Origin of the sequence: Allobosea sp. CS1GBMeth4, assembly GCF_900185715.1 — a bacterium.
GTDB lineage: Bacteria > Pseudomonadota > Alphaproteobacteria > Rhizobiales > Beijerinckiaceae > Allobosea.
The window spans coordinates 1-54,992 of the sequence record NZ_FYAS01000022.1 but is presented as its reverse complement, the minus strand read 5'-3'; the positions used below and the strand labels follow the sequence as shown (position 1 = coordinate 54,992).

At 68.4% G+C, this 54,992-nt stretch carries 54 protein-coding genes (1 of these 54 running past the window's edge); 26 read left to right on the top strand and 28 right to left on the bottom strand.

What is annotated here, in order from left to right:
- The 5 genes from CS1GBM4_RS13300 to ugpC all read right to left on the bottom strand — a co-directional run.
- Nucleotides 1-745: the 5' portion of an NAD(P)-dependent oxidoreductase gene (locus CS1GBM4_RS13300; RefSeq protein WP_186419208.1), read on the bottom strand. Its footprint begins 146 nt before the window's first position; only the first 745 of its 891 coding nucleotides appear in the window; it begins with the start codon at nucleotides 743-745; its stop codon lies off the left edge, out of view.
- A gap of 52 nt (nucleotides 746-797) precedes the next feature.
- Nucleotides 798-1,706, bottom strand: a complete 909-nt coding sequence (locus CS1GBM4_RS13295) for a carbohydrate ABC transporter permease (protein ID WP_186419207.1) — start codon at nucleotides 1,704-1,706, stop codon at nucleotides 798-800.
- Nucleotides 1,699-2,652, bottom strand: a complete 954-nt coding sequence (locus CS1GBM4_RS13290; RefSeq protein ID WP_186419206.1) for a sugar ABC transporter permease — start codon at nucleotides 2,650-2,652, stop codon at nucleotides 1,699-1,701. The genes CS1GBM4_RS13295 and CS1GBM4_RS13290 overlap by 8 nt, the downstream gene beginning before the upstream one ends.
- 61 nt (nucleotides 2,653-2,713) lie before the next feature.
- Entirely contained in the window at nucleotides 2,714-4,021 is a 1,308-nt protein-coding gene (locus CS1GBM4_RS13285; protein WP_186419205.1) for an extracellular solute-binding protein, read from the bottom strand.
- A gap of 106 nt (nucleotides 4,022-4,127) precedes the next feature.
- Nucleotides 4,128-5,192, bottom strand: a complete 1,065-nt coding sequence (gene ugpC, locus CS1GBM4_RS13280; protein ID WP_186419204.1) for a sn-glycerol-3-phosphate ABC transporter ATP-binding protein UgpC — start codon at nucleotides 5,190-5,192, stop codon at nucleotides 4,128-4,130.
- Between the two features lie 243 nt (nucleotides 5,193-5,435).
- On the opposite strand from ugpC, the gene CS1GBM4_RS13275 reads away from it, so the two are divergent.
- The 3 genes from CS1GBM4_RS13275 to CS1GBM4_RS13265 all read left to right on the top strand — a co-directional run bounded on the left by CS1GBM4_RS13275 (nucleotide 5,436) and on the right by CS1GBM4_RS13265 (nucleotide 8,159).
- Nucleotides 5,436-6,197, top strand: a complete 762-nt coding sequence (locus tag CS1GBM4_RS13275) for a FadR/GntR family transcriptional regulator (protein WP_186419203.1) — start codon at nucleotides 5,436-5,438, stop codon at nucleotides 6,195-6,197.
- Between the two features lie 178 nt (nucleotides 6,198-6,375).
- Nucleotides 6,376-7,350, top strand: coding sequence for a 2-hydroxyacid dehydrogenase (locus CS1GBM4_RS13270; protein ID WP_244607213.1), 975 nt, complete (start codon nucleotides 6,376-6,378; stop codon nucleotides 7,348-7,350).
- A gap of 5 nt (nucleotides 7,351-7,355) precedes the next feature.
- On the top strand, nucleotides 7,356-8,159 hold the full coding sequence (locus CS1GBM4_RS13265) for an AprI/Inh family metalloprotease inhibitor (RefSeq protein WP_186419202.1): 804 nt from the start codon (nucleotides 7,356-7,358) through the stop codon (nucleotides 8,157-8,159).
- 136 nt (nucleotides 8,160-8,295) lie between these two features.
- Here the strand turns inward: CS1GBM4_RS13265 and denD (CS1GBM4_RS13260) are convergent, their stop codons facing one another.
- The 7 genes from denD (CS1GBM4_RS13260) to CS1GBM4_RS13230 all read right to left on the bottom strand — a co-directional run bounded on the left by denD (CS1GBM4_RS13260) (nucleotide 8,296) and on the right by CS1GBM4_RS13230 (nucleotide 15,392).
- Nucleotides 8,296-9,279 carry a D-erythronate dehydrogenase gene (gene denD, locus CS1GBM4_RS13260; protein WP_186419201.1) on the bottom strand — a complete coding sequence of 328 codons (984 nt, stop codon included), beginning with the start codon at nucleotides 9,277-9,279 and terminating at the stop codon, nucleotides 8,296-8,298.
- A gap of 27 nt (nucleotides 9,280-9,306) precedes the next feature.
- Nucleotides 9,307-10,299, bottom strand: coding sequence for a D-erythronate dehydrogenase (gene denD, locus CS1GBM4_RS13255; RefSeq protein ID WP_186419200.1), 993 nt, complete (start codon nucleotides 10,297-10,299; stop codon nucleotides 9,307-9,309).
- Between the two features lie 19 nt (nucleotides 10,300-10,318).
- The gene (locus CS1GBM4_RS13250; protein ID WP_186419199.1) at nucleotides 10,319-11,065 is read right to left on the bottom strand and encodes an SDR family oxidoreductase; all 747 of its coding nucleotides are present in this window, start codon (nucleotides 11,063-11,065) and stop codon (nucleotides 10,319-10,321) included.
- 13 nt (nucleotides 11,066-11,078) lie between these two features.
- Nucleotides 11,079-12,218 carry a GNAT family N-acetyltransferase gene (locus CS1GBM4_RS13245; RefSeq protein WP_186419198.1) on the bottom strand — a complete coding sequence of 380 codons (1,140 nt, stop codon included), beginning with the start codon at nucleotides 12,216-12,218 and terminating at the stop codon, nucleotides 11,079-11,081.
- On the bottom strand, nucleotides 12,215-12,541 hold the full coding sequence (locus CS1GBM4_RS13240) for a hypothetical protein (protein WP_186419197.1): 327 nt from the start codon (nucleotides 12,539-12,541) through the stop codon (nucleotides 12,215-12,217). Before CS1GBM4_RS13240 ends, CS1GBM4_RS13245 begins: the two co-directional genes overlap by 4 nt.
- Nucleotides 12,538-13,377, bottom strand: coding sequence for an isocitrate lyase/phosphoenolpyruvate mutase family protein (locus CS1GBM4_RS13235; RefSeq protein WP_186419196.1), 840 nt, complete (start codon nucleotides 13,375-13,377; stop codon nucleotides 12,538-12,540). The genes CS1GBM4_RS13240 and CS1GBM4_RS13235 overlap by 4 nt, the downstream gene beginning before the upstream one ends.
- Before the next feature lie 152 nt (nucleotides 13,378-13,529).
- Entirely contained in the window at nucleotides 13,530-15,392 is a 1,863-nt protein-coding gene (locus tag CS1GBM4_RS13230) for an IlvD/Edd family dehydratase (RefSeq protein ID WP_186419195.1), read from the bottom strand.
- A gap of 337 nt (nucleotides 15,393-15,729) precedes the next feature.
- Here CS1GBM4_RS13230 and CS1GBM4_RS13225 point away from each other — a divergent pair, with 337 nt between their 5' ends.
- Nucleotides 15,730-16,914: a pyridoxal phosphate-dependent aminotransferase gene (locus tag CS1GBM4_RS13225; RefSeq protein ID WP_186419194.1), complete on the top strand. Its 1,185-nt coding sequence runs from the start codon at nucleotides 15,730-15,732 to the stop codon at nucleotides 16,912-16,914.
- A gap of 2 nt (nucleotides 16,915-16,916) precedes the next feature.
- Nucleotides 16,917-17,249 carry an NIPSNAP family protein gene (locus CS1GBM4_RS13220; RefSeq protein WP_186419193.1) on the top strand — a complete coding sequence of 111 codons (333 nt, stop codon included), beginning with the start codon at nucleotides 16,917-16,919 and terminating at the stop codon, nucleotides 17,247-17,249.
- 18 nt (nucleotides 17,250-17,267) lie between these two features.
- Here the strand turns inward: CS1GBM4_RS13220 and CS1GBM4_RS13215 are convergent, their stop codons facing one another.
- Nucleotides 17,268-18,158 carry a DUF533 domain-containing protein gene (locus CS1GBM4_RS13215; RefSeq protein WP_186419192.1) on the bottom strand — a complete coding sequence of 297 codons (891 nt, stop codon included), beginning with the start codon at nucleotides 18,156-18,158 and terminating at the stop codon, nucleotides 17,268-17,270.
- Between the two features lie 275 nt (nucleotides 18,159-18,433).
- Between CS1GBM4_RS13215 and ykgO the strand changes: the two genes are divergently transcribed.
- The 7 genes from ykgO (at nucleotide 18,434) to CS1GBM4_RS13180 (ending at nucleotide 22,454) form a co-directional block, all read left to right on the top strand.
- Entirely contained in the window at nucleotides 18,434-18,559 is a 126-nt protein-coding gene (gene ykgO / locus CS1GBM4_RS13210) for a type B 50S ribosomal protein L36 (protein ID WP_038363015.1), read from the top strand.
- A 162-nt stretch (nucleotides 18,560-18,721) separates the two neighbouring features.
- Nucleotides 18,722-19,366 carry a tetratricopeptide repeat protein gene (locus CS1GBM4_RS13205; RefSeq protein WP_186419191.1) on the top strand — a complete coding sequence of 215 codons (645 nt, stop codon included), beginning with the start codon at nucleotides 18,722-18,724 and terminating at the stop codon, nucleotides 19,364-19,366.
- 181 nt (nucleotides 19,367-19,547) lie between these two features.
- On the top strand, nucleotides 19,548-19,958 hold the full coding sequence (locus CS1GBM4_RS13200; RefSeq protein WP_186419190.1) for an MbcA/ParS/Xre antitoxin family protein: 411 nt from the start codon (nucleotides 19,548-19,550) through the stop codon (nucleotides 19,956-19,958).
- A 112-nt stretch (nucleotides 19,959-20,070) separates the two neighbouring features.
- On the top strand, nucleotides 20,071-20,781 hold the full coding sequence (locus tag CS1GBM4_RS13195) for an RES family NAD+ phosphorylase (protein ID WP_186419189.1): 711 nt from the start codon (nucleotides 20,071-20,073) through the stop codon (nucleotides 20,779-20,781).
- A gap of 57 nt (nucleotides 20,782-20,838) precedes the next feature.
- Nucleotides 20,839-21,369, top strand: a complete 531-nt coding sequence (locus CS1GBM4_RS13190) for a dihydrofolate reductase family protein (RefSeq protein WP_186419188.1) — start codon at nucleotides 20,839-20,841, stop codon at nucleotides 21,367-21,369.
- 88 nt (nucleotides 21,370-21,457) lie between these two features.
- Nucleotides 21,458-21,844, top strand: a complete 387-nt coding sequence (locus tag CS1GBM4_RS13185) for a hypothetical protein (RefSeq protein WP_186419187.1) — start codon at nucleotides 21,458-21,460, stop codon at nucleotides 21,842-21,844.
- A 124-nt stretch (nucleotides 21,845-21,968) separates the two neighbouring features.
- Nucleotides 21,969-22,454 carry a hypothetical protein gene (locus CS1GBM4_RS13180; RefSeq protein ID WP_186419186.1) on the top strand — a complete coding sequence of 162 codons (486 nt, stop codon included), beginning with the start codon at nucleotides 21,969-21,971 and terminating at the stop codon, nucleotides 22,452-22,454.
- 52 nt (nucleotides 22,455-22,506) lie between these two features.
- Here CS1GBM4_RS13180 and pncB read toward each other — a convergent pair whose 3' ends face one another.
- The 4 genes from pncB to CS1GBM4_RS13160 form a co-directional block, all read right to left on the bottom strand.
- Nucleotides 22,507-23,811: a nicotinate phosphoribosyltransferase gene (gene pncB / locus CS1GBM4_RS13175; protein ID WP_186419185.1), complete on the bottom strand. Its 1,305-nt coding sequence runs from the start codon at nucleotides 23,809-23,811 to the stop codon at nucleotides 22,507-22,509.
- 191 nt (nucleotides 23,812-24,002) lie between these two features.
- Nucleotides 24,003-25,442, bottom strand: coding sequence for a pyruvate kinase (gene pyk / locus CS1GBM4_RS13170; RefSeq protein ID WP_186419184.1), 1,440 nt, complete (start codon nucleotides 25,440-25,442; stop codon nucleotides 24,003-24,005).
- Nucleotides 25,443-25,523: 81 nt separating this feature from the next.
- On the bottom strand, nucleotides 25,524-25,961 hold the full coding sequence (locus tag CS1GBM4_RS13165; protein ID WP_186419183.1) for a DUF1036 domain-containing protein: 438 nt from the start codon (nucleotides 25,959-25,961) through the stop codon (nucleotides 25,524-25,526).
- Nucleotides 25,958-27,277 (bottom strand): DUF4147 domain-containing protein, encoded by a 1,320-nt coding sequence (locus CS1GBM4_RS13160; protein ID WP_244607212.1) that lies wholly within the window; start codon nucleotides 27,275-27,277, stop codon nucleotides 25,958-25,960. Before CS1GBM4_RS13160 ends, CS1GBM4_RS13165 begins: the two co-directional genes overlap by 4 nt.
- A 124-nt stretch (nucleotides 27,278-27,401) precedes the next feature.
- Between CS1GBM4_RS13160 and CS1GBM4_RS13155 the strand changes: the two genes are divergently transcribed.
- Together CS1GBM4_RS13155 and CS1GBM4_RS13150 are read left to right on the top strand one after the other, a co-directional pair.
- Nucleotides 27,402-28,175, top strand: a complete 774-nt coding sequence (locus CS1GBM4_RS13155; RefSeq protein ID WP_186419181.1) for an N-formylglutamate amidohydrolase — start codon at nucleotides 27,402-27,404, stop codon at nucleotides 28,173-28,175.
- Nucleotides 28,176-28,254: 79 nt separating this feature from the next.
- Entirely contained in the window at nucleotides 28,255-28,497 is a 243-nt protein-coding gene (locus CS1GBM4_RS13150) for a DUF2312 domain-containing protein (protein ID WP_186419180.1), read from the top strand.
- 131 nt (nucleotides 28,498-28,628) lie between these two features.
- On the opposite strand, the gene CS1GBM4_RS13145 is transcribed toward CS1GBM4_RS13150, so the two are convergent.
- Nucleotides 28,629-29,216, bottom strand: coding sequence for a nitroreductase family protein (locus tag CS1GBM4_RS13145; RefSeq protein ID WP_186419179.1), 588 nt, complete (start codon nucleotides 29,214-29,216; stop codon nucleotides 28,629-28,631).
- Nucleotides 29,217-29,400: 184 nt separating this feature from the next.
- Here CS1GBM4_RS13145 and CS1GBM4_RS13140 point away from each other — a divergent pair, with 184 nt between their 5' ends.
- Nucleotides 29,401-30,381 (top strand): LysR family transcriptional regulator, encoded by a 981-nt coding sequence (locus CS1GBM4_RS13140; RefSeq protein WP_186419178.1) that lies wholly within the window; start codon nucleotides 29,401-29,403, stop codon nucleotides 30,379-30,381.
- 80 nt (nucleotides 30,382-30,461) lie between these two features.
- Entirely contained in the window at nucleotides 30,462-31,070 is a 609-nt protein-coding gene (locus CS1GBM4_RS13135) for a glutathione S-transferase family protein (RefSeq protein WP_186419177.1), read from the top strand.
- Between the two features lie 6 nt (nucleotides 31,071-31,076).
- On the opposite strand, the gene CS1GBM4_RS13130 is transcribed toward CS1GBM4_RS13135, so the two are convergent.
- The 5 genes from CS1GBM4_RS13130 to CS1GBM4_RS13110 all read right to left on the bottom strand — a co-directional run bounded on the left by CS1GBM4_RS13130 (nucleotide 31,077) and on the right by CS1GBM4_RS13110 (nucleotide 41,016).
- Nucleotides 31,077-34,226 (bottom strand): multidrug efflux RND transporter permease subunit, encoded by a 3,150-nt coding sequence (locus tag CS1GBM4_RS13130; protein WP_186419176.1) that lies wholly within the window; start codon nucleotides 34,224-34,226, stop codon nucleotides 31,077-31,079.
- Nucleotides 34,227-34,229: 3 nt separating this feature from the next.
- A complete protein-coding gene (locus CS1GBM4_RS13125; protein ID WP_244607211.1) occupies nucleotides 34,230-35,396 on the bottom strand; it encodes an efflux RND transporter periplasmic adaptor subunit in 1,167 nt (388 codons plus the stop codon).
- Nucleotides 35,397-35,508: 112 nt separating this feature from the next.
- Complete coding sequence (locus CS1GBM4_RS24440) at nucleotides 35,509-37,257, bottom strand: DUF882 domain-containing protein (RefSeq protein WP_244607210.1); 1,749 nt, start codon at nucleotides 37,255-37,257, stop codon at nucleotides 35,509-35,511.
- A 237-nt stretch (nucleotides 37,258-37,494) separates the two neighbouring features.
- Entirely contained in the window at nucleotides 37,495-39,384 is a 1,890-nt protein-coding gene (locus CS1GBM4_RS13115) for a L,D-transpeptidase family protein (RefSeq protein ID WP_244607209.1), read from the bottom strand.
- A 147-nt stretch (nucleotides 39,385-39,531) separates the two neighbouring features.
- The gene (locus tag CS1GBM4_RS13110; RefSeq protein ID WP_186419175.1) at nucleotides 39,532-41,016 is read right to left on the bottom strand and encodes a sigma-54 dependent transcriptional regulator; all 1,485 of its coding nucleotides are present in this window, start codon (nucleotides 41,014-41,016) and stop codon (nucleotides 39,532-39,534) included.
- Nucleotides 41,017-41,217: 201 nt separating this feature from the next.
- Between CS1GBM4_RS13110 and CS1GBM4_RS13105 the strand changes: the two genes are divergently transcribed.
- From CS1GBM4_RS13105 to CS1GBM4_RS13095, 3 genes are read left to right on the top strand one after another with little or no spacing between them, the layout of a single operon-like run.
- Nucleotides 41,218-43,059, top strand: coding sequence for a M3 family oligoendopeptidase (locus CS1GBM4_RS13105; protein WP_186419174.1), 1,842 nt, complete (start codon nucleotides 41,218-41,220; stop codon nucleotides 43,057-43,059).
- A 13-nt stretch (nucleotides 43,060-43,072) separates the two neighbouring features.
- On the top strand, nucleotides 43,073-43,957 hold the full coding sequence (locus CS1GBM4_RS13100; protein WP_186419173.1) for a methyltransferase domain-containing protein: 885 nt from the start codon (nucleotides 43,073-43,075) through the stop codon (nucleotides 43,955-43,957).
- Complete coding sequence (locus CS1GBM4_RS13095; protein WP_186419172.1) at nucleotides 43,954-44,394, top strand: thioesterase family protein; 441 nt, start codon at nucleotides 43,954-43,956, stop codon at nucleotides 44,392-44,394. Before CS1GBM4_RS13100 ends, CS1GBM4_RS13095 begins: the two co-directional genes overlap by 4 nt.
- An 18-nt stretch (nucleotides 44,395-44,412) precedes the next feature.
- On the opposite strand, the gene CS1GBM4_RS13090 is transcribed toward CS1GBM4_RS13095, so the two are convergent.
- Both CS1GBM4_RS13090 and CS1GBM4_RS13085 read right to left on the bottom strand, forming a co-directional pair.
- Complete coding sequence (locus CS1GBM4_RS13090; protein ID WP_186419171.1) at nucleotides 44,413-44,802, bottom strand: PIN domain-containing protein; 390 nt, start codon at nucleotides 44,800-44,802, stop codon at nucleotides 44,413-44,415.
- Nucleotides 44,799-45,011: a type II toxin-antitoxin system VapB family antitoxin gene (locus CS1GBM4_RS13085; RefSeq protein ID WP_186419170.1), complete on the bottom strand. Its 213-nt coding sequence runs from the start codon at nucleotides 45,009-45,011 to the stop codon at nucleotides 44,799-44,801. Before CS1GBM4_RS13085 ends, CS1GBM4_RS13090 begins: the two co-directional genes overlap by 4 nt.
- 160 nt (nucleotides 45,012-45,171) lie before the next feature.
- Between CS1GBM4_RS13085 and purL the strand changes: the two genes are divergently transcribed.
- From purL to grxD, 3 genes are all read left to right on the top strand, one after another.
- A complete protein-coding gene (gene purL, locus CS1GBM4_RS13080; RefSeq protein WP_186419169.1) occupies nucleotides 45,172-47,382 on the top strand; it encodes a phosphoribosylformylglycinamidine synthase subunit PurL in 2,211 nt (736 codons plus the stop codon).
- 138 nt (nucleotides 47,383-47,520) lie between these two features.
- Complete coding sequence (locus CS1GBM4_RS13075) at nucleotides 47,521-47,757, top strand: BolA family transcriptional regulator (RefSeq protein ID WP_186419168.1); 237 nt, start codon at nucleotides 47,521-47,523, stop codon at nucleotides 47,755-47,757.
- Nucleotides 47,758-47,802: 45 nt separating this feature from the next.
- A complete protein-coding gene (gene grxD / locus CS1GBM4_RS13070) occupies nucleotides 47,803-48,138 on the top strand; it encodes a Grx4 family monothiol glutaredoxin (protein WP_186419167.1) in 336 nt (111 codons plus the stop codon).
- Between the two features lie 68 nt (nucleotides 48,139-48,206).
- Here grxD and CS1GBM4_RS13065 read toward each other — a convergent pair whose 3' ends face one another.
- The 3 genes from CS1GBM4_RS13065 to CS1GBM4_RS13055 form a co-directional block, all read right to left on the bottom strand.
- Complete coding sequence (locus CS1GBM4_RS13065) at nucleotides 48,207-48,455, bottom strand: DUF1272 domain-containing protein (RefSeq protein ID WP_186419166.1); 249 nt, start codon at nucleotides 48,453-48,455, stop codon at nucleotides 48,207-48,209.
- A gap of 145 nt (nucleotides 48,456-48,600) precedes the next feature.
- Nucleotides 48,601-50,331, bottom strand: coding sequence for a carbamoyltransferase C-terminal domain-containing protein (locus CS1GBM4_RS13060; RefSeq protein ID WP_186419269.1), 1,731 nt, complete (start codon nucleotides 50,329-50,331; stop codon nucleotides 48,601-48,603).
- 58 nt (nucleotides 50,332-50,389) lie between these two features.
- Nucleotides 50,390-51,019, bottom strand: a complete 630-nt coding sequence (locus CS1GBM4_RS13055) for a TlpA disulfide reductase family protein (RefSeq protein WP_244607208.1) — start codon at nucleotides 51,017-51,019, stop codon at nucleotides 50,390-50,392.
- A 31-nt stretch (nucleotides 51,020-51,050) separates the two neighbouring features.
- Between CS1GBM4_RS13055 and argH the strand changes: the two genes are divergently transcribed.
- From argH to CS1GBM4_RS13035, 4 genes are all read left to right on the top strand, one after another.
- Nucleotides 51,051-52,436, top strand: a complete 1,386-nt coding sequence (gene argH, locus CS1GBM4_RS13050; RefSeq protein ID WP_186419164.1) for an argininosuccinate lyase — start codon at nucleotides 51,051-51,053, stop codon at nucleotides 52,434-52,436.
- Nucleotides 52,437-52,588: 152 nt separating this feature from the next.
- Entirely contained in the window at nucleotides 52,589-52,849 is a 261-nt protein-coding gene (locus CS1GBM4_RS13045; protein ID WP_186419163.1) for a lipoprotein, read from the top strand.
- A gap of 6 nt (nucleotides 52,850-52,855) precedes the next feature.
- On the top strand, nucleotides 52,856-54,145 hold the full coding sequence (gene lysA / locus CS1GBM4_RS13040) for a diaminopimelate decarboxylase (protein WP_186419162.1): 1,290 nt from the start codon (nucleotides 52,856-52,858) through the stop codon (nucleotides 54,143-54,145).
- Between the two features lie 249 nt (nucleotides 54,146-54,394).
- On the top strand, nucleotides 54,395-54,992 hold a 598-nt coding region (locus tag CS1GBM4_RS13035), incomplete at its 3' end, for a DUF4175 family protein (RefSeq protein WP_186419161.1).

The window sequence follows — 54,992 nt, the reverse complement described above, 5'->3', positions numbered from 1 at the left end:
GGCCGGCATCGAGGACGATGCCGAGATCCTTGACGAAGATGTCGACGGCGCTGGCGACGGGCGGCTCGTCCTCGAGCATGCGCGGGCCGCGGTCCTTCAGCATCCAGGACGAGGCGGCCGAGCCCCCGAGGATCTCGAAGAGCAGCGCGCCGTCGATGCCCGCCTTCTGCGCCAGCGAGAGCGCCTCCGCCGCCACCGCGATGTGGACGCCGCAGAGCAGCTGGTTGACGGTCTTCACCGTCGCGCCCTGGCCGGGTTTCTCGCCGACATGGAAGACCTTGTCGCCCATGGCGTCGAGCACCGGCCTCGCCCTGGCGAAGCTCTCCGCCGGAGCGCCCACCATGATGGTGAGCGTGCCGCCTTCGGCGCCCTTCACGCCGCCCGAAACCGGCGCGTCGACGAAATGCCGGCCGGTCTGCGTCACCGCATCGGCCATGGCCTCGACCTCGCCCGGCGGGCAGGTCGCCATCAGGATGACCGTGGCGCCGGGCGCCAGCGCCGCCAGCGCGCCGGCGTCGAACAGCACGGACCGGGCCTGGGCGGCGTTGACCACCATCAGAACGAGCGCATCGGCGCCCCGGGCCGCCGCGGCCGCGCTGTCGGCGGCGATCCCGCCGGCGGCGGCGAGCGCGGCCCGGGCGCTCTCGCGCATGTCGAAGCCGGTGACGCGGAACTGTCGCTTGACGAGGTTTTCGGCCATCGGCGCACCCATGGCGCCGAGCCCGACGAAGGCGATGGAAGTCACTGATCTCTGGCCTCGGCTATGAGGGCGGCGGGGCGGCCGCCCATCCTGAGCATCACTCCTTCACCGCGCCGGTCAGCGAGGCGACGTAGTAGTCGACGAAGAAGGAATAGAGCAGGGCGACGGGGATCGAGCCGAGCAGCGCGCCGGCCATCAGAGAGCCCCAATGGTAGACGTCGCCCTCGACGAGCTGGGTCAGCACCGCGACCGGCACCGTCTTCTTCTCGGCCGACTGGATGAAGGCGAGCGCATAGATGAACTCGTTCCAGGACAGGGTGAAGGCGAAGATGCCGGCCGAGATCAGCCCGGGCAGGGCCAGCGGCAAGGTGATCTGCCAGAGCGTCTGCAAGCGGGTCGCGCCGTCGATCATGGCGCATTCCTCGAGCTCGTAGGGGATCGACTTGAAGTAGCCGATCAGCAGCCAGGTGCAGAACGGGATCAGGAAGGTCGGATAAGTCAGGATCAGCGCCATCGGCGAGTCGAACAGGCCGAACTGGAAGATCAGCGTCGCCAGGGGAATGAACAGGATCGAGGGCGGGACGAGATAGGCGAGGTAGATCGCCAGGCCGACATAGCTCGAACCCTTGAACTTCAGGCGCTGGATCGCATAGGCGGCGAGCACGCTGGAGAAGAGCGAGAGCGCGGTCGCGACCGTCGCCACCATCATCGTCGTCCAGAGCCATTGCGGGTAATCGGTCTGGAACAGCAGCCGGTTGATGTTCTCCAGCGTCGGCGACTTCACCCAGAACGGGTTGTAGGTCTTGTAGTCGTAGAGCTCGGCGTTCGGTTTGATCGCCGTGATCGCCATCCAGTAGAACGGGAACAGCAGCACGATCACGAAGATCGCGAGCGGCAGATAGAGCGTGATGAAGCGGCGCGGTCCGGAGGACCAGTCGATGACGCCGGTCCGCTCCTTGTCGACGAGATGCGGGCGCGCGGCCGCGGCGGGAGCCTGATCAGTCATTGTCTTCTCCCTGCTGCCATTTGCGGCGGGCGAGCGCGAAGTAGCTGAACAGCGTGGCCAGCACGAGGAAGGGGATCATCGCCACCGCGATCGCCGCGCCCTCGCCGAGCTGGCCGCCCGGGATGCCGCGCTGGAAGGCGAGCGTCGCCATCAGATGGGTCGAGTTGATCGGGCCGCCGCGGGTGATGGCGTAGACGAGCTGGAAATCGGTGAAGGTGAACAGCACCGAGAAGGTCAGCACCACCGCCAGGATCGGCATCAGCATGGGCAGGGTGACATGGCGGAAGCGCTGCCAGGCATTGGCGCCGTCGAGCATCGCCGCCTCGTAGAGCGCAGGCGAGATGGTCTGCAGGCCGGCGAGCAGCGAAATCGCGACGAAGGGAATGCCGCGCCAGATATTGGCGGCGATCAGCGACCAGCGCGCCGGCCAGGGCGAGCCGAGGAAGTCGATATAGGTGTCGCGCCAGCCGAGCACGTCGACGAGGATGTAGGAGATGATCGAGAACTGCGGATCGTAGATCCACCAGAAGGCGATCGCGGAGAGCACTGTCGGCACGATCCACGGCACCAGGATCAGGGCCCGCAGCAGCGACTTGAACGGCAAGTGGTTGTTGAGCAGCAGCGCGAGCCAGAGCCCGAGCGCGAATTTCCCGACGGTCGCGACGCCCGTGTAGAGCAGCGTGTTCCAGACCGAGGTGATGAAGACCGGATCGTGCCAGAGCGACTCGAAATTCTCGAAGCCGATGAAATAGCCGCCGCGGCCGATGCGCGTATCGGTGAAGGCGAGCCAGATCCCGAGGCCGAGCGGATAGCTCAGGAAGACCAGGAGCAGGCCCATCGCCGGCAGGAGGCAGATGAAGATCAGAAAGGGCTTGTAGTCGAACAGCCTGACCAGCCAGCTCTGCGAGAGCTGGGGGACCGGCCGGGCCTCCGCCGCAATTGTCATGGCGCGTTATCCCGTGATGGAGCCGCGCCGCCGGGCGTCCCGACGGCGCGGTCTCGACGGATCAGGTGCGGTAGTAGCGCTTGGCGCGGCGCTCGGCCTCGGCCGCGGCCTGCTCCGGCGTCGCCTGGCCGGCGCAGACGGAGGCGACCATCTGCACCATGACATATTCGGCGTTGACGGTGCCGGCGGCCTCGGTGATCGCGCCCTTGTAGCCGCTCCACAGAGCGCGCTCCCAGGTGTCGCGATAGACCAGGATCTTGGGATCACTCTCCCAGACCTTGCTCGAGGCATAGCCCTTGAGCGGCTGCGTCCAGTAGCCATAGCAGCCGGTCAGCCACTTGTCGTACTGGTCCTTCTCCATCATGAAGCGGAGATATTCCTTGGCCGCGTTCGGGAACTTGGTGTGCTTGAACACCATGGCGTTGATCACCAGCGCCGTCTCCGTCGCGCGCCCGACCCCGGCGCCGATGGGCATCGGGGCATGGTTGAGATCCTTGCCGATCGCCGCGATCTTCTCATCCTTCGAGTTCTTGATCGAGAAGTAGAGCGAGACGCCGTTCTGGGTCAGGCCGATTTCGCCGGCGGTCAGCGCCTTGTTGTTGGCGATGTCGAGCCAGGACAGGGTGCCAGGGATGAAGGTCTCGTAGAGCGCCTTGGCGTATTTCAGCGCCTCGATCGTCTCCTTGCTGTTGATCGCGACCTTGTTGTTCTCGTCGACCATGTAGCCGCCATGCGACCAGACCAGCCAGTTGCAGAACGAGTTGCCGTCGCCCACCGCGTTGCCGAGGGCGAAGCCGGCCGGATGGCCGTTAGCCTTGAGCTTGCGGCAGAGGTCGAGGAAGCCGGCATGGTCGTTCGGGAACTTGTCGAAGCCAGCTTCCTTGACCCAGGATTCACGATAGACCGCCGGGCCGCCGGAGCCGCCCATGGGGATCGAGATCCAGGTGTTGGTCTTGTCCTTCTTGCCGTATTTCTCGGCGACGGGGTACCAGCCGCCGTATTTCTTGCCGAGGTCCTCGGCGATCGGCGTCAGGTCGAGCAGCTTGTCCGAGAAGATGTGCGGGTCGTCGGCCCAGCCGACGACGACGTCGGGGCCGGCGCCGGTGTTGGCGGTGACGGCGGTCTGCGGGCGCAGATCCTCCCAGCTGGCATAGTCGACACGGACCTGGACGCCGGTCGCCTTGGTGAAGGCGGCGGTGTTCTCGTCGAAGATCGCCTGGTCGGGATCGACGAACTTGGTCGGGCGCAGCACGCGCAGCGTCGCGCCCTTCTCGATGTTGGCGGTCTGGGCGGTCGACGGCACGGGCAGGGTGGCGCCGGCCGCGAGGCCCGCGCCGCCGATCAATACGTCGCGTCTGGAAATGGTCATCGTCTGTCTCCTCCGGGTTGCCGCGAGGCCCTGCATGGGAGCCTCGTCGCGTTTTGCTGGGACGTCGCCGCCGCCGGAGCGTTCCCCGTGCGGCGGCCGATGGAACTCAGATGCGCTTGCCGGTCGCGGCGTCGAAGAGATGGGTGACCGAGGTGTCGGGCCGGATCCTGATCGTCTCGCCGGGCTTGGCGGTGATGCGCTCGCGGAAGATGCAGGTCAGGTCCTGGCCGCCGCAGCGGACGACGACCTGGGTCTCCGAGCCCATCGGCTCGACGACCACGACCTCGGCCGCCAGCCCGTTCGGGTCGAGCATGAGATGCTCGGGGCGGATGCCCATGACCGCGGCCTTGCCGTTCGAATCGGCCGGATGCTTGCCGATCGGCCAGAGCGCCTTGGCGCCGTCGGCGAGAACGGTCTCGAAACCATCGGCGGTGATCGTGCCCTTGAGCAGGTTCATCGCCGGCGAGCCGATGAAGGTCGCGACGAACAGGTTGTTGGGATGGTCGTAGAGCTCGAGCGGGGCCCCCATCTGCTCGACGATGCCGTCATGCATCACGACGATCTTGTCGGCCATGGTCATGGCCTCGATCTGGTCGTGAGTGACGTAGACCGTGGTGGTCTTGAGGCGCTGGTGCAGCTCCTTGATCTCGGTGCGCATCTGCACGCGCAGCTTGGCGTCGAGATTCGAGAGCGGCTCGTCGAAGAGGAAGACCTGCGGGTCGCGCACGATGGCGCGGCCCATGGCGACGCGCTGGCGCTGGCCGCCGGAGAGCTGGCGCGGATAGCGGTCGAGCAGGTTGGTCAGGCCGAGGATGCCGGCGGCCTTGCTGACGCGCTCGTCGATCTCGGCCTTGGGCGCGTTCCGCAGCTTCATCGAGAAGGCCATGTTGTCGGCCACCGTCATATGCGGATAGAGCGCATAATTCTGGAAGACCATGGCGATGTCGCGCTCCTTCGGCGGCACGTCGTTGACGACGCGCGGGCCGATGCGGATCTCGCCGCCCGAGATGTTCTCGAGCCCGGCGATCATGCGCAGCAAGGTCGATTTTCCGCAGCCCGACGGGCCGACCAGGATGACGAATTCGCCATCGTTGATGTCGATGTCGACGCCGTGAATGACCTGGGTCGAGCCATAGGCCTTACGCACGTCGGCGATCTGGACGGATGCCATCTCGGTTTCTCTCCCGCTCTTCGTTGGCCCCGGGGTGCCTGACACGATCCCCGCCGGCGGCGCTGCAGATCATCGGTTTCTAGACGACCGATCGACATGAGGTCGCGCACTCAGGCGAGGGGCCTGTTGCGTCGACCTCGTTCGCGGATAAAGTCATACGATAGGAACAGGCGTGTCAAGCGCCCGGGAGCCGGCAGCGGGCGATGTCCGATGCCACCCGATACGGAGGAAAAGCCCGCTTCGATGCAGCGTCCCGTGCCTGCGCGCCCGACGAGGCTCAACCCCGACCGGCTGTTCGGCCAGGTCGCGCATCGGCTCGCGGTCGCGATCATCACCGGCGCCGCGCCGGCCGGCGGGCTGCTGCCGAACGAGGACGACCTGAAGGACGAGATCTCGGTCTCGCGCACGGCCTATCGCGAGGCCGTCAAGTTCCTGAGCGGTAAGGGGCTGGTCGAGGCGCGGCCCAAGAGCGGCACCCGGGTCGCGCCGCGCGAGGCCTGGAACCTGCTCGATCCCGACGTGCTGGCCTGGCATTTCGAGGCCGATCCGAACGAGAAGTTCATCCGGGACCTGTTCGAACTCAGGCTTTTCGTCGAGCCGAGCGCCGCCCGGCTCGCGGCGCAGCGGCGCAGCGCCGCCGATCTCCAGCGGATCGAGACGGCGTTTCGCGGCATGTGCGAGAACCCGCCCTATGCGGAGCCGACGGTCAGCGCCGACCTCGCCTTCCACGAGGCGATCTTCGCCGCCACCCGCAACCCGCCGCTGCAATGCCTCGCGCCGGCGGTCTGCGCCACCATCCAGTGGTCGCTGTTCCTGAAGGCCCCGGACGACCGCTTCTTCTTCACGGCGTCGCTGATCGATCACGAACGTGTGCGCGACGCGATCGTGCAGTGCGACGGCGAGCTCGCGGCGGCGCGGATGAGCGGCCTGGTGATCGACAGCCTGAACAGCACCCTGCGCCTGCTCGCCGGGCGAGCGCAGCTGGAACCGGCCGAGGGCGCGTGATTAAGTCATACTATATCGAGGTGAATCGACGGCCGGACCGGGACGCGTCGCCGGCTCTGCGAGCAGCCCCTGTCTGCGCGCCAGGGCAATTCCCCTGCGGCGAGCCGGCGGCTATGTTGATCTAATCGTTTTAAGAATTTGAAATCAAGCCACAGATTCGTTCGACGAAAGCAGGGCCATGACCGCGCAGAGCAAGATCGAGATCATCATGACCGGGCCGCTGATGGCCTATGCCGCCGACCAGCTGAAGGCGCGCTTCACCGTGCACGAGCTCTGGAAGGAGCAGGACCGCCCGGCGGCGCTGGCCGCGGTGAGGGATCGCGTGCGCGGCGTCGCCGGCGGCGGCGCGCATGTGCGCATCGACGATGCGCTGTTCGACGCGCTGCCCATGCTGGAGATCGTCTCGAATTTCGGCGTCGGCTACGACAATGTCGACGCCGTGGCCGCCGGCAAGCGCGGCATCATCGTCACCAACACGCCGGATGTGCTGACCGACGAGGTCGCCGACCTCGCCGTCGGCCTGCTGCTGGCGACGGTCCGGCAATTGCCGCAGGTCGACCGCTATCTGCGCGCCGGCAAGTGGCTCTCGGGCGCCTACCCGCTCACCACCTCGCTGCGCAAGCGCAAGATCGGCATCGTCGGGCTCGGCCGGATCGGCAAGGCGGTGGCGCGCCGGCTCGAGGCCTTCGACGTGCCGATCGTCTATCACGGCCGCTCGCGCCAGGCCGATGTCGGCTATCGCTACTATTCCTCGCTGGTCGAGATGGCCCAGGATGTCGATACGCTGGTCTCGGTCGCGCCGGGCGGGAAGTCGACCTACCACATCATCAACGCCGAGGTGCTGAAGGCGCTCGGCCCGAACGGCATCGTCGTCAATGTCGGGCGCGGCACGGTGATCGACGAAGCGGCGCTGATCGAGGCGCTGAAGAGCAAGACCATCCTCTCGGCCGGCCTCGACGTGTTCGAGGACGAGCCGCGCGTGCCGGCCGAGCTGATCGCGATGGACCATGTCGTGCTTCTGCCGCATGTCGGCTCGGCCTCGGTGCATACGCGCGAGCAGATGGGCCAGCTTCTGGTCGACAATCTGGTTTCATGGTTCGATGGCAAGGGCCCGCTGACGCCCGTTGCCGAGACGCCATGGAGGAAGGCCTGATCAGGATGGGTACCCGTCGGGCGGAGCGAGGCGCTGCGGCCGGATTCCTGGCCCTGCTCCTCGTCTCGCCGGCCGGTGCGCAGACGGCGCCGCTGCCGCGCGGCGCCGAGCAGGCGCCCGAGGCGTTGAAGCCGTTCATCGGGGCCTGGGATCTCGAGAAGCTCGGCGCCTCGCGCAAATGCACGGTGACCTTCGGCGCCGAGGCGACGGCGCAGGGGCGGCAGGTGCGCTTCCCGGCGACGTGCCGCCGCGCCCTGCCGATCCTGGACGAGGTCGTCGCCTGGGATGTCGCCGGCGGCGCGCCGCGCCTGCTCGACGGTTCCGGCAAGCCCGTGATCGCCTTCGCGGAGAAGGCCGATCCCGGCCGGCGCGGCAGGGGCAGCGACGGCGCGCAATACGGGCTCGACCCGAAGGGGCATGTCCGCGCCGCGGCGCGTCCTGCGCCGAGCCGGGCCGAGCTCGCGGCGACGGCGGCGGCGCGTCCGACCCCGGTCGACCCGGCGAGCGCGCCGGCCGCCGGCAGCGTTCCAGGCCGCTACGGCGTGATGCGGCAGGCCGGGCGCGAGGTCTGCAATCTCGTGCTCTCGCCGAGCCCCTCCGACACTGCGGGCGCGTTCGTGGCGGAGTTCGAGGGGCTCTGCCCCGATACCGGGCTGACGATCTTCTCGCCCGTCGCCTGGCGCTACGAGGCCGGCCGGCTCGCGCTGATCGCCCGCAAGGGCCACAAGGTCGAGCTGGTCTTCGAGGCGGGGCAGTGGCGCAAGGACCCGGCGGTCGGCGCGCCGCTGCTGCTGAAGAAGCTGCCCTGAGAAGGGCTCGCCTCATTCCGTCATGGTCGGGCCTGTCCCGACCATCCCCGTCCTCCTTTGGCGAAGCCGGCGCCCAGGACGCGGATGCTCGCCACAAGGGCGAGCATGACGGTGGAGTTGTCTTGCGCCTACGCGATCACGCGACGAATTTCCCGCCGAGCTCGTCGTCGATATGGACGCGGATGATCTCCTCGAAGCTCGATTCCGCCGTGAAGCCGAGCGCAGGGGCGCGCCTGGCGTCGAAATTGCGCGGCCAGCCGGCGACGATCCCGTCGATGACCGGATCGGGCACGCGCTTGATGCGCTTCACCACGTTCTCGCCGGCGACCTTGCGCAGCGCCTCGATCTGCTCGGCGACGGTGCAGGAATAGCCCGGCATGGTCAGGGCCCGGCGCGGGCCGATCAGGCTGGTATCCATCGTCGCGGCGTGGATGAGGAAGCCGACGGCCGAGCGCGGCGAGGCATGCCAGTGGCGGACCTGCTCGGAGACCGGCAGCACGGCCTCCTGGCCGTTGAGCGGCTCGCGGATGATGTTGGAGAAGAAGCCGGAGGCGGCCTTGTTTGGCGCACCGGGGCGGACGCAGATCGTCGGCAGGCGGATGCCGACGCCGTCGAAGAAGCCGCGGCGGCTGTAGTCGCAGAGCAGGAGCTCGCCGATCGCCTTCTGCGTGCCGTAGCTGGTCAGCGGCGTGGTGAAGAACTCGTCCTCGATCTTGTCGTGGAAGGGTGCGCCGAAGACAGCGATCGACGAGGTGAAGATCACGCGCGGCTTGTAGCCGTCGCCGGCGAGGCGGATCGCGTCGAAGAGATAGCGCGTGCCGTCGAGGTTGATGCGGTAGCCCTTGTCGAAATCGACCTCGGCCTCGCCGGAGACGATGGCGGCGAGGTGAACGATCAGCTCGGGGCGCGCGGCGATCAGCTTCTCGGCCTCGCCGGGCTGCGACAGGTCCGAGGTCAGCGCTTCGAAGGCGAAGGGCGCGTTCGCCGGCGCGGAGGCCGGGAAGACGTCCTGCGCCGTCACCTTGGCGATCGCCTTGCCGCCGAGGCCGCCGTCGCGCGCCAGGCGCTCGATGAACTTGCGGCCGACCATGCCGGCGCCGCCGAGAACGAGGATGTGCATTGTCTCTTTCCGATCGGGTTGTCGAACTCAGTTGGGAAGGCGGCCGCCGAGATCGTCCTCGATATGGATGCGGATGATCTCGTCGAAATCCTGTTCGGCCTGGAAGCCGAGCGCGAGCGCGCGGCGGGCGTCGAAGCGTGTCGGCCAGCCCTTGACGATGTCGGAGGCGGCCTTGTCGGGCGCGCGCCTGATCAGCTTCACCGCCCTGTCGCCGGCGATCCGGCGCAGTGCCTCGATCTGCTCGCCGACGCTGACGCAGACGCCCGGCATGGTCAGGTTGATGCGGAGGCCGAGCTGCTCGCGCGTCAGCGCGGCGCCATGCAGCAGGAAGCCGACGGCCGCGCGCGGCGAGGCATGGGTGAAGACGACGTCGTCCTCGACCGGCAGCAGCGCCTCACGGCCCTGCAGCGGCTCGCGGATGATGCCGGAGAAGAAGCCTCCCGCCGAGGCGTTCGGCTTGCCCGGCCGGATCACGATCGAGGGGAAACGGACGCCGACGCCGTCGACGAAGCCGCGGCGCGAATAGTCGGCCAGCAGCAGCTCGCCGATGGCCTTCTGCGTGCCGTAGCTGGTCAGCGGCGTGACATGGAACTCGTCGGAGATCGAAGGCGGGAAGGGCGCGCCGAAGATGCCGCTCGAGGAGGAGAAGACGAGCCTCGGGACATAGGAGCCTTTGCGCGCGCTCTCCTGCCGGATCGCCTCCAGCAGATTGCGCATGCCATCGAGATTGATGCGATAGCCCTTGTCGAGATCGCGCTCGGCCTCGCCGGAGATGATCGCGGCGAGATGGAAGATGATGTCGGGCCGCAAGGCCGCGAGTTCGGCCGCGACCGCCGCCGGGCTCGAATCCTCGGTGCGCGTCTCGACCGGCCCGTCGAAGCCGGCCGGTCGGGGCGGCGCCACGACGTCGGTCAAGCTCAGCCGTGTGAGCGGCTTGCCGGCGCAGGCACCCTCGCGGGCGATGCGCGCGGCGAGCCGCTGGCCGATCATCCCGGCGGCGCCGGTGATCAGGACGTGCATGGCGCTGCTCCCGCGCCCGTCAGAGCGCGAAGCCGCCGTCGGCGAGATGGATCTGGCCGGTGGTGTAGCTCGCCTCGTCCGAAGCGAGATAGACCGCGAGCCAGGCGATCTCCTCGGCGGTGCCGAGCCGGCCCATGGGCTGGCGGTCGATGAAGGCCTGGCGGGCGGCCGCCTCGCTGGTCTTGGTCGCCCTGGCGAGATCGACGATGCGCTGATCGAGCGAGGGCGACTGGATGGTGCCCGGGCAGATCGCGTTGGCGCGGATGCCCTTCTTGATGAAGTCGGCGGCGACCGCCTTGGTCAGGCCGATCACCGCGGCCTTGGTGGCACCGTAGACATAGCGGTTCGGGATGCCGCGCACCGAGCCGGCGCCGGAGGCGATGTTGACGATCGAGCCCTTGCCGGCGGCGAGCATGCCGGGGATGAAGGCCTTGATCGTGCGGTGCATCGACTTGACGTTGAGGTCGAAGGAGAACTCCCAGGCCTTGTCGTCGCACTCCAGCACGGTGCCGTGATGGACGTAGCCGGCGGCGTTGACCAGGATGTCGATGGTGCCGACCTTTTCGGCGAAGGCCTCGACCGCCTTGGTCGAGAGCACGTCGAGCTTGCGCTTCTTCGCCTTCGGGATGCCGTCGAGCAGGGCGACGTCCTTGTCGGTCGCCCAGACGGTGGCGCCCTCGGCGACGAAGGCCTCGGCGATCGCGCGGCCGATGCCCTGGCCGGCCGCGGTGACCACCGCGACCTTGCCCTTCAAACGTCCTGCCATGTCGTTTCCGTTCCTATGCTGCGGGTTTGTCGAGTTTCTTGGCGAGATGGGTCAGCCGCCGGTCGGCGAGCTCCTCATGGTGGCTGAACCGGTAGCCGAGCCGCTCGTACCAGCCGATGCGCCGGGTCAGCTTGGCGTTGGTGTAGAGCTGCACGGCGACATAGCCGAGCGTGGCGGCGCGTTCCTCGCAAAAGCGCATCAGCTCGGCGCCGAGGCCGCGCCCGGCCGTGCCCGGCGCGACGGCGATGCTCCAAAGCGTGAACTTGTCCGGATCGATCTGCAGCACGAGCGCGGCGTCGAGGCCGTCGGCACCGTCGACCAGCCAGATCTCGTGGCTGGCGATGATGTCGCGATAATCGGCGATGCGCGGCAGGGACGGCACGCCGATGATCGCCTCGTTCGGCAGATAGGCCGCCTGCTTGAGCGCGGTGATCGCGGGCAGATCGGCGAGGGTGGCGCGGCGAAGTCGCGTCCCGCCGACGATCGCGCTCGCCTGGTTGAAGGCGCCGAGCGCCGCGCGCTGGCGGCCGTGCGCATCGAAATTCTCCGGCGCGAGCCAGCGCCGGAAGCCCTGCGCGATCTGGGGCCATTCGCCGTCGACGATCGAGAACCAGGCGGTATCGCGATTGCGGCCCTTGACCACCATGTGTTGGCGGAACAGCCCCTCATAGCGGAAGCCGAAACGCAGCGCCGCGCGCTTGGAAGGCTCGTTGAGGTTGTTGCACTTCCACTCGTAGCGGCGGTAGCCGAGCGAGAAGCCGTAGGCGCCGCAGAGATGGATGGCCTCGGTCGCGACCCGCGTCCGCTGCAGGGCGGGCGAATAGGTGATGTAGCCGACCTCGAAGACGCCGTGCTCGGGCCTGATCTCCATCAGCCAGAGATGGCCCTTGGCCTTGCCGTCTTCCTTGTCGATCACGGCGAACGGCACGATGCCGGCCTTGGCCGCCATGCCCGCCAGCAAGTCGCCATAGGCGGCCTTGTCTTTGGGCGGGTGGGCCGGCATCCACTCCCAGAGGGAGTCGTGGCCGGCCATGGCGGCCCAGATGTCGTCGAGATGGCGCGCGGGGTCGAGCGGCTCGAGCCGGCAATACCGGCCGTCGAGCGCCTTCGCGGGCGGGAAGGGGGGCGGAGTCCAGTTCAGAATCGGGTTCATCGCGATATCTTCCCACGCCAGCCGTTCAGATCCTGGGTGACGTCCCATTCGGGGCCGAGCTCGGCGGCGATGGCCCGAACGAGGGCGGCGCCTTCCGCCTCCCAGGCGGCCCGCTCGGCCTCGTCGGCGAAATCGGAGGCGGCCTCGTCCGCCTCGTCATAGATCGCGTCGAACATGTCCATCCAGCTTTCGAGCCGGTCGGCGAGATCGTCGGACAGGCCGAGATCGTCGGCATCGACCGGCTTGCGCCTGCCCTTGGCGTCGATCAGCCAGAGCCCGCTCCTGCCGAGCCATTCCGGCGCGACGAGCACCGGCCCGCTCACGAGCGCGCCTTCAGGTCGTCGCGGAAGAAGGCATCGATCTGCCGGCTCGGCGCATTGCCGGAGAAGCCGCGGAAGCTGCCCTCCTCCTTGATGATCCGGGTCGATTCGACGAAGCCGGCCCAGGCGGAGCGCGCCGAGGCCGAGCCGGTCGAGATGCGGCGCACGCCGAGCGCCGCGAAATCGCGGACGGAGAGGCCGAAATCGGCGAAGGCGACGACGTTGACGGGCCGGCCGCGCGCCGCGGTGACGATCGCGCCGATCTCCTCCGGCGTCTTGACGCCCGGCGCATAGAGCACGTCGGCGCCGGCCTCGACGAAGGCCTCGATGCGCCTGACCGCCTCCGCCAATGGCTCGGGGTGGCCGGTGAGGAAGGCTTCAGCCCGCGCCGTCAGCACGATGCCGGAGCCGGTCTCGTCGATGGCGCGTCGTGCCGCCTTCACCCGTTCGACGGCGAGCTCGAAGGGATAGAGCGGATCGTTGTCACGGCCGGTCGCGTCCTCGATCGAGAGGCCGGCGACGCCGGTCGCGATGCAGAGCTTGACGTTGGCGGCGACGCCGTCGGGCGTATCGGCGTAGCCGTTCTCGAAATCGGCGTTGACCGGCAGGTCCGGCACCGCCTTCACCAGCTCGGCGAGGTGGGCCAGCATCATGTCGCGCGGCACATCCTGGTCGGCGCGGCCCTGCGTGAAGGCGAAGCCGGCGCTGGTCGAGGCCAGCGCCTGGAAGCCCTGGCCGCGCAGCCAGCGCGCCGAGCCGAAATCCCAGGGGTTCGGCATGACGAAGCAGCCGGATTCATGGAGCTTGCGAAACGCGTCGACCTGCGGGCTGTAAGCCATTTTAAATCGTTTCAAAGCGGTTCAGGGCCGCCATATTGTCGCCCTGGCGCGGGTTTGTCAGCCCCGCTCGCGCGCATCCGCCGACGAGGCGCGATGCGCCGCGGGAATGGCCGGCGGCAGGGGTCCCGCCGCCGGCCCGGTTCGGTGCAGTCTCAGTGATTGTCGCGCGGAACGCCGAACTTCTTGTGGATCTTCTGGTACTTGACCGCCGGCTTCAGCACCATGCCCTCGGAGAGCTCGTCGACGATCTTGCGCTGGATCTCCTGCCAGGGCGTCTGGCTCTTCGGGTACTTGTAGCCGCCGGCCGCCTTGAGCTCGGCGCGCCGCTGCTCGAGCTCCTCGTCCGAGATCAGCATGTTGGCGGTGCGCTTCTTCAGGTCGATGCGGACCTTGTCGCCGGTCCTGAGCAGCGCGAGGCCGCCGCCGGTCGCCGCTTCCGGCGAGGCGTTGAGGATCGAGGGCGAGCCCGAAGTGCCGGACTGGCGGCCGTCGCCGACGCAGGCGAGGGCGGTCACACCCTTCTTGATCAGGTAATCCGGCGGACGCATGTTCACCACCTCGGCCGCGCCGGGATAGCCGACCGGGCCGACGCCGCGGATGAACAGGATCGAGTGCTCGTCGATGGCGAGGGCCGGGTCGTCGATGCGGTGGTGGTAGTCCTCGGGGCCGTCGAAGACGATCGCCTTGCCCTCGAAGGCCATCGGGTCCTTCGGATTCTCGAGATAGCGCTTGCGGAATTCCGGCGTGATCACGCTGGTCTTCATGATCGCCGAGTCGAACAGATTGCCGGAGAGATTGAGGAACCCCGCCTCCTTCTTCATCGGCTCGTCATAGGCCTTGATGACCTCGCGGTCGCCCGAGAAGGCGCCGGTGCAGTTCTCGATGTGAGTCCGGCCATTGGCGGTGATCGCCGGCTTGATCCGGCCCTTGGCGATCAATTCGGCGATCACGGCGGGCAGCCCGCCGGCGCGATAATAATCCTCGCCGAGATACTCGCCGGCCGGCTGCATGTTGACCAGCAGCGGCGTGTCGTAGCCGATCCTCGTCCAGTCCTCGTTGTCGAGCTTGACGCCGATATGCTTGGCGATGGCGTTGACGTGGACCGGCGCGTTGGTCGAGCCGCCGATGGCGGAGTTGATGACGATGGTGTTCTCGAAGGCCTCGCGCGTCAGGATCTTCGAGGGGATCAGGTTCTCCCAGACCATCTCGACGATGCGCCGGCCGGTGAGATAGGCCATCTCGTAGCGGTCGCGATAGGGCGCGGGAATTGCGGCGGCGCCGGGCAGGGTCATGCCCATCGCCTCGGCGAGCGCGTTCATGGTCGAGGCCGTGCCCATGGTGTTGCAATGACCCGCGGACGGCGCGGACGACGCGACCAGATCGACGAAACCGCGATAGTCGATCTCGCCGGCCGCCATCATCTGGCGCGCCTTCCAGACGATCGTGCCCGAGCCGGTGCGCTCGCCGCGGAAGGAGCCGTTCAGCATCGGGCCGCCCGGCAGCGCGATCGCCGGGATGTCGACGGTCGCGGCTGCCATGATCTGTGCCGGCGTGGTCTTGTCGCAGCCGGTGGTCAGCACGACGCCGTCGAGCGGGTAGCCGTAGAGGATCTCGACGAGGCTGAGATATTGCAGGTTGCGGTCGAGCGCGGCCGTGGGCCGCTTGCAGGTTTCCTGGATCGGGTGGATCGGGAACTCGAAGGGAATGCCGCCCATCTCGCGGATGCCGTCGCGCACCCTGCTGGCGAGCTCGAGGTGATGGCGGTTGCAGGGGGCGATGTCGGAGCCGGTCTGGGCGATGCCGATGATCGGGCGTCCGGATTGCAGCTCCTCGCGCGACAGGCCGAAATTCATGGTGCGCTCGATATAGAGCGCGGTCATGTCGGCATTGGCCGGGTTGTCGAACCAGGCCTTGGAGCGGAGCTGCTCCGGCTTGATCCGCCGCACGGCCTTGGACTTCGTCACCGCAACCGGCCGCTCCTGGCGCGGAACATCACTCTTGGGCGTCTTGGCCATCCCGTCATTCCCTCTCGCGGCCAGGCGGCCTTCGAGCCGCTTCGGCGTCGGTCTTAAATCGATTTGAGCGGCCGGCAAGCCGGCTGCCGACAGGGCGGCAAAACAACTTGCCGCCGCTGTTGTATTCTGCATACAGCAGCTTATGGCGCCCTGCCAATCATCTGGTCGGTGCCGGTGTCAGCAAAGGTCGCTGCGGCGCAGTTTGCAAGTGTCCAAATGCGCCCCCGTCCCGAGCGGGACGCAGACGGAGCGCTTGCGCGAGCCCCGGCTTTGCGGCCAAGACAGGGCGAGCAAGGCGGCGGCGCGCAGACCGGCCGCGAGCGAAGAGGAAACTGCCATGACGCTGCACGTCGTCCCCGCCTTCTCGCGCATCGGCGAAGAGAACGCCTTCGCGGTGCTCGCCCGCGCGACCGAATTGCAGCGCCAGGGCAAGGACATCATCAACCTCGGCATCGGCCAGCCGGACTTTCCGACGCCGGGGCATATCGTCGAGGCGGCGGTAAAGGCGCTGCGCGACGGCCATCACGGCTACACCCCGGCGAACGGCATCCTGCCCCTGCGCGAGGCGGTGGCGGCCGATCTGCACAAGCGCTTCCAGGTCGAGGTCTCGCCGGAGGAGGTGATGATCGTGCCGGGCGGCAAGGTCACCATGTTCATGGCGATCCTGATGTTCGGCGAGCCCGGCGCCGAAATCCTCTATCCCGATCCCGGCTTCCCGATCTACCGCTCGATGATCGAGTTCACCGGCGCGACGCCCGTGCCGGTGCCGATCCGCGAGGAGAACGGCTTCGCCTTCTCGGCGGAGGAGACGCTCGCGCTGATCACGCCGAAGACGAGGCTGCTCATCGTCAACTCGCCGGCGAATCCGACCGGCGGCGTCACGCCGAAAGCCGAGGTCGACAAGCTGGTCGCCGGCCTCGCCCGCTTCCCCGACGTCGCGGTGATGTCGGACGAGATCTACGACCAGATGCTCTATGACGGCGAAAGCCATGTCTGCCTGCTGAGCTATCCCGAGATCCGCGACCGGCTGATCCTGCTCAACGGCTGGTCGAAGACCTATGCGATGACCGGCTGGCGCCTGGGCTTCTCGGTCTGGCCGAAGCCGCTCTACGACAACGCACGCAAGCTCGCGGTCAACTCGCATTCCTGCGTCAACGCGCCGGCGCAATGGGCGGGGCTCGCGGCGCTGACAGGCCCGCAGGACGCGGTCCATGCCATGGTCGCCGAGTTCGACCGGCGCCGGAAGGCCGTGGTCGCGGGCCTGAACGCCCTGCCGAACGTCTCCTGCGCCACGCCGAAGGGGGCGTTCTACGCCTTCCCGAACGTGTCGAAGACCGGCTGGAAAGCGAAGAAGCTGGCTTCGGCCCTGCTGGAGGAGACCGGAGTCGCCACGATCGGCGGCCCGGATTTCGGCGTGCATGGCGAGGGCTATATCCGGCTCTCCTACGCCAATTCGCTGGAGAATATCGAGCGGGCGCTGGGGCGGATGGGCGAGTTCCTCAAGAGCGCGAAGGCAGCCTGAGCATGATCACCTGCCATCTGCGCTACGTCGTCGACCCCTACCAGCTCCCGGCTTTCGAAGCCTATGGCAAGGCCTGGATCCGGCTGGTCGAGCGGTTCGGCGGCAGGCATCACGGCTATTTCATGCCGTCGGAGGGCGCCTCCAACATTGCGCTGGCGATGTTCAGCTTTCCGTCGCTCGCGGACTACGAGGCCTATCGCGAGGCCTCGCTCAAGGACGCCGAATGCCTCGCCGTGGTGGCGGAGAACGAGAAGCACCGCTTCATCGTCAGCTATGAGCGCAGCTTCTTCCGGCCGGTCTTCGAGGACGATCAGGGCGTCGAGCGCGCGCCCTGATCGCCACTCTCGTTCTCGTTACACCTTCGCGGCGCTGGCGGCGGCGTCGATGTTCGCGACCAGCTCGGCATCGAGGCCGAGCGAGCCGGCGAGGCCGGCGAGGAAGTCCTTCTCGGCCGGGGTGTCCGGATTGATGGCGATGCGGGCGGCCGTATAGATCTGCGCGGCGAGCTCCGGGCTCTCGGCGCCTTCGACCAGCGCATCGACGCTGGCCGGGTTCGCCAGCTCGTTGGCGAGCCATTGGCCGGCTTCGGCATCGAGGCCGGCCTCGTTCAGGCCGCCGAGGATGGCGTTGCGCTCGGCATCGTCGATATGGCCGTCGGAGGCCGAAGCCGCGATCATGGCCCGGATGAAGAGCAGTGCGTGCTCGTTCCGCGCCGCCTCCGGCTCGAAGCCGGAGCCGCTCGGGGCAGGCAGCGCGGCCTGGTCGGCGCCGAGCAGCGGCTTGCCGGCCTGATAGTTCTGATAGGCCTTGTAGGCGAGCCCGCCGATCAGGGCGAGGCCGCCGATCCTGGCCGCCGAGCCGGCGAGCGAACGCCCGGCCGAGGTGCCGAAGATCAGCGCGCCGAGGCCGCCGAGCACGGCGCCGGCAGCGAGCTGGTTGTTGCCGAGCATGCCCCTGGCCTGTTCGAGCAGCTGTTCGGGCGTCCTGCCGCCGGAAAGCTGCCCGACGATGTCGGTCGCGCCCTGCTGGACGCCGGTGTTGCGCGCCGCGTCCTGCACACCCTGCGTCGCCTGGCCGAGGATCTGGCCGGCCATGCCCGCGAGCCCGCCGGAGCCGCCCGCCTGCCGGGCCTGCTCGGCGAGATTGCCCAGGATGCCGCCAAGGCCGCCGCTCTGGCCCCCCTGGGCGCCGATCTGGCTGCCCGCATTGACGAGGGCGTCGAGGAGGGACTTGGCGTTGAACATCGAGGGAACTCCTGGCTAGGCCTGCCGCGCCTGCAATCTAGGCATGCGCCGGCTGCGTCGCTAGGGCGGCCATGCGATTGCGACGGGAGCATGACGAGCCGGCCAGGGCGTGGAAATATGCGCCAGGGCCTTGCCATTCGGCGTGAAATCCTTATACAGCCGCCATCGCATCAGGCGCGCATGTCGTTTGTTCGATGAGGGCCGGCCTCCGGTTCGCGTCGCCTTTGGTTTTTTGACCGGTTCCGCCGAGAGACGGGCCGATGGGAGTTCGGACGATGAAGATCCGCAATTCGCTGAAGTCGCTGCGCGCGCGCCATCGCGACAACCAGCTCGTGCGCCGCAAGGGCCGCGTCTACATCATCAACAAGGTCCAGAAGCGCTTCAAGGCGCGCCAGGGCTGAGGCTGCGCGCGGCCGTCGCCGCGCGGCAAGCGTCCCTGTCGAGATCGAAGAGCGGGCTGCACGCTGTGCGGCCCGCTTTTTTGGCATGTCTGCGGCCCTGCCTCGGGCGATCTCGCCAGGCCGTGAATTGACGCGGGCCGGCATCGGCCCCACTTTGAGGGTATGCGGCTCTCACGTCTTGTCCTCTCCGCGCTGATTCCGGGGCTGCTCCTGGCGGCCGTGCCGGAAGCGCGCGCCCAGGAGGCGCCGCTGCGCGACGGCGCGGTGCCGCATGCCGACCATGACGACAAGCCGAACCTGCCCGAGACGCCGGCGCCGCGCGGCCCGGCCGCCACGCTCGATCGCCTGTTCGAGCGGCTCGCGGCGGCGAAGACGCCCGACGAGGCGAAAGGCATCGCCAGCCTGATCCAGCGGCGCTGGGCCCGTTCCGGCTCGGATACGGCAGACCTGCTGATGACCCGCGCGCAGGATGCGCTGAAGGCGCGCGAACTGCCCCTGGCGATCGAATTGCTCGACCGGGTCATCGCGCTGGAGCCGGACTGGGCCGAGGGCTGGAATCAGCGGGCCAATGCCCTCTTCGTCGCGGGCGACCCGATTCGCTCGATGCTCGACATCGCCGAGACGCTGAAGCGCGAGCCGCGCCATTACGGCGCGATGATGGGGCTCGGCACGATCCTGCGCCAGCAAGGCGACGACAAGCGCGCCATGGTCGCCTATCGGCGGGCGCTCGAGGTCTATCCGCAATTGGAGGCGGTCAAGGACGCGGTCGAATCGCTCAAGCTCGAGGTCGACGGCCGCGACGCGTGAGTAGCCTTGCGCGTCATGCTCGGGCTTGAGCCGGGCATCTCTGGCCGGATGAAACTCCGTTCGGCACTTTCTCGTCCTGATTTCCTCGGGTCTGCGCTTCGCTCCGCCCGAGAATGACGGCATGCGCTCTATTGCCATTTGGCAGTATTTTACCTATCTTCTGCCAAATGGAGATTGCCCGATGAGCCAGCTCTCGCCGGTTCCGACTGTCCCGAATGCCTTTGCGCCGGCCGCGATCACCGAGGCCGAGGCCGCGGCGATGTTCCGGGCGGCGGTGAACCTGTTCCGGCTCTGGGGCCTCACCGACGAGGAAGCAGCCGTGCTGCTCGATCAGCCAGTGCGCAGCTATCGGCGCTGGAAGGCGGGCGAGATCGGCCGGATCGACCGCGACGCCAAAGCGCGGCTCTCCAACCTGATGGGCATCCACAAGGCGCTGCGCCTGATCTTCCGCGAGCCGCAGCGCGGCTATGCCTGGATCAAGGCGGGCAACGAGGCCTTCGGCGGCAGATCGGCGCTGGAGGTCATGCTCGGCGGCGAGCTCACCGACCTGATGCGGGTTCGGCGCTATCTCGACGCGGAGCGCGGGCTTTGAGCATGTTCCGCAAAAGTGGACCCCACTTTTGCGATCAGAACATGCTCCAGCACTATAGGCTGGCGCGAATTCTGATCGTTCGACCGATTCCGGTCGAGCGGAAAGCGCGCCGGTGAAGGCCGAAGACTATCCAGTCGCAGCTGTCGCGTGGCCCGGCGCGGTCCGCATCATCCGCAGCGCCTTTCCGCCGATCGACCTGTTCGAGGACATCGCCGGCCCGGCCGACTGGCCGCTGCTGATCCTGGCGGAGATGAAGACCAATCCGCGCGTGATGGAGACGATCGGCAATCTCGACCTGGTGCCGCCGTCCCGCCGTGTCTCCGGCCCGGGCGCGAGCTGGCTGATGGCGCCGTTCACCCATGTCAGCCGCGACCGGCCGAGCCGCTTCAGCGACGGCTCCTATGGCGTGCTCTATGCCGGCGAGAGCTTCGAGACGGCGCTGTTCGAGACCATCCATCACCATGGCCGCTTCATGGCGCGCACCAGGGAGCCGCCGGGCTGGACCTCGCAGTTCCGCGAGCTGGTGCTGTCGATCGACGCCGCCCTGCACGATCTGCGCGGCGAGCGGGCTGGGGAGAGCGCGTTTTTGTCTCCGGACGACTATGCGGCGAGCCAGGCGCTCGGGGCGAGGCTGCGCGCCGCCCAATCGGACGGCGTGGTCTATCCGAGCGTGCGCCGGCCGGGCGGGGAGTGCGCCGGGCTGTTCTGGCCGGACCTCGCCAGCAAGCCGGTCCAGGGCCGGCATCTCGATTATCACTGGAACGGCGAGCGGGTGGATTTCTATCGCGAGGCCGGGACGGGGCGGGTGTTCCGGATCGGGTAGGCGTGCGTTGCCGCGGCTCACGCTATGCTGAAGACTTGGGGGAGGAGGTTTTGCAGCATGGCCAAGCTCGTCTTCGGAATGAACCTGTCCCTGGACGGCTATGTCGACCACGAGGCGTTCGCGCCCGACGCCGTGCTCTTCCGCCACTGGATCGAGCATGTAAGGGGCCTGGCGGGCAGCGTCTACGGCCGCCGCATGTACGAGATCATGCGCTATTGGGACGAGGACCAGCCCGAATGGACGCAGGATCATCGCGACTTCGCGGCGGCGTGGCGGCGCCTGCCGAAATGGGTGGTGTCGCGCTCGCTGGCGTCGGTCGGCCCCAACGCGACGCTCGTCGCGGACGATATGGCGACGGCGATCCGCAGGCTGAAGGATGATTTGCCGGGCGAGATCACGGTGTCCGGGCCGAGACTGGCGCAAAGCGTCAGCGAGCTTGGCCTCATCGACGAGTATCGGCTCTACTTCCACCCGCATGTGCTCGGCCACGGCACGCCGTTCTTCGCAGGACCGAGGCCGCCACTCCGCCTCATCGCCAGCGATCGCATCGGGGAGAGCGTGATCAGGCTGACATATGTGCCTGCCTAGTCGTGCGAGCCCGCTGGTTTGCGCTGAAGCTGGAAGTCCGCTTTGGGTCGAGAGCGAGCATTAACTCGCCCCGCCTACGCTATGGGCGATGACGCCCGACATTCCCTCTTCCGTTCTGGAAAGCTTGACGCTGGTCGGCTCTACCAAGGCTATCGGCTATCTGCCGCTGCAGACGGTTACGCAGGTGCTGCAGTTAAACGTCGAGGACGCCATCGCACACGCAGCGGCTTGCGGGCTCAATGCTCTCTCCATCGGGCCGCAAGAGTGCTGCATCAATAGCGGAGCGCTTTATGTTTTCGACGCTGCCGCTCTTGAGGCAATTTTACGCAACGGGGTTGCAACGCTTGAACAGGTCAACGCCCCCACCGATCCCACGATGTTCGTGCGGTTCATAGCTCGCTATTGGTTCCCAGCGGATCACCCGATCATGCCAATCATCCGCACCGCTTTTGCCGACAATATAAGGTCCGCCTAGAGTCGATATCCCCGGCACCGACAGTGCCAGCTCTGGGTCGGGAGCGGACGTTGCGGTGTCTGCAATCGAGGCTGCTTATTGTGCTTTAATTCCGACCGATCGGCCAGAGGGCCAAGAGGGTAGGATGCCTGACGACGAGAAGGCCGCTGAACCCAGCCTCGTAAAAGCGGTGTTCACAGGGCAGGCTTATCCGTGGCTCCTATTGCTCGCTCTCCTAGCGATCAACGCAATTGTCTATCCGAGCATGTTTGGCCTGATGGGCAGACTGTGGTGGTTCCTCGGCCCGCTGTTGTCCGTTCAAATTTGGGTACTAGGCGCCCTTATTTTCATGCATAAACTCAAGGACAGTGACAAGTACGCTGATGCTCTTGTCTACGGCAGGCGGCTTGGGATTTTAGGGTTATGTTTCCTCTATGCCGTCAACTGTATAGACAGTTTATTTCGAATTCTGATCTTGAAGCAGTGGAAGTATTATAAGCGATGGGAGCCACTGCAGCCAGACCAATCGATTTGGTTTGGCGTCGCCTACAATGTGCTGGGAGCGCTCGTTTGCGGAGCGCTGGTGATTTGGGCGATTCATGCGTTCTGGCGAAGCCGTCGCACGAAGTGACGCATAACCCTCGTCCGCAACGGGTCGAAAGCAGCCGCGCAAAAAGCCCGCCTTACACCCTCACCGCCTTCGCCTTCCGGTCCGCGCCCCCGAACACCCTGAGATACCTTGCGATCTCGGCTGGATCGCCCGTCGCCTTGTTGGGGTTGTCGGAGAGCTTCACCGCCGGGCGGCCATTGGCGCTGACGACCTTGCAGACCAGCGAGATCGGGTCGAGATCGGGCGTGCCGACCGGCGAGCAGCCGACGAAGTCGTTGGTCAGGTTGGTGCCCCAGCCGAAGCCGGTGCGGACCCTGCCGTGGAAATGGCGGTAGGCCTCCTCGATCGAGTCGATGTCCATGCCGTCGGAGAAGATCAGCAGCTTGCCCTTCGGGTCGCGGCCCTGCGATTGCCACCAGGCGATGATCTGCTCGCCGGCCTCGATCGGCGGGGCGCTGTCGGGGCGAAAGCCGGTCCAGTCGGCGAGCCAGGCCGGCGCGTCGCGCAGGAAGGCGGTGGTGCCGAAGGCGTCGGGCAGCACGATCAGGAGATTGCCGCCATAGACCTGGCGCCATTCGTCGAGCACGCGATAGGGCGCGCGCTTCAGCTCCTCGTCATTGTCGGCGAGGGCGGCGAGCACCATCGGCAGTTCATGGGCGTTGGTGCCGATCGCCTCGAGATCGTTCTCCATGGCGAGCAGGACGTTGGAGGTGCCGGTGAAGGTCGGCCCCAGCCCCTCCTTCAGCGCCTCGACGCACCAGCGCTGCCAGAGATGGCCGTGGCGGCGGCGCGTGCCGAAATCGGAGATGCGCAGGTCGGGCAGCTTCTTCAGCCGCTCGACCTTGTCCCAGAGCTTCGACTTGGCGCGGGCGTAGAGCACGTCGAGCGCGAAGCGGCCCCAGCCCTTCAGGGCCTGGCGCGAGCGCAACTCGTTGACGATGGCGAGCGCCGGGATCTCCCACATCATCGAATGGGTCCAGGGGCCGGCGAAGGTCAGTTCATACTGGCCGTCGACCTTGCGCAGTTCGTATTCGGGCAGGCGGAACTCGGCGAGCCAGGCGATGAAGTCCGGCGTGAACATCTGCGTCTTGCCGTAGAAGCTGTTGCCGGCGAGCCAGATCAGCTCCTTCTTGGTGAAGCGCAGCTCGCGGGCATGGTCGAGCTGGGCGCGCAGCTCCGCCTCCTCGATGATCTCGGCGAGCCGGATCTGCCGCGAGCGGTTGATCAGGCCGAAGGTGACCTCGACCTCCGGATGGAAGCTCCTGATCATCTGCAGCATCAGCAGCTTGTAGAAATCGGTGTCGAGCAGGCTGCGGATGATCGGGTCGAGCCGCCAGCTGTGGTTGTAGGTGCGGGTGGCGATGTCGGTCAGGGCCATGGGCGTCGCTGCGGCAGGAGGCGGACGGCTCAAGCAGTAGAGCAGGGCGAGGCGAAGGGGAATGGCGGGTGGTCCGTCATGCTCGGGCTTGACCCGAGCATCTCATGACGGAAAAGCGCCTCATCCTGCCAGAGATTCCCGGGTCTGCGCTTCGCTTCGCCCGAGAATGACGCCTCCGACGCGGGAAACTCTCACGCCTGCTCGACATGCTCCCTGGCGACGAAGGCGATGCGGACCATGTTGGTCGCGCCCGGCGTGCCGAAGGGGACGCCGGCGACGACGATGAGCCGGTCGCCCTCTGCGGCGAAGCCCTCGCGCACCGCGAACTTGCAGGCGCGGAAGGCCATGTCGTCGACGTCGCTGGCGTCCTTGGTCACCACCGAATGGACGCCCCAGACCAGGGTGAGGCGGCGCGCCGTCGCCGGGTTCGGCGTCAGGGCGATCACGGTCGAGTTCGGCCGCTCGCGGGCGATGCGGAAGGCGGTCGAACCCGAGGAGGTCCAGGCGGAAATCGTCCTGAGATGGAGCGCGTCGGCGATCTCGTGCGCGGCCTTCGCGATGGCGTCGGCGCCGGTCGCCTCCGGCTCGGCGCGCTGCGCTTCGAGAATGGAGCGGTAGATCGACTCGCTCTCCACCTCCTCGGCGATGCGGTTCATCATCGTCACCGCCTCGATCGGGTACTGGCCGGCGGCGCTCTCGGCCGAGAGCATGACGGCGTCGGCGCCCTCGAACACGGCTGTGGCGACGTCGGAGACTTCGGCGCGGGTCGGCACCGGCGCGGTGATCATGCTCTCGAGCATCTGGGTCGCGACGACGACCGGCTTGCCCATGCGCCGCGCCATGCGGGTGATGCGCTTCTGCGTGCCCGGCACCTTCTCGATCGGCATCTCGACGCCGAGATCGCCACGCGCCACCATGATCGCGTCGGAGGCCTCGATGATCTCCTCGAGCCGCGCCACGGCCTGCGGCTTCTCGATCTTGGCGAGCGCCAGCGCTCGGCCCTGGACGATCTTGCGCAGGTCCGCCATGTCCTCCGGCCGCTGCACGAAGGAGAGCGCGATCCAGTCGACGCCGGCCTCGGCGGCGGCCTCGGCGTCCGAACGGTCCTTCTCGGTCATCGCCGAGACGGGGATCGTGGTGTCGGGCAGGCTGACGCCCTTGCGCGAGGAGAGCCGGCCGCCGACGACGACCCTGGTGGCGGCCTGCTTCGGCGAGGCCTTCTCGACGACGAGCCGGATCTTGCCGTCGTCGAGGATCAGGTGATGGCCCGGCTCCAGAGCGGTGAGGATCTCCGGATGCGGCAGGTGCACGCGCTTGGCGGTGCCCGGCGCGGCATCGGAATCGAGGACGAAGCGGGCGCCCTTCTCCAGCATCACGCCGCCATCGCCGCCGAACTGGCCGACGCGCAGCTTCGGGCCCTGCAGGTCGGCGAGGATGCCGACCGGCCGGCGGAACTGCTTCTCCAGCGCCCGCAGCATCGCGATCCTGGCGGGGAGGGTGTCGCGCTGGGTGTGGCTCATATTGATGCGGAAGACGTCGACGCCGGCCTCGAACAGGGCCGCGCACATCTCGGGCGTCGACGAGGCCGGCCCCAGCGTCGCGATGATCTTGATCCGCCGTTCCCGCCTCATCGCCTCATTCCTCCAAAGCCGTCTGCGCCTACGCAGGCCTCGCCGATTCAAACGATTAGAGCAAGCCGCGGCCGCTCGGAATCACGGGCGCGGCGCGGCGCCCGCCGTGTCGGTGAGCTGGATCGTCCAGCCCTTCTGCTCGCCGGTGTCGACCTCGAAGAAGCCGGAGCGCTCGTAGCCGCGGGCCAGGCAGTCCTCGATGCCGCGAATCGTGAACTCCTTGTTGCGCGTGCACATCACCGATTTGCCGGTCCATTCGCCGCCCTTGTCGTAGTCGACGGCATGGACGTAGTAGAAGCGCGCGGCGAGCGTGCCGCGCAGCAGGGTCTCGCAGGCGCGCGGCGCGAGGTTCCACCAGCCTTCGGTGACCCAGCCCTGGGCGTCGCGATAGCCGAGGGCGACGCCGACGCGGCTGCCCGTGGTGTTGCACATGCGCAGATCGGCCAGGGCCGGGCCGACGCCGGCCAGGAACAGCCCGGCGGCAAGCGCTGCTGAGAGGGAAAGTCCGCTTCGGCTCATCTATCGGAACTTGGATCGATCAGGATCACGCGGCAATCGTTGACATTGGTCGGGGTCGGGCCGGTCTGCAACAGGTCGCCGAGGACCGAGAAGAAGCCGGTGGAATCGTTCTGGGCCAGGGATTGGGCGGGATCGAGGCCGCGGCCGCGGGCGCGGGCGAGCGTGGTCTCGTCGATGAGCGCGCCGGCCGGGTCGGTCGCCTCGCCGCCGCCGCCATCGGTGCCGTCGGTGTCGCCCGAGAGCGCGACGATGCCGGGCTCGCCGGCGAGCGCGAGCGCCAGCGCCAGGGCAAATTCCTGGTTCGGCCCGCCCCGGCCGTCTCCGGCGATCGTGACGGTGAGCTCGCCGCCGGAGATCAGCGCAGCCCGTCGGCCCGCGGCCTTGAGTGCGAGCGCCCGCCGCGCCTGGGCGGCTGCGACCTCGCGCGCCTCGCCCTCGAGGTCGGGCCCGAGATCGATCGGCTCGTAGCCCGCCTCCGCGGCGGCCCTCACCGCCGCGGCGATGGCGTCGGCGGGGCGGGCGACGATGCGGTATTCGGTGTCGGCGAAGGCGGGATTTCCGGGCTTCGGCGTCTCGCTGGCGTCGTCGGCGAGCAGGGCCTGCGCCGCGGGCGGCAGCGTCAGCCCGTAGCGGGCGACGATGGCGCGGGCATCGGCCATGGTGCTCGGATCGGGCACGGTCGGCCCCGAGGCGATCGCGGCGGGATCGTCATGCGGCACGTCGGAGACGGCGAGGGTCAGCAGCCGCGCCGGCGCGGCGGCGAGGGCGAGCCGCCCGCCCTTGATGCGCGAGAGCCGCTTGCGGACGATGTTCATCTCGCCGATCGGCGCGCCCGAGCGCAGCAGCGCCTTGTTGACCGATTGCTTCTCGGCGAGGGTCAGGGCCCCTGCCGGCGCGACCCAGTTGGCCGAGCCGCCGCCGGACAGCAGCACCAGGACGAGATCGTCGGCGCCGGCGGAGGCCGCGAGCTCGAGCGCGCGGGCCGCGCTGGTGATGCTGCCTTCGTCGGGCACGGGATGGCCGGCGGCCAGCATCGGGATGTGGCGGGTCTGCGCCTCATAGCCGTGACGCGCCACGGCATGGCCGAGCAGGCGCTCGGGCGGCAGTTTCAGGGCGTCGAGATAATGGGCTTCCGCCAGCAACGTCATGCTGCCGGCGGCCTTGCCGGCTGCGAGCAGGATCAGGCGGCCGTTCGCCGGGGGAGGGGGCAGATGGGCGGCGAGCCAGCTCCGCGGATGGGCACGAGCGACGGCCGCGTCGAAGATCGCGCGCGCGATCCGGCGCCGTTGCGCGATTGCGTCTGCTCGCTGCTCCAAGCGCATTCCCTCTTGCGAATCTGCCGTCGGCGATCGACTTTCGTCCGAGCTCCTTCTATGTCGCTGCGGTGCGGGCGTCACCCGCGATTTACTGATCTATGCCGAGGGCAGAATGCGTCCGGACATGGCTTCGCCGAGCACGAGGGCTGTTCGGCGGGCCGGTGATGTCGAGATCATCCCGGGCGACCCGGCCACCGGCGTCCTGCTGCTCTGCGATCACGCGACGAACGCGATTCCGCCGGAGCTGAATGCGCTCGGCCTGCCGCCGCAGCAGCTCGAGCGCCACATCGCCTACGACATCGGCGCCGCCGAGATGACGCGCGCCATGGCGCAGGCGCTCGGCGCGCCGGCGGTGCTCAGCAATTTCTCGCGCCTGCTGATCGACCCCAATCGCGGCCGCGACGATCCCACCCTGGTGATGCGGATCTCGGACGGCGCGATCGTGCCGGGCAATGCCCGCATCGACGAGGCCGGCATCGCCGAGCGGATCGCGCGCTACTACGCTCCCTACGACACGGCGATCGAGGCTGCGATCGGCACGGCGCTCGCGGCCGGCCATCCGCCGGCGATCGTCTCGCTGCACTCGTTCACGCCGTTCTGGAAGGGGGTGCCGCGGCCCTGGCATGCCGGCGTGCTGTGGGACAAGGAGGGCCGGCTGGCGCAGGCGCTGATTGCGCAGCTGCAGGCCGAGGGCGACCTGATCGTCGGCGACAACGAGCCCTATCATGGCGGCCTGCCGGGCGACACGATCGACCGTCACGCGCGGCGCCGCGGCCTGCTCGACGCCCTGGTCGAGATCCGTCAGGACCTGATCGGCCAGCCGCATGCGGCCCGCGCCTGGGGGATGAGGCTGGCGCGCCTGCTGCCCGGCGCGCTCGCCGCGGCACGAGAGATGTGAACTCGGCGCCCTTCTCGCTTGACCTGCGCGCCCATCCTTGCGAACCCCTGCGGCCGAATTCCGAAAAAGGGTTTTGAGAATGGACGATCCGGTTCAGGGCGATCAGCTCAAGAGCATCGTGCAGCGCATCGAGCGGCTCGAGGAAGAGAAGAAGACCATCTCCGACGACATCAAGGAGGTCTATTCCGAGGCCAAGGCGAATGGCTACGACGTCAAGGTGCTGCGCAAGGTGATCGCGCTGCGCAAGCGCGACCTCAACGAGCGCAAGGAGGAGGAGGCGATCCTCGACCTCTATCTGCAGGCGGTCGGCGAGACGGCCTGAAGGCAGGCTCCGGCCAGGACGAAAACGCCGCCCGGGATCCCTCGGGCGGCGTTTCGCTTTTCGGCGGCGGGACCGCTCGGGCTGCGCATCCGAGCCGGGCCGGCCCTATGCGGCTCCGACGCGCGCTTCGGTCAGCGGTGGGTGCGGAACCGCAGCGCGTCGTCGATGAAGGTCTTCTCCGCGAAGCCCGCCTCGTTGGAGCCGAACGGCATCTGCGCGGTGAGCTTCCAGGACGCGGGAATGTTCCAGGTCTTCGCGACCTCCGCGTCGACGAGCGGATGATAGTGCTGCAGGCTGGCGCCGATGCCGGCGTCGGCGAGCGCCGTCCACACCGCCAGCTGCGCCATGCCGGTCGAATGCTCGGACCAGATCGGGAAATTGTGGGCATAGAGCGGGAAGTTGGCCTGGAGCGCCTTCACCGGCTCCTGATCCTCGTAGAACAGCACGGTCCCGGCGCCGCTTGCAAAGGCCTCGATCTTCTTGGCCGTCGCGGCGAAATCGGCAGCCGGCACGACCGCCTGAAGCGCTTCCTTGGTGATGCTCCAGAACTTGTCGCTCTCCCGGCCGAAGAGAATGACGGCGCGCGAGCTTTGCGAGTTGAAGCTGGAGGGCGACAGGCGGATCGCCTCCCTGATCAGGGCATCCACCTGCGCTTCCGGGAGCGGCAGGGTCTTGCCGAGGGCGTATTGCGTACGGCGCTTCTTGAGCTTGTCGAGCATGGCTTCCTCATCTTGTGAACGCTGTCACGCCGGCAGGCCGATGAAACGGGGCGGTTCTTCTCGGAGCGCGCCCTGAGGCGCCCTTCCTGCGAAGGCGGGTCTGATGGTGCAGAGGTAGCGGTTCACTTGCCGCACCAGAATGCCCATATTGGGCACCACTCTGTTGCTCGTGCAGGAACGCTTAATGTCCGAGATCGACGATATCAGGAGCTTCATCGCGGTCGTCGACGCCGGCGGCTTCGGCCGGGCCGCCCATAGCCTCGGCCTGGCGAAATCGATCGTCAGCCGCCGCATCGCCAGGCTGGAGGCCGATCTCGGCACGCGGCTGCTCAGCCGGACCACGCGCGGCGTCGCGGCGACCGAGGCGGGGCTGGAATTCAAGCTGCGCGGCGAGCGCATCCTGTCGGAGCTCGCCGAAGCGCGCGAGGCCGTGGCGCGGCAATCCGAGGGGATCGCGGGCCGTCTGCGGCTGTCGATGCCGCTTTCGTTCGGCGTCCGCCATCTCGCGCCGGTGCTTGCCGAACTCGCGGAGCGCCATCCCCGCCTGGAGCTCGACGTCGAGGCCAGCGACCGGCAGGTCGACCTGATCGGCGAGCGCTTCGACGCCGCGATCCGGATCGGGGCGCTCAAGGATTCCAGCCTGGTGGCGCGTCGCATCGTGCCGGTGAAGATGGCCGTGCTGGGCAGCCCGGCCTATTTCGACCGGCATGGCCGGCCCGAGAGCCCGCTCGAGCTAACCCGGCACGAATGCCTGATCTATTCCGGCACCAGCGCCGCGGAATGGTGTTTCCGCATGAACCGGCGCTGGGTCGCCGTGCGCCCGTCGGGGCGGCTGCGCTCCGACAATGGCGACACGCTGCTGCGCTGGGCCGAATCCGGGCTGGGGCTCACCGTCCTGCCGACCTTCATCGCCAGCGATGCAATCCGCGCCGGCACGCTCGAGCACATCCTCTGGCGCTATCCGATGCGCGAGAGCGCGCTCCATGTCGTGCGCCCGCCGGGGCCGTATGTGCCCGGCAAGGTGCGGGTCCTGATCGATCTCATGCTCGAACGTTTCGGCAATGCGCCGTCATGGGACCCGTGCCAGGCCGCGATCCAGGCGAAGGTCGCGGCCGGCGAATTGGCCCCGGAGGAGCTTCAGGCCGACGAGCATCAAATGGCGTGAAGTCGCGCTTCACCGGAATTCGCGTGGCAATATGCCCGCGAGCCGCCAGGGTGCCGCCCGCAACGAAACGGGAGATCGTCATGCTGCTGGTTGGAATGCTCGACAGCCCCTATGTGCGGCGCGCGGCCGTCACCGGGACTTTGCTCGGCCTGGATTTCGAGCACCGTTCCGTCTCCGTGTTCCGGCACATGCCGGAATTCCGCAAGATCAATCCGCTGATCAAGGCGCCGACGCTGGTCGCCGACGACGGTACGGTGATCACGGACTCGCTGTTGATCATCCAGCATTTCGAAGACGTCGCCGGCCGCTCGCTGCGTCCGGCCGATCCGGCGGCGCGGGTCAGGGACCTCGGCCTGACCGGCATCGGCATCGTCGCCGCCGACAAGGCGGTCGCGGTCGAGTACGAGCGCAAGCGGCCGGAGGAGAAGCGCTACGAGAACTGGCAGGAGCGCATCCTGTCGCAGCTGCATACGGCGCTCGATCTGCTCGACCAGGCGGCGGGACGCGGCGAGATCGGGGCCGGCCCGGAGCTCCGGCCCGGCGACATCGCCGCCGCGATCGCCTGGGGCTTCTGCCGCTTCGTGATCCCCGACTTCGTCGAGGAGGCGCGCTGGCCGGCGCTGGCGCGCCAGGCCGCGGCGTGCGAGGCCCTGCCGGTGTTCAAGGCCTGGCCGATCGACAAGGAATAGGCGCGGCTACTCCGCGGGCGCCTGCGCCTGTTCGGCCTTCGGCCTCGCGCCCGGCCGCAGGCGCTCGCGCAGGCCCTGGAAGACGACGTAGAGCGCCGGGATCACGAAGATGCCGATCAGCGCGGCGGCGAGCATGCCGCCGAACACCGGCGTTCCGACATCCCGCCGCGCCAGGCGCGAGGGGCCTTCCGCGATGACGAGCGGCAGCAGGCCTAGGATGAAGGCGAGCGAGGTCATCATCACCGGCCGGAAGCGCAGGCGCGCGCCGTGGATCGAGGCTTCGAGCAGCGGGGTGCCTTTCTCGCGCAGCTCCTTGGCGAACTCGACGATCAGGATGCCGTTCTTGGCGGCGAGGCCGATCAGCACGATGATGCCGATCTGGGCATAGAGATCCAGCGTCAGGCCGCCGAGCACGATGCCGAGGAAGGCGCCGAGCACCCCCACCGCGACGGAGAGCAGCACCGGAACGGGGATCGTCCAGCTCTCGTAGAGCGCGACCAGGAAGAGGTAGGCGAACAGCACGGCGAAGGCGAGGATCATGCCCGTCTGGCCTTCGGCGCGCTTCTCCTGGAAGGAGACGTCGGTCCAGGCGCCGCGATAGCCGGCCGGCAGCGTCTTGGCCGCGACCTGCTCCATGGCGGCGAGGGCCTGCCCCGAGGAAACGCCGGGCGCCGGCGTGCCCTGGATGGTGACGGCGAGGCGGTTGTTGTAGCGGATCAGCGCCTGAGGGCCGACGACGATCCGGGCCTCGAGCAGGCTGCGCAGCGGGATCATGCCGCCGTCGCGGCTGCGGACATTGATCCGGTAGATGTCGTCGATCGAGGCGCGGTCGATGCCCTCGGCCTGGACCTTGACCTGCCAGGTGCGGCCGAACAGGTTCATGTCGTTGACATAGAAGCCACCGAGCGAAGCCTGCAGCACCTGGAACAGTGCGCTCAGGTCGACGCCGAGGATCTGGACCTTGTCGCGGTCGATGTCGAGATAGACCGACGGGGTCGTGTCCGAGAAGGTCGAGAAGACGCGGCGCAGCTGCGGGTCCTGGTTGGCGGCGACGGTGAGGCCGCGCAGCGTGCGCGCCAGCGCCTTCGGATCCGAGCTGCCCATGTCCTGCAGGACATAGGTGAAACCGCCGCCGCTGCCGAGGCCGATGATCGGCGGCGGGGCGATCGGCACGACGGAGCCGCCGCGCACGGCGCGCAGCTTCTGGCCGAGACGCGCGATGATCGCCTGCGAACTGTCCTCGGCGCCGGCGCGCTCCTCGAACGGCTTCAGCGAGACGAGGAAGAAGGCGGCGTTGGACTGCGAATAGTTGTCGATGAAGTTGAGGCCGATGATCGACGAGTAATCCGCTACCGCGCTCTCGGTCTTGATGATCTTCTCGACCTCGGCGGCGACGGCCGAGGTGCGGTTGATCGAGGCGCCGTCCGGCAGTTGCGCCACGACGAAGAAGGCGCCCTGGTCGTCCTCGGGCAGGAAGCCGGAGGGGGTGACGCGTCCCATCGCATAGATGCCGGCGGCGAAGGCGGCTGTCAGCGCCAGGCTGACGAGGGCGACCCGCACCAGCCTGGCGACGGCGTCGCCATAGCGGTCGCGGGTCCAGTCGATGCCGCGCATGACATGGCCGATCGGGCCGCGGCGCGGACCGTGATGCGGCCTGAGCAGGATGGCGCAGAGCGCCGGTGACAGGGTGAGCGCGTTGATCGCCGAGAGCAGCATCGCCACGGCGACGGTGATCGCGAACTGGCGGAAGAGCTCGCCGGAAATGCCGGGGATGAAGGCGACCGGCACGAAGACCGAGAGCAGCACCAGGGTGATCGCGATGATCGGCGCGACGATCTCGCCCATGGCCTTCTTGGTCGCCTCGGCCGGAGAGAGCTCGGGGTGCTCCTCCATGACGCGCTCGACGTTCTCGACGACGACGATGGCGTCGTCGACGACGATGCCGATGGCGAGAACGATGGCGAGCAGCGAGACGGTGTTGGCGGAGTAGCCGATGGCGTTGAGGACGATGAAGGTGCCGATCAGGCTGACCGGCACGGCGAAGGTCGGCACCAGCGTGGCGCGGAAGCTGCCGAGGAAGAGATAGACCACCAGGATGACGAGGACGAAGGCCTCGATCAGGGTCTTCTGGACCTCGTGGATGGTCGCGGTGACGAAGGCGGTCGGATCGTAGGTGACCTTCCAGGCCAGATCGTCCGGGAAGCTGCGGGCGAGATCGGCGACCGTTTTCTTGACCGCATCGAGCGCCGTGATGGCGTTGGCGCCGGGCGATTGGTAGATGCCGATCAGCACGGCCGGGCCGCCGTTCAGCCGGGTGTCCCGGTCGAGACTGGCGGCGCCGAGCTCGATGCGGGCGACATCGGACAGGCGCAGCACCGAGCCGTCGGCATTGGTGCGTATGACGATCTGCTCGAATTCCTGCGGCGTGCTCAGCCGGCCCTTGGTCTGGATGTTGAGCTGGAGCTGCTGGTCGTCGGAGATCGGTCGGGCGCCGATGCGGCCGACGGCGGCCTGCGCGTTCTGCGCCTGGATGGCGCCGATGATGTCGCTGGTGGTGAGCCCGAGCCCGGTCAGCGCGTCGGTGCGGACCCAGGCGCGCATGGCGTAGTCCTGGGCGCCGAAGAGCGCGGCATCGCCGACGCCCGGGGTCGAGCGGATCGCGTCCAGCAGGTTGATCGTGGTGTAGTTGGAGACGAAGAGGCTGTCATAGGTCTTTTTCGGCGAATAGACCGCGATGACGCCGAGCAGGGCCGAGGATTGCTTCTTGACGGTCACGCCGGTGCGCCGGACCTCTTCCGGCAGCTTCGACAGCGCGATCTGGACGCGATTGTTGACGTTGACCGTGTTGATGTCCGGATCGGTGCCGAGCTCGAACGAGACCTGGAGCGAGTAGCTGCCGTCGTTGCCGCTGACGCTCTTCATGTAGAGCATCTTGTCGGTGCCGACGATCTGCGCCTCGATCGGCTGCGCGATCGTCTGCTCGACCACCGACGCCGCGGCGCCGGAATATGACGCCGTCACCGAGACCTGCGGCGGGACGATGTTGGGATACTGCGCGACCGGGATGGCGAAGAGCGAGATCAGGCCGGCGATCACGGTGACGATCGCGATGACGATCGCCAGCCGCGGCCGGTCGACGAAGACGGAGGTGAACATGACTCAGCTCCGGCCGGACAGCGGCGGCGTCACCGGCGAGGGCAGGACGGGAGTCCCGGGCCTCAACCCCTGCAAGCCCTCGACGATCACCTGCTCGTTGCCGGCGAGCCCGTCCTCGACGATGACGTAGGCGCCGCTCTCGCCGCCGATCTTCAGCCGCTTGACGACCGCCTTGCCGTCCTCGACGGCGAAGACATAGGCGCCCTGCTGGTCGGCGATCAGCGCCGCCTGCGGCACCAGCACCTTCTCCTCCGGCTCGTTGCCGTGGACGGCGACGCGCACCAGCGTGCCGTCGACCAGCTTGCCGGACGGGTTCGGCAGCACGGCGCGCACGAGGATCGTATCGGTCGCGCGGTCGACCGAGACGTCGACGAAGTCGATCGTGCCCTGCTCGGCATAGCTCGAACCGTCGGAGAAGCGCAGGCTGACCTTCGGCGCGGTGGCGCTGCTGGGAGCCTGGTTGGTATTGATCTCGAGGAATTCGCGCTGGCTGACCGGGAAGGTGACGTACATCCTGTCCTGGCTGACGATCAGCGCCAGCACGCCGCTGTCGGGCGAGACGACATTGCCCTTGGTCAGCTTGGAGCGGCCGATGCGGCCGGCGATCGGCGAGGTGATCTCGGTGTAGCCGAGATTGATCTGCGCCGTCTTCAGGTTCGCGGCGGCCGTCGTCGCGTCGCCCTGCGCCGCCTTCTCCTCGGCGACACGCTGGTCGCGCACCGCGACCGAGCCGGCATTGGTGCGCAGGAGGTCCTCCGCGCGGGCGCGCTGGCTGGTGGCGTTCTGCAAGGTGCCCTCGGCGCGCTCGAGCGCGCCCTGCGCCTGCTCGACGGCGGCCTCGAACGGCGCCTTCTCGATGCGGAAGAGGGGCGTGCCCTCCTTCACCGTCTCACCGTCGCGGAACAGCACCTCGTCGAGGAACCCGGTGATGCGGGCCCGGATTTCGACCCGGTTCACCGCCTCGATGCGCCCGACGAAATCGGCGGTGCGGCCGATCGCCCGCTTCTCGGCGGCGACGGTGCCGACCGGGAGCGCGGCAGGCTGCGCCTGCTGCGCGAGCGCAGGGCCGCAGGACACCGCCAGCGCGAGGGGAAGAAGGAAGCCGAGCCGGAGCGAACGGCGCAGATTTGCGCGTCTTGAAAGCACACCGTCCAGCATGAGCCCCCACATGCCTCCGCTTCGTCACCGCGACTCGCGGCCGGCGGCATTCTGCGCTCTTTCCTCCGGGGGCGCTACGTCAGCGTGATGACGAAACGGCCGCGCCGGCCGGATCGGTTAACGCTCAATGCTGCATGAAGGTGGTCGGCAGGGCCTTGACCGCGGGCCCGCTGAAGCCGCCGGTGCCGACATCGCTGGGCTCGGCGGCGGAGAAGCCGAGCGCCGCGGCCGGGCTCTGGCCCGCGACCCAGCCCCTGGCCTGGGCTTCCGACGGAGCCTTCGCCCTGGCGGCCGCGACGGTGGTGCGGCGTGCCGGCGCGGCGGCGGGCGCCGCGACGGTGGCAAAGAGCGTGTCGAGGCCCGCCCGGTCGGCGTCGTATTCGGCGGCGATGGGGGTCCGTGGCTGCGCGGCGATCTGCGGCGCGCGGGCAGGTTCCGGCGCGGCAGCCGGCGGACGCGGCCTGATCGGCGGCGGCGGATGGCTGACGGTGACGAGCCTGGCGCCAGCCGGAACGGCGTCCTCGTTCGCCTCGCCGAGCCTCAGCCCCTCGGTCGAGAGGCTCGCCAGCGCGACCGGCCGCGAGGGCGGCAGCGGCGCCGAGACGGGCCGGCCGGTGATGATGGTTTCCAGGGAGGGGCCGGGCAGGTCGCTCGGCCGGCGCGGCGGAAGCGAGGCGAGGATCAGCTTCTGCTCGGTCGTGGGCAGCGGCAAGGCCGAGGCCTCGGCCGCCATGGCGGCGAGTTGCGGCGAGCCGGCCGGCGGATTCGGAACGGGCGGGGTCAGACCACTCGGGCGCGCCACGGGGAGGGCGGTCGCGATCGGGCTCGGCTTCGCCGGCTCCGGCGGAGCCGCCTCGGCCGGAGCGAGCGCGGCGACCTGGGTCTCGGCCGGCGGCTGGGCGGTGGTCGTCGCGCGATTCGAGCGGTCGCGCAGCAGGGCGCGGCCGGTGGGCTCGGGCTGCGCCGGCTGCGGGTTGAAGACGGCGAAGCGGCCGCCATCGCCGCTGTTGCCGTCGCCGGCATAGGCGATGACGGTCGGCTGCGGCGTCGGCGCGCGCCGGGCCGCGGCGCGGCCACGGGCCGGACGGGCGTCGGCCTCCTCGTCGTCGCCGCCGAACAGCGCCGCCCAGAAGCTCTTGCCGCCGCCGCTCGAGGCCATGATCGCGCCCTCGTCGTAATCCGCGGCGGCGTAGCCCATCACCGAGCCGCCGCTCGACAGGATCTCGGCCTTCGCGACCTCGTAGCCGCTGAGCGGCTTGCCGTCGGCCGGCAGGTGCACGGTCCTCTCATCCGGGAAGAGGCGCACGAGCTGGTCGCGCGTCATGCGCGGCCAGGAGCGCACCGAGCCGGCATCGAGATGGACGAAGGGGGTGTGAGCGCCCGGATAGAAGCCGACGCCGCCGCGCTGCAACCGCATCGCGGTCTCGCGAATGCGGGCGGTCGGGGTGTCCGGCAGGTAGAAATCCATCGCCTTGCCGAGCATGTGCTGGCTGTGCTTGGCGACCCCGCGCGAACGGCGGCGCAGCATCGAGTTGGTGCCGGGCGAGCGATAGGCGGAGACGACGTGGAAGGGCTGGTCGGAGCCGACCTTGCGGTGGACCTCCCAGGCGACGTCGAAGAGCTTCGGATCCATCCGGATCGGCTCGTCGATGCGCCAGTCGCGCAGGGCCCAGTTGAGCTTCTCGAGCGCGGCGGAATCGTAGCGGCCGTCCCGCTTGAAGGTGACGGTCGCCTCCTCCTTGGTGTGCATGTGCCGGATGGTGATGGTGCGCGTGTCGCCGTTGGCGATGGCGTTCTGGGTCGAGCGCACGCCGAGGACCAGGAAGCTCGCGCTGGCGATCAGCAGGAAGCCGGCACGTGCGCTATGCCGCAAGGGATGCGGGAGCCGTGCTGCGGTCTCGGCTTTCAACCTGCTCACTCTGTCAGACCCGTCTCGAAGCACCGGGGCGAGCCGGAGCGGTAAACGTGAAGGAACAGTTGCCGAGAAGGCTTAACGGGAGGTTACCGGCGAGACAACTCCCCCGCCGGTCTTCGGCAAGCAAGCTTGCTCGCTAGCGGCAGATCGTGGCGAAACCGTGCCGAATGGGACTTTTGCGGTGGGCCGAGCCGGTCAGGACCGCTGCTCGAGCGCGTTCCTGACCAGCCTGTGGAAGCCGTAGATGTCGTCGAAGGTGCTGACGGTTCCGGCCGCGTCGACGACGATGGTCTCGTAGACGAGATGGATCGGCAGGGGCTGCGGCAGCTTGATGGTGCGCTCGCCGGAGCCGATCAGCCGCTTCAGCCGCTCGCTGGTCCATTCCGGCCCGAGCACCTGGTCGGCCAGGGCGAACGGATTCTCGACGCGGACGCAGCCATGGCTGAAGGCGCGCTTGCCGGCCGCGAACAGGCTGCGGTTCGGGGTGTCGTGCAGATAGACGGCGTGGTCGTTCGGGAACATGAACTTGATCCAGCCGAGCGCGTTGCGCTCGCCCGGCGGCTGGCGCACCGAAATGCTGCCGTTCCTGCCGCGGGTCACGACGTAGCCGCGCCGCGCGGCATAGCTCGGATCGGCGGCCAGCCCCGGCAGGAACTCCTTCCTCAGGATCGAGGGCGGCACGAACCAGGATGGGTTGACGATGACGTGCTCCATCCGGTGCGAGAAGATCGGTGTCGCCGATTCCGGTTTGCCGACGATCACGCGCGCCTCGTGCACGAGCTTGTCGCCGTGCATGACGCGCATCTTGTATTCGGGGATGTTCACGACGATGCGGTTGTCGCCGAGATCGCCCGGCAGCCAGCGCCAGCGTTCCATCTGGGCGACGATGTCGCTCTCCAGCCGCGTCGAGCGCGGCATGGCGAGCGCGGCGACGGTCTGGTCGCTGAGCACGCCGTCGGCGCGCAGCCCGGCCTGCTTCTGGAAGTCGGCCAGCGCCAGCGCGATCGAGCGGTCGTAGACCGGTTCCTCGCTGGCGCCGAGGCCGAGCCGGGCGCGGACCAGGGGAACACGGGCATCGCGCATGCCGACCTTGAGGGCGGGGCCGGCCGGGATGCGGGCGACGGGCGTCTCGGGCCGGTCGGCGCGCAGCTCGGCCAGCTTGGCCTTCAGGTGCCGGTAGCCGGGATGCGGGGGATTGTAGGCCGCGAGCACGGCGCCCGGCTCGCTGGCGCCGGCGAGTTCCGAGAGCACCTCGGTCGCCGAGGGCAGCTCGAGCTTCGGCGTGATCAGCTTGGACAGGCGGCGCGGGTCGATGCGCCCGCCGCGGGCGTCGCGGGCATAGAGCACGGCAAGCGCCGACAGCCGGACGTCGGCCGCCGCGAGGCTGTCCTTGTCGCTCGCCTCGAAGACCGGCAGCAGATAATCGCCGGGGCGCAGCCCGTCCTCGCCGGCACGGCCGAGCTGGGCGACGATCTGCTTGCCGGCGGCGCTGAAATCCTTGCCGTCGATCCAGAACGGCCGGTTCTCGTTGGCGGCGTAGGCGGCGACGATGTCGGCGCGCTCGCGGGCGGAGAGGCGCGGCAGGGCCGCCGCGATCTCGGCCTGCGCCGCGATCCGGCCGGAGAGCTCGAGCCCGGCTGGCATGGTGACGGCGACTTCCGGCAGGGGCGGAAGATCGATCGCCGGCGCAGCCGGTTCGGCCAGCTGCGGCCGCGGTTCGGCCGGCCTCGTCAGGGCCGGATCGACCGGCGGCAGCTCCGGCTCGGGCAGATCGAGATCGGGCTCGATCACGGTCTCGCCATGGTCCGGCCTGGTCGAGAGCGCGCCGGTGACCATCTCCCCGGCCTCGGCGGCTTCGGCCGATCGCGGGGCGCTCGACGGCCGCAGGTCGAGCGTGACCTGCGCGGGGGCCGGGATGTCGAGGGTCCGCGGCTCGGCGTCGCGCTGCAGGATCACGAGGGCAGGCTGTTCGGGCAGCGGAAGGCCGAGCGTGCCGGCGGGCTCCTGAGCCGCCGCCGAAGCGAGCAGCAGCGAGAGACCGAGTGCGGTGGCTGAGACGGTTTCCGCCAGGCGGCGACGGCGCATCGATGAACTTCCCCGGTCCCGGCCGATCCACGCCGATAACTGCGTGACTCGGCCTGCTACGACAAGATGCCGGCCTGCAACAGCGGCCGATATTCGGCTCCGCAGCCGGTCCCCGTCGGCTGCAGAGCGCGTTTCGCTACGGGCGAACTAGGCCGCGTCGGCCCCGGAGGCGTCTTCGCCTTCGATCAGCCCGTAATCCTTGAGCTTGCGGTAGAGCGTCGAGCGGCCGATGCCGAGCTTGCGCGAGATCTCGGACATGTGGCCGCGATAATGGGCGAGCGCGAAGCGGATGATCTCGCGCTCGAGCTCGTCCAGGGTGCGCATGTCGGAGCCGGCGACGAGATCGAGCGCGTTCGGGTCGCGCACCGGCACTTGGATGACCCGCGGCGGCGCCTCGCCGCGCGGCTCGGCGGCGACCAGGGCCGGTGCCGGCGGAATGCGCACGTCGAAGCCGTCCATCTGCGCGGCGATCTGCGGGAACTCCGCCACGGTGAGCTCGTCGCCGTCCGAGAGCACGACGGCCCGGAACATCGCGTTCTCGAGCTGGCGGACATTACCGGGCCAGTCGTAGTCGGCCAGGAGGCTCAGGGCCTCGGCGCTGATGCCGCGGAGTTTCCGGCCTTCCTCCGCGGCGAAGCGGGCGAGGAAGCCGCGGGCGAGGTCGGCGATGTCCTCGCGCCGCCGGCGCAAGGGCGGCAGGGTGATCGGGAAGACGTTGAGCCGGTAGTAGAGGTCCTCGCGGAACTCGCCGCGCTTGACCTGCTCCAGCAGGCTCTTGTTGGTGGCCGAGATGATGCGGATGTCGACGCGTACGGACTTCCTGCCGCCGACGGGGTCGACCTCGCTCTCCTGGATGGCGCGCAGCAGCTTGACCTGGGCGTCGAGCGGCAGTTCGCCGACCTCGTCGAGGAAGAGCGTGCCGCCATTGGCCTCGACGAACTTGCCGATATGGCGCTCGGTCGCGCCGGTGAAGGCGCCCTTCTCATGGCCGAACAGGATGGATTCGACGAGGTTGTGCGGGATCGCGCCGCAATTGACCGTGACGAAAGGCTTGCCCTTGCGGTCGCTGGAGCCCTGGATGGCGCGGGCCAGCACCTCCTTGCCGACGCCCGATTCGCCCTCGATCAGGATCGGGATGTTGGAGCGGGCGGCGCGCTCGGCGAGCTGGACGACGCGGCCCATGTCCTGACTCTTGCTGGCGAGATCGCGGAAGCCGAGATGCCCCGAGGCGCGCCGCTTCATGTAGCGGATCTCGTGCTCCAGCGCCCCGAGCTTGAGCGCGTTCTTGAGCGAGACCTGCAGGCGCTCGGCGCCGGCAGGCTTGACCACGAAGTCGACGGCGCCGGCCCGCATCGCCGAGACGACGGTCTCGATCGAACCGTTCGCGGTCTGCACGATGACCGGAACCTCGCTGCCGCGCTCGCGCATCGCCGCCAGGACGCCCATGCCGTCGAGGCCGGGCATGACGAGGTCGAGGATCAGGCAGTCGATGCGGCGCGATTCGTCGGCGAGGAGGGTCAGCGCCTGCTCGCCGCCCTCGGCCAGAGCGACGTCGTGGCCGAAGCGCTTCAGCATCGCGTCGAGCAGCCGGCGCTGCACGGGATCGTCGTCTACGACCAGGATGGTTGACATGAACCCTCGGTAGGCCAGGCTGTTAGCCGGAATCGGCTGTTCCGTTTCGGGTCACTGTCGAGGAGAAGGGTTAAGCCCCGCTTAAGCTGGCTCGGCCGGCCGGAAATCGGGGACCTGCGGCAGCGCCGCCGTTGATCGCGGGCAGCGGGCCGCGCATATGAGAGGGCCGCAACCCTCCCGACAGGCCGAGGCAGAGACGCCATGACCCGCCCCTTCGACCGTCCCGCATTCGCACGCGCCGCCCATGCCGGGGGCGCCGCCGACGCGCTCGGCGCCCTGCCGGAATGGAATCTGACGCATCTCTATCCGGCGATGGATTCGCCCGCCTTCGCGGCCGATGTCGAGCGCGCCGCGGCCGAGGCCCGGCGCTTCGCCGAGCTCTATCGCGGCAAGCTCGCGGCGCTCGCCGCGCGCGAGGATGCGAGCGCCGCGCTGGCCGAGGCGGTCAAGGCCTATGAGGGGCTGGAGGATCTGGTCGGCAAGATCATGTCCTATGCGGGGCTGGTCTATTCCGGCGACACCACCGATCCGCAGCGCGCCAAATTCTATGGCGACACGCAGGACAAGGTCACCGCGATCTCGACCGACCTCCTGTTCTTCGGGCTCGAGCTGAACCGGATCGACGAGGCGCTGCTGGCCAAGGCGGCTGCACAGGCTCCGCTCAGCCACTGGAAGCCCTGGCTCGACGACCTCGCCAAGGACAAGCCGCACCAGCTCGAGGACCGGATCGAGGAGCTCTTCCACGAGAAGTCGGTCACAGGCCACGGCGCCTGGAACCGGCTCTTCGACGAGACCATCGCCTCGCTGCGCTTCAAGGTCGGCGGCGAGGATCTCACCCTCGAGCTGACGCTCAACAAGCTGCAGGACGCCGACGGGGCGGTGCGCAAGGAGGCGGCGGAGGTGCTCGGCACCGTGTTTCGCCAGCATCTGCGCACATTCGGCCTGATCACCAACACGCTGGCGAAGGACAAGGAGATCTCCGATCGCTGGCGCAAGTTCGCCGACGTCGCCGATTCCAGGCATCTCGCCAACCGGGTCGAGCGCGAGGTCGTCGATGCGCTGGTCGCGGCCGTGCGCGACGCCTATCCGCGCCTGTCGCACCGCTATTACAGGCTGAAGGCGCGCTGGTTCGGCCAGGAGGTGCTCGACTATTGGGATCGCAACGCGCCGCTGCCCAAGGTCGAGCAGCGCACCATCCCCTGGACCGAGGCGCGCGACACGGTGCTCTCGGCCTATGGCGACTTCTCGACCGATATGGCGGGGATCGCGCGACGCTTCTTCGACGAGGGCTGGATCGACGCGCCGGCCCGGCCGGGCAAGGCGCCGGGCGCGTTCGCGCATCCGACGGTGCCGTCCGCGCACCCTTACGTCCTGCTCAACTATCAGGGCAAGCCGCGCGACGTGATGACGCTGGCGCATGAGCTCGGCCATGGCGTGCACCAGGTCCTGGCCGGGCCGAACGGGGCGCTGATGGCACCGACGCCGCTGACTCTGGCCGAGACCGCGAGCGTGTTCGGCGAGATGCTGACCTTCCGCAAGCTGCTCGACGGGACGCGCGATCCGAAGCAGCGCAAGGCGATGCTGGCGGCCAAGGTCGAGGACATGATCAACACGGTCGTGCGCCAGATCGCCTTCTATTCCTTCGAGCGCAAGGTCCATGAAGCGCGCCGGCAGGGCGAGCTGACCGCGGAAAACCTGTGCGATCTCTGGCTCAGCGTGCAGTCGGAAAGCCTCGGGCCGGCGATCCGGCTCGGGCCGGGCTACGAGACCTTCTGGGCCTATATCCCGCACTTCATCCACTCGCCCTTCTACGTCTATGCCTACGCCTTCGGCGATTGCCTGGTGAACTCGCTCTACGGCGTCTACCAGAACTCGGCGGCGGGCTTTCAGGAGCGCTATTTCGCCCTGCTCTCGGCGGGCGGAACCAAGCACCATTCCGAGCTGCTGAAGCCGTTCGGGCTCGATGCGCGCGACCCGGCCTTCTGGCAGATAGGGCTCAAGATGATCGAGGGGCTGATCGCCGAGCTGGAGGGGATGGAGTGAAGCGGGGCGCGCGGTGAGCTCCGTCGTCTTCGACCGCGCGCTCTATCGCCGCCGTCTCGCGGCGGCGCTCGCCGCCGGCTACCCGGATTTCCTGCTGGCGCGCTGCGTCGCCGATCTCGACGAGCGGCTCTCCACCGTGCTGCGCCGCTTCGCGCGAGCGGCCGATCTCGGCACGCCACTGCCGCTTGCGGACAAGGTGCTGCGGGAGCGGGCAGGCGAATTGCTGCGCATGGCCGAGGTCGCGGATGCGAGCGGCGCCTTGGCCGGCGACCTCGAGGCCTTGCCCTTCGCACCGGAATCGCTCGACCTCGCGACCTCGCTGCTGGCGTTGCACGCGGTCAACGACCTGCCCGGCGCGCTGGTCCAGATTCGGCGGGCGCTGCGCCCCGACGGGCTCTTCATCGCCTGCCTGCTCGGTGGCCAGAGCCTGACCGAACTGCGTCAGTCTCTGCTCGCGGCCGAGGTCGAGCTGACCGGCGGTGCGAGCCCGCGCGTCGCGCCCTTCGCCGATCTGCGCGATCTCGGCGGCCTGCTCCAGCGGGCCGGCTTTGCGCTGCCGGTGATCGACAGCGAGAGCGTGACCGTACGCTATGGCGACATGTTCGGGCTGCTGCGCGATCTGCGCGCCATGGGCTGGGCCAATGCCCTCGCCGAACGCAGCGGCAAGCCGCTGCGGCGCGGCGTGCTGCTGCGGGCGGCGGAGCTCTATGCCGAGCGTTTCGCCGATCCGGACGGGCGCCTGCGCGCGACCTTCGAGATCGTCTGGCTCTCCGGCTGGGCGCCGCACGAGAGCCAGCAGAAGCCGCTGCGTCCGGGCTCGGCCAAGGCGCGGCTGGCAGACGCGCTCGGCGTCGCCGAGATCGGCGCGGGCGACAAGGCGGGCGGGGAGAAGCCATGAGCGAGAAGCCGGTCAGGCTCGGGCGGGCCGATTTCCGCCTGTTCCGCACGATCCCGACCCGTTGGGCCGACAACGACGTCTTCGGCCACGTCAACAACGTGATCTACTACAACTGGTTCGACACGGTGGTGAACGCCTGGCTGATCGAGCGCGGCTTCCTCGACGTGAAGGAGAGTTCGGTCGTCGGCCTCGTGGTCGGCACGCGCTGCGATTATTTCGAGAGCATCGCCTTCCCCGAGGTGGTCGAGGGCGCGCTCGCCGTCGAGAGGCTCGGGCGCTCCTCGGTGACCTATCGCATCGGCATCTTCCGGCAGGGCGGCGCGCTCGCGGCGGCGCAGGGCCTGTTCACCCATGTCTATGTCGAGCGTGGCCCGCAGACCCCGGTGCCGATCCCGGCCAGCCTGCGGGCGGCCATGGCTGAGATCAGGGTGGGGTAGGAGCTCCGGCGACTGACCTCACGCGATCAGCAGGCCGCAATGCTCTGCAAAGGGCTCGAAATCGCGATCCTGATGCAGCAGGTGATGGCCATGCGCGATGCAGTAGCTGGCGATGATCAGGTCGACCGTCTTGCGGACCGTGATGCCTCGCATGCGGAGCCGTCGGTAATGGCCGGCGGCAAGCGGTGCGAGTTCCAGGCTGGAGATCGCAACCTGTTCGAAGACGCCGAGGTCGCGCTCGATTCGGGCCGCATGCCGATCGTCGCGGCTGCCTTGCAGCAATTCGAGCAACACCAGATCCGTGAGCAGGATCTGCGAGCGATCGCGGATCGAGAGCAATCGTTCGACCTGTTGCGTTGCCCGATCGCGCAGCAGTGCAATCCAGACCGAGGTGTCGACGACGATCATTTCTGCCGGTGATCGGGCTCGCCGAGTCGCATCGCGTCGAGATCGCCCTCCCAGCCGAGTCCGCGCAGGTCTTCCAGCGCTCGTCGCCGCCGATACTCCTGGACGAGCTTTCGCAGGGCTTCCTCGACGGTCGCCCGTTTGGTGGGCAAGCCCGTCGCTTCCATCGCCTCGGCGAGCAATTTGTCATCGAGCTCGATATTGGTGCGCATGGCGGTCTCGATGTGTAAGAGAGATGTAAATCGTACACATCATGCACTTGCCGTTCAATCTGCGCGTTCCCGCCGCGATTGTCTCCGGAGCCGCTTTTGGGCTATTGCCCCCGCTTGAGATCGAGCCTCTGGCTCGCCCCCTCCGTCAGGAACAGGCCGCGTGATTCCCAACGACATCAAGATCACCCCGCAGCTGGTCGCCGAGCACGGCCTCAAGCCGGACGAATACCAGCGCTTCCTGCACCTGATCGGGCGCGAGCCGACCATCACCGAGCTCGGCATCGTCTCGGCGATGTGGAACGAGCACTGCTCCTACAAATCCTCGAAGATCCATCTGAAGACGCTGCCGACCAAGGCGCCCTGGGTGATCCAGGGCCCGGGCGAGAATGCCGGCGTGATCGATATCGGCGACGGGCTCGCCGTGGTCTTCAAGATGGAGAGCCACAACCACCCGTCCTTCATCGAGCCCTATCAGGGCGCGACCACCGGCGTCGGCGGCATCCTGCGCGACGTCTTCACCATGGGCGCGCGCCCGATCGCGGTGCTCGACGCGCTTCGGTTCGGGGACCCGAGCCATCCGAAGACGCGCCATCTCGTCTCCGGCGTCGTCGCCGGCATCGGCGGCTACGGCAATTCCTTCGGCGTGCCGAATGTCGGCGGCGCCACCGGCTTCCATCGCCGCTATGACGGCAACATCCTGGTCAACGCCATGGCGGTCGGCCTCGCGCGGGCCGACGAGATCTTCTACGCCAAGGCGACCGGCGTCGGCAAGGCGATCGTCTATCTCGGCTCCAAGACCGGCCGCGACGGCATCCATGGCGCCACCATGGCCTCCGCCGCCTTCGGCGAGGGCGGCGAGGAGCGGCGCCCGACCGTGCAGGTCGGCGACCCCTTCGCCGAGAAGCTGCTGCTCGAGGCCTGCCTCGAGATCATGGCGGCCGGCCATGTCGACGCGATCCAGGACATGGGCGCGGCGGGGCTGACCTGCTCGGCGGTCGAGATGGGCGCCAAGGGCGATCTCGGCGTCGAGCTCGACCTCGACGCGGTGCCCTGCCGCGAGGAGCGGATGAGCGCCTACGAGATGATGCTCTCGGAGAGCCAGGAGCGCATGCTCATGGTGATCAAGCCCGGCCATGAGGAGCCGGCCGAGGCGATCTTCCGCAAATGGGGCCTCGACTTCGCCGTCGTCGGCCACACCACCGACAGCCTGCGCTTCGTCGTCAAGCACCAGGGCGAGACGATGGCCGACCTGCCGATCAAGGAGCTCGGCGACGAGGCGCCGGAATACGACCGGCCCTGGGTCGAGACGCCGAAGCGGCCGGTGGTCGATGCCGCGAGCGTGACGCCGCCGATGGCGAATGCCGAAGCGCTGCTCAGGCTTGTCGGCTCGCCCGATCTCTGCTCGAAGCGCTGGATCTACGAGCAATACGACACGCTGATCCTGGGCAATTCGGCGGTGACGCCGGGCGGAGACGCCGGCATCGTCCGGATCGAGGAGGGGCCGAAGGGCCTCGCCATGACCGCCGACGTGACGCCGCGCTATTGCGAGGCCGACCCGTTCGAGGGCGGCAAGCAGGCGGTGGCCGAAGCCTGGCGCAACCTGACCGCGGTCGGGGCGACGCCGCTCGCGATCACCGACAACCTGAATTTCGGCAATCCGGAGCGGCCCGAGGTGATGGGCCAGCTCGTCGGCTGCATCCGCGGCATCGGCGAGGCCTGCAAGGCGCTCGATTTCCCGGTCGTCTCCGGCAATGTCTCGCTCTACAACGAGACCAACGGCGTCTCGATCCTGCCGACCCCGACGATCGGCGGCGTCGGCGTGCTGGCGGACGTCACCAAGCATGCGACGGTCGGCTTCAAGGCCGAGGGCGAGGCGATCGTGCTGATCGGCGAGACCAAGGGCTGGCTCGGGCAGTCCTCCTACCTCGCGACGGTCTGCGGACGCGAGGAGGGGGCGCCGCCGCCGGTCGACCTTTCGGTCGAGCGCCGCAACGGCGATTTCGTGCGCGGGCTGATCGCCGCCGGGCGCGTCAGTGCCTGTCACGATCTCTCGGATGGCGGCCTTGCCGTCGCGCTCGCCGAAATGGCGATGGCGAAGGGCATCGGCGCCAAGGTCGAGGCAATCCCGGCCGGGCCGGCGCACGCCGCGCTGTTCGGCGAGGACCAGGGCCGCTATCTGCTGGCGCTCGCTGCTGGCGCCGCCGAGGCGGTGGTCGCCGAGGCGAAGGCTGCCGGCGTACCGGCTCTGATCATCGGCAAGACGGGCGGCGGCGAGCTTGCCCTGCCAGGCGAGGCCGCTGTCCCGGTCGCTGCCCTGCGCAAGGCGCATGAGAGCTGGCTGCCCGACTACATGGCCGGCAAGGCCGCCTGATTGATTACGAGGAACACCACCGTCATTGTGAGCGTGAGCGAAGCAATCCAGGATACGTAGAGCTCTGCCGCTCCTGGATTGCATCGTCGCTCCGCTCCTCGCAATGACGGAAACGGTCCGAATTTGAGGAGACGCCACATGGCGATGGAAGCGAGCGAGATCGAGCGCCTGATCAAGGCGGCGCTGCCGGATGCCGTGATCGAGATCAAGGATCTCGCCGGCGACGGCGACCATTATGCCGCGACCGTGACCTCTGCCGCCTTCAAGGGCAAGTCGCGGGTGCAGCAGCACCAGATGGTCTATGCCGCCCTGCAAGGAAACATGGGCGGCGTGCTGCATGCCCTTGCGCTGACGACTGCGGTTCCCCAGAATTAGAGCGAGTTCATCCAGCGGGCCTTGAACCCGCCCCAGGAGCAAGACATGAGCGACATCAACGCCCGCATCGACGCCGAAGTGAAGGCCAACGACGTGGTGCTCTTCATGAAGGGCACGCCGCAATTCCCGATGTGCGGCTTCTCCGGCCAGGTCGTGCAGATCCTCAACTATGTCGGCGTGCCCTATAAGGGCGTCAACGTGCTCGAGGATCAGGAGATCCGCGAGGGCATCAAGGCCTATTCGAACTGGCCGACGATTCCGCAGCTCTACGTCAAGGGCGAATTCGTCGGCGGCTGCGACATCACCCGCGAGATGTTCCAGGCCGGCGAGTTGCAGGCGCTGTTCGAAGAGAAGGGCATCGCGGTCAAGCAGGCGAGCTGACGCCGCAGTTTGGCGGGGCTGGGCAGCCTTCGTTGCCCGGCCCGCCCGATCTCGAAAGCCCTGGCCGCTCAGGCCGCCCGGCATTCCGGGTGCGGTTTGCTCACGCGCTCCGTCGAGGCCGGGTATTTTTCCAGCATGCGCGCCGGCCTCACCGGCCGGCGCACCAACTCGCCGCCGCAGTTCGGGCAGGCGCCGCCGAAGCGCGTCTGCGCGCAATCGGCGCAGAAGGTGCATTCGAAGGTGCAGATCATCGCGTCCTGCGCCTCGGGCGGCAGGTCGCGGTCGCAGCATTCGCAGTTCGGGCGCAGTTGCAGCATGGCGCTGATCCTCCATCGCGGCGATGATGGGCTTCGCCGCGGTCGAAGCCAGCGATTTCGCGTGATCGGTCCGATCAATCCCTTTGTCGAAGCACCGGATTGTTCCGAGAAGCGGATTCCGCTTTTCGGTCCGATGCTCTGGCGGTCACTTCACCAGCAGCCAGTCGTCGACCACCAGCGCATCGAGCCCGCTCGTATAGAACATCAGGATCGCATCCTCGCTGCTGTGCAGGATCGGCTTGCCCATGATGTTGAACGAGGTGTTGAGGATCACCGGCACGCCGGTCAGCGCGTGGAAGGCCGTGATCAGCGCGTGGTAGCGCGGATTGCGCTCGGCCGTGACGCTCTGCAGGCGCCCGGTCGCATCCTCATGGACGACGGCGGGGACGCGTGCCCGCACCGCCTCCTTCCAGGTCAGGGTGCGTTCCATATAGGGCGCGTCCTGGTAGTTCTCGAACCAGTCCGGGCCGTGCTCGGCCAGGATCGAGGGGGCGAAGGGCCGGAAGGCCTCGCGGTACTTGACCTTGGCGTTGAGGATGTCCTTGGCGTTCGCCGGGCGCGGATCGGCCAGGATCGAGCGGTTGCCGAGGGCGCGCGGCCCGAACTCGGCGCGCCCCTGGGCCCAGCCGACGAGCTTGCCCTCGGCGAGCAGCTCCGCCGTCGCCACCACGATCTCGTCGGGCGAGAGCTTCTGCAGCCTCGGCTCCCAGGCCGTCATGCGCTCGAAGGGTTCGCTCGACAGGGTCGAGCCGAGATAGGGCGTCATCGGCCCCGCAGGCGCCCGCCAATCCGGATTGGCCTCGGCATGGGCGAGCCAGGCAGCGCCGATCGCGTTGCCGTCATCGGCCGGCGCGGAGGGCACATGGACGCGGGTGAAGCCGTGGCGGCCGACGATCCTGCCGTTGAACGAGGAATTGAGCGCGCAGCCGCCGGCGAGCACGAGGTTCTCGGAGGGGCAGAGCGCCGCCGTCTCGGCGAGCAGCGCCTCCATCATCTCGGCGAAGACGTCCTGGCCGCAGCGCGAGAGATCGGCCCAGCCCGTGTCGAGCGCCTCGGCCGGGCGGCGGGCGAGGATCTCGGCGGCGACGTCCCGGATCGTCGCGGCATCGGCGAAGGTGAGCTTGGTGCCCTCGACGCGATAGAGCTTGCGCAGCAGAGCGAGCAGTTCGGGATCGCGCCGGCCATAGGGCGCGAGCCCCATGATCTTCCATTCCTCGCCCTTGGCCTGATCGAAGCCGGCGAGGTCGGTGACGAAGCCGAAATAGAAGCCGATCGATTCGCGGCCGCGATGGCGCTTCAGCTCGGTGAGGCGGCCGTCCTTCAGAGCGAAGATGGCGGAGGCGCCGGTCTCGCCCATGCCGTCGACGACGAGGCAGGCGGCCTCGCGGAAGGGCGAGGACCAGCAGGCATAGGCGGCATGGCTGAGATGGTGCCCGTAGCGCGTCATCCCGGTGATCTTCGCCTCGCCGAAAGCGCGGTCGAGGCCGAGCAGGGTGCCGAGGCCGGCGCGCTGCTGCTGGTGATGCAGCGCCGCGATCAGGGCGCGCTCGCTGCGCTCGGGCACGAGCGAGCGGTTGAAGGCGGGCGAGAGCTTCAGCAGCGCCTCGAGGCCGAAGGCGCCGCCGCGGCTCATCTGGTCGAGGAAGCCGGTGAACTCCTCGCCCCAGCTGGTGGCGAGCGTGATCTCGGCCCCCCGGGGAATATAGCGCCTGAGCAGTCCTTCCATCCGCGCCGCCGTGTCCGGCTCGCAGTTCGGCGCCCGCTTGTATTGCAGGTAGCGCTCGGCCGCCTCGGCGAACAGGACCTCGCCGGCGGGGTCGACGATGGCGATGGCGGGGTCGTGGAAGGTGGTGGCGAGGCCGATGGTGTAGCTCATGGCCGGCAGGGTATGGAACAGCCGGGCGGCCATGGCAAATGGCGCCCGGGCAGGACCGTCAGCGGCGGCCGATCGCGGCGGTGATCAGCGTCCTGGCGTCGGCGCCCGACCATTCCGCCGGGCCCTGCAGCAAGGCGAGCTCGCAGCCGGCGGGGTCGACCAGCAGGCTGATCGGCATGCCCTCGACCTTCTTCACCGCGCGAATGTCCTGGAAGACCTTGGCCTGCGGATCGGCGTAATAGCCGAGGCGGACGATGTTCTTGTCGGCGAGCCATTTCTTCGGCTTGTCGGGGTGGCGCGTGTCGATATTGATGGCGACGACCTCGAAATCGGAGCCGCCGAGGGCGCCCTGGAGCGCATCGAGCGCCGGCATCTCGGTGAGGCAGGGCAGGCACCAGGTCGCCCAGAGATTGACCAGCACGGTCTTGCCGCGGAAGGCGGAGAGCGTCGTCGGCTCGCCGTCGGGGCCGTTGAAGGCGAGATCGGGGATAAGCGCCGGCTGTTTCGCCACCTCGACGGCGGCGACCTCGCCCCTCGCGAGCGGGCGCAGCGCCTCGGCCCTTGCGCCGGCGGCGCTGCAAGTGGAATTGCCGGCCCCGCCCCGCACGGAGTAGAAGGCCGCTGCGCCGCCGATCACCAGCAGCGCCAGAGCCCCGCAGGCCGCCATCATTTTCGACCGAGACGTCATCGCGCGTCCTTGAAGAGCAGGAAAGACCGCCGTGAGCAACCGCATGTGGGGTGGGCGTTTCGCCACAGGTCCCGACGCCATCATGGAGGAGATCAACGCCTCCATCGATTTCGACCAGCGCCTCTGGCGTCAGGACATCCGCGGTTCGCTGGCGCACGCCGCCATGCTCGCCGCCACCGGCATCCTGACACAGGCGGACGTGGATGCCATCAGCGCCGGACTCAAGGGGATCGAGACCGAGATCGAGGCCGGGCGCTTCACGTTCTCGCGCGCGCTCGAGGACATCCACATGAATGTCGAGAGCAATCTCAAGGACCGCATCGGCCCGGCGGCCGGGCGCCTGCACACCGCCCGCTCGCGCAACGACCAGGTCGCGACCGACATGCGCCTGTGGGTGCGCGATGCGCTCGACCAGCTCGACGAGCAGGTCGCGGACCTGCAGCTCGCGCTTGCCGAGAAGGCCGAGAGCTATGCCGGGGCGGTGATGCCGGGCTTCACCCATCTGCAATCGGCGCAGCCGGTCACCTTCGGCCATCACCTGCTCGCCTATGTCGAGATGCTGGCGCGCGACCGCGGCCGGCTGCGCGATGCGCGCGAGCGCATGAACGAATGCCCGCTCGGCGCTGCCGCGCTCGCGGGCACCTCCTTCCCGATCGACCGGCACATGACCGCCAAGGCGCTCGGCTTCGCCCGGCCGACGGCGAACTCGCTCGATTCGGTCTCGGACCGCGACTTCGTGCTGGAGACTTTGTCGGCCGCCTCGATCTGCGCCGTGCACCTGTCGCGTCTCGCCGAGGAGATCGTGCTGTGGGCGACGCCGCAATTCGGCTTCGTCAAGCTCTCCGACAGATTCTCGACGGGCTCCTCGATCATGCCGCAGAAGCGCAATCCCGATGCGGCCGAGCTGGTGCGCGGCAAGGCGGGTCGCGTCTTCGGCGCGCTGCAGGGCCTTCTGACGATGATGAAGGGCTTGCCGCTGACCTATTCGAAGGACATGCAGGAGGACAAGGAAGGCACGTTCGACGCGGTGCAGACCCTGTCGCTCTGCCTCGCCGCGACTGCCGGCATGGTCCGCGACATGCAGCCGGACCTGAAGACGATGAGGAAGGCGGCAGGGCTCGGCTACGCGACCGCGACCGACCTCGCCGACTGGCTGGTGCGCGTTCTCAAGATGCCGTTCCGCGACGCCCATCACGTCACCGGCCGGCTCGTCGGCATCGCTTCGGGCAAGGGCGTCGGGCTGGAGAAGCTCTCGCTCGCCGAGATGCAGGAGGTCGAGCCGCGGATCAGCGACGAGGTCTTTGCCGTGCTCGGGGTCGAGCGTTCGGTCAAGAGCCGCACCAGCTATGGCGGTACCGCTCCTGCCAATGTGAGGCGGCAGGCCAGGCGCTGGCTGAAGCAGCTCGCCAAGGGCTGAGACTCGTCATGCCCGGGCTTGACCCGGGCATCTCCTGCAGGGGATTCTCGGGTCTGCGCTTTGCTCCGCCCGAGAATGACGCGTGTGAGGCTCGCAAGCTTTCACGCCATTCGCTACAGTCCCTTCGACGCCTTGCCCGAGGATACCCGTTCGTGCCGCATTCCCGTCTGACTATCGGCCGCGCCGTGTTGCTGGCCGGCCTCCTCGGTCTCGCGCTCAGTGCCTGCGGCCGCCGTGGCCCGCTCGAGCCGCCGCCGAACGCCAAAAACGCGGTCGACCTGCCGGCCGAGCAGACCGGCGCGGTCGAGAACACCTTCAACGCGACGGATGCCTCGCCGCTCGGCAAGCCGGCGAAACGCAACAAGGCGATCGAGATTCCCGAGAAGCCCTTCGTGCTCGACCCGTTGCTCTGAAACGACATGCACCACTTCGACTATCGCGACGGCGCGCTCTTCGCCGAGGATGTCGACCTGCGCGAGATCGCGGAGAAGGTCGGAACGCCGGTCTACGTCTATTCCTCGGCGACGATCGAGCGGCATTACCGCCTCTATCAGGAGGCGATGAGGTCGACGGCGCCGGATAGGCCGGCGCATGTCTTCTACGCCATGAAGGCGAACAGCAATCTCGGCGTGCTGAAGACGCTGGCGGCGCTCGGCGCCGGCGCCGACACGGTCTCTGAAGGCGAGATCCGCAAGGCGCTCGCGGCCGGATTTCCGGCGAACAGGATCGTCTTCTCCGGCGTCGGCAAGAGCGAGAGCGAGCTGTCCTTCGCCGTCGAGGCCGGCATCTACCAGGTCAATATCGAGACCGAGGGCGAGCTCGACCTGCTGTCGAAGGTGGCGCAGCGGCTGGGCAAGCGCCAGGAGGCGGTGTTCCGGGTCAATCCCGACATCGGCGCCGGCGGCCACGCCAAGATCACCACCGGCTCCTCGGCCAACAAGTTCGGCGTCTCCTTCGAGGAGGTGCATCGGCTCTATGCCCGGGCCGCCAACATGGCGGGCGTCCGCATCATGGGGCTCGCCGTGCATATCGGCAGTCAGATCCACGAGGTCGACGCCTTCGAGGCGGCCTATGCCAAGATGCGCGATCTCGTGCTGGCGCTGCGGGCGGAGGGCCATCGCGTCGACCGGCTCGATCTCGGCGGCGGGCTCGGCATCCCCTATGACATCCCGAAGGAATTCGATCACGGCCCGGGCCTGATCGAGGCCTATGCAGCGATGGTCGCCAGGGTCACGCAAGGACTCGATGTCGAGCTCGGTTTCGAGCCCGGCCGGCTGATCGTCGGCAATGCCGGCATCCTCCTGACGAGGGTGCTGCATCTGAATCCGCGCCCGAACAAGCAGTTCCTGGTCGTCGACGCGGCGATGAACGACCTGATGCGGCCGGCGATGTACGAGGCCTATCACGAGATCTGGCCGGTGGCGGAACCGGCGGAGGGCGCGAGGACGATCGCCTACGACGTGGTCGGGCCGATCTGCGAATCAGGCGACACCTTCACCACCGGGCGCGAATTGTCCGAACTGAAGCCCGGCGACCTCATCGCCTTCATGACGGCCGGGGCCTATGGCGCCAGCATGTCCTCGACCTACAATCAGCGCCCGCTCGTCGCGGAAGTGCTGGTCAAGGGCGACAAATTCGCGGTGACGCGGCCGCGACAGAGCTATGAGGAACTGATCGGCACGGATCGTGCGCCGCCCTGGCTGTCCTGACTCCGCTTCACAATAAGCGGAGGAGCTGTGGGGCGGCGCGCCTCGGTGCTGGTCACGCCACATTCCCATGCTAGCCTGCATGCTCGGTCGATGAAGCCTGAAGCCCGTTCCGGTCGGCTTGCCCGCGAGCTGATCGGTAAAACGGTCTCCAGACTCAAAGCGAGAGGCGGATTCACCGATCAGATTGAGTCAATCCGATCGGATCCGGCTTGAGAGAGGCGCCGCGGGGGGGGGGGCTCGGAGCATCGGATGAGCGAGACACCGCGCCGGACGGCGCTTGACCCGGCTGGGACGATCCGCAGACGGCTCGACCGCCTCGCTGCGGTATCGCGGCTGTCGCTGGGCTGGGAGCGGCTCTGGCCGCGGCTGTGGGCGCCGCTCAGCGTGGTCCTGCTCTTCCTCGCCGTCTCATGGCTCGGCCTGTGGGGCTACCTGCCCTGGTGGGGCCGGGCCGCCGGCACGGCCGGCTTCGCCCTGGCCCTACTCGGAAGTTTCTGGCCGGCCGTCTCCGGCCGCTGGCCCAGCCGCCGTGAGGCACTCGCCCGGCTCGACCATTCGATGGACGGGGCGCACCGCCCTGCGACCAGCCTCGAGGACACGCTCGCGGTCGGCGGCAAGGACCCGGTCTCGCAGGCGCTGTGGGCACTGCATCTGCAGCGCCAGAGCGCCCATGTGGCGGCGCTGAAGGTCGCCCCGCCGCAGCCGCGCATGGCCGGGCGCGACAGGCGGGCGCTGCGTGCGGCGCCTCTGGTCGCCGCGGTCGCCGGCTTCTTCGTCGCCGGGCACGAGGCCCTGCCGCGGCTCGCCGCCGCCTTCGACTGGCGGGGGGCTGCGCTCGCCGCCGCCG

Coding starts and splice junctions, on each gene's coding strand:
- CS1GBM4_RS13295 (WP_186419207.1), bottom strand. CDS start 1,706: ATGACTGATCAGGCTCCCGCCGCGGCCGCGCGCCCGCATCTCGTCGAC.
- CS1GBM4_RS13290 (WP_186419206.1), bottom strand. CDS start 2,652: ATGACAATTGCGGCGGAGGCCCGGCCGGTCCCCCAGCTCTCGCAGAGC.
- CS1GBM4_RS13285 (WP_186419205.1), bottom strand. CDS start 4,021: ATGACCATTTCCAGACGCGACGTATTGATCGGCGGCGCGGGCCTCGCG.
- ugpC (WP_186419204.1), bottom strand. CDS start 5,192: ATGGCATCCGTCCAGATCGCCGACGTGCGTAAGGCCTATGGCTCGACC.
- CS1GBM4_RS13275 (WP_186419203.1), top strand. CDS start 5,436: ATGCAGCGTCCCGTGCCTGCGCGCCCGACGAGGCTCAACCCCGACCGG.
- CS1GBM4_RS13270 (WP_244607213.1), top strand. CDS start 6,376: ATGACCGCGCAGAGCAAGATCGAGATCATCATGACCGGGCCGCTGATG.
- CS1GBM4_RS13265 (WP_186419202.1), top strand. CDS start 7,356: ATGGGTACCCGTCGGGCGGAGCGAGGCGCTGCGGCCGGATTCCTGGCC.
- denD (WP_186419201.1), bottom strand. CDS start 9,279: ATGCACATCCTCGTTCTCGGCGGCGCCGGCATGGTCGGCCGCAAGTTC.
- denD (WP_186419200.1), bottom strand. CDS start 10,299: ATGCACGTCCTGATCACCGGCGCCGCCGGGATGATCGGCCAGCGGCTC.
- CS1GBM4_RS13250 (WP_186419199.1), bottom strand. CDS start 11,065: ATGGCAGGACGTTTGAAGGGCAAGGTCGCGGTGGTCACCGCGGCCGGC.
- CS1GBM4_RS13245 (WP_186419198.1), bottom strand. CDS start 12,218: ATGAACCCGATTCTGAACTGGACTCCGCCCCCCTTCCCGCCCGCGAAG.
- CS1GBM4_RS13235 (WP_186419196.1), bottom strand. CDS start 13,377: ATGGCTTACAGCCCGCAGGTCGACGCGTTTCGCAAGCTCCATGAATCC.
- CS1GBM4_RS13230 (WP_186419195.1), bottom strand. CDS start 15,392: ATGGCCAAGACGCCCAAGAGTGATGTTCCGCGCCAGGAGCGGCCGGTT.
- CS1GBM4_RS13225 (WP_186419194.1), top strand. CDS start 15,730: ATGACGCTGCACGTCGTCCCCGCCTTCTCGCGCATCGGCGAAGAGAAC.
- CS1GBM4_RS13220 (WP_186419193.1), top strand. CDS start 16,917: ATGATCACCTGCCATCTGCGCTACGTCGTCGACCCCTACCAGCTCCCG.
- CS1GBM4_RS13215 (WP_186419192.1), bottom strand. CDS start 18,158: ATGTTCAACGCCAAGTCCCTCCTCGACGCCCTCGTCAATGCGGGCAGC.
- ykgO (WP_038363015.1), top strand. CDS start 18,434: ATGAAGATCCGCAATTCGCTGAAGTCGCTGCGCGCGCGCCATCGCGAC.
- CS1GBM4_RS13205 (WP_186419191.1), top strand. CDS start 18,722: ATGCGGCTCTCACGTCTTGTCCTCTCCGCGCTGATTCCGGGGCTGCTC.
- CS1GBM4_RS13200 (WP_186419190.1), top strand. CDS start 19,548: ATGAGCCAGCTCTCGCCGGTTCCGACTGTCCCGAATGCCTTTGCGCCG.
- CS1GBM4_RS13190 (WP_186419188.1), top strand. CDS start 20,839: ATGGCCAAGCTCGTCTTCGGAATGAACCTGTCCCTGGACGGCTATGTC.
- CS1GBM4_RS13185 (WP_186419187.1), top strand. CDS start 21,458: ATGACGCCCGACATTCCCTCTTCCGTTCTGGAAAGCTTGACGCTGGTC.
- CS1GBM4_RS13180 (WP_186419186.1), top strand. CDS start 21,969: ATGCCTGACGACGAGAAGGCCGCTGAACCCAGCCTCGTAAAAGCGGTG.
- pncB (WP_186419185.1), bottom strand. CDS start 23,811: ATGGCCCTGACCGACATCGCCACCCGCACCTACAACCACAGCTGGCGG.
- pyk (WP_186419184.1), bottom strand. CDS start 25,442: ATGAGGCGGGAACGGCGGATCAAGATCATCGCGACGCTGGGGCCGGCC.
- CS1GBM4_RS13165 (WP_186419183.1), bottom strand. CDS start 25,961: ATGAGCCGAAGCGGACTTTCCCTCTCAGCAGCGCTTGCCGCCGGGCTG.
- CS1GBM4_RS13155 (WP_186419181.1), top strand. CDS start 27,402: ATGGCTTCGCCGAGCACGAGGGCTGTTCGGCGGGCCGGTGATGTCGAG.
- CS1GBM4_RS13150 (WP_186419180.1), top strand. CDS start 28,255: ATGGACGATCCGGTTCAGGGCGATCAGCTCAAGAGCATCGTGCAGCGC.
- CS1GBM4_RS13145 (WP_186419179.1), bottom strand. CDS start 29,216: ATGCTCGACAAGCTCAAGAAGCGCCGTACGCAATACGCCCTCGGCAAG.
- CS1GBM4_RS13140 (WP_186419178.1), top strand. CDS start 29,401: ATGTCCGAGATCGACGATATCAGGAGCTTCATCGCGGTCGTCGACGCC.
- CS1GBM4_RS13135 (WP_186419177.1), top strand. CDS start 30,462: ATGCTGCTGGTTGGAATGCTCGACAGCCCCTATGTGCGGCGCGCGGCC.
- CS1GBM4_RS13130 (WP_186419176.1), bottom strand. CDS start 34,226: ATGTTCACCTCCGTCTTCGTCGACCGGCCGCGGCTGGCGATCGTCATC.
- CS1GBM4_RS13125 (WP_244607211.1), bottom strand. CDS start 35,396: ATGTGGGGGCTCATGCTGGACGGTGTGCTTTCAAGACGCGCAAATCTG.
- CS1GBM4_RS13115 (WP_244607209.1), bottom strand. CDS start 39,384: ATGCGCCGTCGCCGCCTGGCGGAAACCGTCTCAGCCACCGCACTCGGT.
- CS1GBM4_RS13110 (WP_186419175.1), bottom strand. CDS start 41,016: ATGTCAACCATCCTGGTCGTAGACGACGATCCCGTGCAGCGCCGGCTG.
- CS1GBM4_RS13105 (WP_186419174.1), top strand. CDS start 41,218: ATGACCCGCCCCTTCGACCGTCCCGCATTCGCACGCGCCGCCCATGCC.
- CS1GBM4_RS13095 (WP_186419172.1), top strand. CDS start 43,954: ATGAGCGAGAAGCCGGTCAGGCTCGGGCGGGCCGATTTCCGCCTGTTC.
- CS1GBM4_RS13090 (WP_186419171.1), bottom strand. CDS start 44,802: ATGATCGTCGTCGACACCTCGGTCTGGATTGCACTGCTGCGCGATCGG.
- CS1GBM4_RS13085 (WP_186419170.1), bottom strand. CDS start 45,011: ATGCGCACCAATATCGAGCTCGATGACAAATTGCTCGCCGAGGCGATG.
- CS1GBM4_RS13075 (WP_186419168.1), top strand. CDS start 47,521: ATGGCGATGGAAGCGAGCGAGATCGAGCGCCTGATCAAGGCGGCGCTG.
- grxD (WP_186419167.1), top strand. CDS start 47,803: ATGAGCGACATCAACGCCCGCATCGACGCCGAAGTGAAGGCCAACGAC.
- CS1GBM4_RS13065 (WP_186419166.1), bottom strand. CDS start 48,455: ATGCTGCAACTGCGCCCGAACTGCGAATGCTGCGACCGCGACCTGCCG.
- CS1GBM4_RS13060 (WP_186419269.1), bottom strand. CDS start 50,331: ATGAGCTACACCATCGGCCTCGCCACCACCTTCCACGACCCCGCCATC.
- CS1GBM4_RS13055 (WP_244607208.1), bottom strand. CDS start 51,019: ATGACGTCTCGGTCGAAAATGATGGCGGCCTGCGGGGCTCTGGCGCTG.
- lysA (WP_186419162.1), top strand. CDS start 52,856: ATGCACCACTTCGACTATCGCGACGGCGCGCTCTTCGCCGAGGATGTC.